This window comes from Limnobacter humi (assembly GCF_024518835.1).
In the GTDB taxonomy this organism is placed as follows: domain Bacteria; phylum Pseudomonadota; class Gammaproteobacteria; order Burkholderiales; family Burkholderiaceae_B; genus Limnobacter; species Limnobacter humi.
Map to the genome: position 1 here is coordinate 287,513 of NZ_JANIGO010000001.1, position 56,937 is coordinate 344,449.

Annotated in this window: 56 protein-coding genes and 2 riboswitches (2 of these 58 only partly in view); of the genes, 32 read left to right on the forward strand and 24 right to left on the reverse strand. The window is 57.8% G+C overall.

All coding sequences use genetic code 11. The annotated features are described in order from the left end of the window. Window positions 1-1,280, forward strand: the final stretch of a protein-coding gene (locus NQT62_RS01350; RefSeq protein ID WP_256762754.1) for an efflux RND transporter permease subunit. It extends 1,804 nt beyond the left edge of the window; only the last 1,280 of its 3,084 coding nucleotides appear in the window; its start codon lies beyond the left edge, outside the window; the stop codon is at window positions 1,278-1,280. A gap of 25 nt (window positions 1,281-1,305) precedes the next feature. Here the strand turns inward: NQT62_RS01350 and NQT62_RS01355 are convergent, their stop codons facing one another. Continuing rightward, a complete protein-coding gene (locus NQT62_RS01355) occupies window positions 1,306-1,617 on the reverse strand; it encodes a hypothetical protein (RefSeq protein ID WP_256762755.1) in 312 nt (103 codons plus the stop codon). Between NQT62_RS01355 and NQT62_RS01360 the strand changes: the two genes are divergently transcribed. The 3 genes from NQT62_RS01360 (at window position 1,616) to NQT62_RS01370 (ending at window position 6,290) form a co-directional block, all read left to right on the forward strand. Continuing rightward, window positions 1,616-2,356 carry a pseudouridine synthase gene (locus tag NQT62_RS01360; protein WP_256762756.1) on the forward strand — a complete coding sequence of 247 codons (741 nt, stop codon included), beginning with the start codon at window positions 1,616-1,618 and terminating at the stop codon, window positions 2,354-2,356. The genes NQT62_RS01355 and NQT62_RS01360 overlap by 2 nt on opposite strands. 97 nt (window positions 2,357-2,453) lie before the next feature. Next, window positions 2,454-3,869, forward strand: a complete 1,416-nt coding sequence (locus NQT62_RS01365) for a methyl-accepting chemotaxis protein (protein ID WP_256762757.1) — start codon at window positions 2,454-2,456, stop codon at window positions 3,867-3,869. Window positions 3,870-3,881: 12 nt separating this feature from the next. After that, on the forward strand, window positions 3,882-6,290 hold the full coding sequence (locus tag NQT62_RS01370) for a putative bifunctional diguanylate cyclase/phosphodiesterase (protein ID WP_256762758.1): 2,409 nt from the start codon (window positions 3,882-3,884) through the stop codon (window positions 6,288-6,290). Between the two features lie 7 nt (window positions 6,291-6,297). Here the strand turns inward: NQT62_RS01370 and NQT62_RS01375 are convergent, their stop codons facing one another. The 3 genes from NQT62_RS01375 to NQT62_RS01385 form a co-directional block, all read right to left on the reverse strand. Then, window positions 6,298-6,648 carry a 6-pyruvoyl trahydropterin synthase family protein gene (locus NQT62_RS01375; protein WP_256762759.1) on the reverse strand — a complete coding sequence of 117 codons (351 nt, stop codon included), beginning with the start codon at window positions 6,646-6,648 and terminating at the stop codon, window positions 6,298-6,300. Further along, a complete protein-coding gene (queE, locus tag NQT62_RS01380) occupies window positions 6,645-7,295 on the reverse strand; it encodes a 7-carboxy-7-deazaguanine synthase (protein ID WP_256762760.1) in 651 nt (216 codons plus the stop codon). The genes NQT62_RS01375 and queE overlap by 4 nt, the downstream gene beginning before the upstream one ends. A gap of 564 nt (window positions 7,296-7,859) precedes the next feature. Continuing rightward, window positions 7,860-9,263, reverse strand: a complete 1,404-nt coding sequence (locus NQT62_RS01385) for a phosphomannomutase/phosphoglucomutase (protein ID WP_256762761.1) — start codon at window positions 9,261-9,263, stop codon at window positions 7,860-7,862. Window positions 9,264-9,366: 103 nt separating this feature from the next. Here NQT62_RS01385 and NQT62_RS01390 point away from each other — a divergent pair, with 103 nt between their 5' ends. Further along, a complete protein-coding gene (locus tag NQT62_RS01390; RefSeq protein WP_256762762.1) occupies window positions 9,367-10,200 on the forward strand; it encodes a symmetrical bis(5'-nucleosyl)-tetraphosphatase in 834 nt (277 codons plus the stop codon). Here the strand turns inward: NQT62_RS01390 and NQT62_RS01395 are convergent. Genes NQT62_RS01395 through NQT62_RS01420 form a run of 6 tightly spaced genes read right to left on the reverse strand, consistent with a single transcriptional unit; the run spans window position 10,158 to window position 14,777 of the window. After that, complete coding sequence (locus tag NQT62_RS01395) at window positions 10,158-10,940, reverse strand: lysophospholipid acyltransferase family protein (protein ID WP_256762763.1); 783 nt, start codon at window positions 10,938-10,940, stop codon at window positions 10,158-10,160. The two genes, NQT62_RS01390 and NQT62_RS01395, sit on opposite strands and share 43 nt — an antisense overlap. A 1-nt stretch (window position 10,941) precedes the next feature. Next, a complete protein-coding gene (locus NQT62_RS01400) occupies window positions 10,942-12,258 on the reverse strand; it encodes a dihydroorotase (protein WP_256762764.1) in 1,317 nt (438 codons plus the stop codon). A 35-nt stretch (window positions 12,259-12,293) separates the two neighbouring features. Next, on the reverse strand, window positions 12,294-13,271 hold the full coding sequence (locus NQT62_RS01405) for an aspartate carbamoyltransferase catalytic subunit (protein ID WP_256762765.1): 978 nt from the start codon (window positions 13,269-13,271) through the stop codon (window positions 12,294-12,296). Beyond that, entirely contained in the window at window positions 13,272-13,772 is a 501-nt protein-coding gene (gene pyrR, locus NQT62_RS01410; RefSeq protein ID WP_256762766.1) for a bifunctional pyr operon transcriptional regulator/uracil phosphoribosyltransferase PyrR, read from the reverse strand. It lies immediately after the preceding gene. Further along, entirely contained in the window at window positions 13,769-14,191 is a 423-nt protein-coding gene (ruvX, locus tag NQT62_RS01415; protein ID WP_256762767.1) for a Holliday junction resolvase RuvX, read from the reverse strand. Before ruvX ends, pyrR begins: the two co-directional genes overlap by 4 nt. A 1-nt stretch (window position 14,192) precedes the next feature. Beyond that, the gene (locus tag NQT62_RS01420) at window positions 14,193-14,777 is read right to left on the reverse strand and encodes a YqgE/AlgH family protein (RefSeq protein WP_256762768.1); all 585 of its coding nucleotides are present in this window, start codon (window positions 14,775-14,777) and stop codon (window positions 14,193-14,195) included. A gap of 101 nt (window positions 14,778-14,878) precedes the next feature. Here NQT62_RS01420 and NQT62_RS01425 point away from each other — a divergent pair, with 101 nt between their 5' ends. Further along, window positions 14,879-16,423 carry a cryptochrome/photolyase family protein gene (locus NQT62_RS01425; RefSeq protein WP_256762769.1) on the forward strand — a complete coding sequence of 515 codons (1,545 nt, stop codon included), beginning with the start codon at window positions 14,879-14,881 and terminating at the stop codon, window positions 16,421-16,423. A 3-nt stretch (window positions 16,424-16,426) separates the two neighbouring features. Here the strand turns inward: NQT62_RS01425 and NQT62_RS01430 are convergent, their stop codons facing one another. The 4 genes from NQT62_RS01430 to thiD form a co-directional block, all read right to left on the reverse strand. Further along, entirely contained in the window at window positions 16,427-16,741 is a 315-nt protein-coding gene (locus NQT62_RS01430) for a lysozyme inhibitor LprI family protein (protein WP_256762770.1), read from the reverse strand. Window positions 16,742-16,904: 163 nt separating this feature from the next. Then, window positions 16,905-18,188, reverse strand: a complete 1,284-nt coding sequence (gene hemL / locus NQT62_RS01435) for a glutamate-1-semialdehyde 2,1-aminomutase (RefSeq protein WP_256762771.1) — start codon at window positions 18,186-18,188, stop codon at window positions 16,905-16,907. Further along, window positions 18,185-18,874 (reverse strand): thiamine phosphate synthase, encoded by a 690-nt coding sequence (thiE, locus tag NQT62_RS01440; RefSeq protein ID WP_256762772.1) that lies wholly within the window; start codon window positions 18,872-18,874, stop codon window positions 18,185-18,187. Before thiE ends, hemL begins: the two co-directional genes overlap by 4 nt. Beyond that, window positions 18,871-19,716: a bifunctional hydroxymethylpyrimidine kinase/phosphomethylpyrimidine kinase gene (thiD, locus tag NQT62_RS01445; protein ID WP_256762773.1), complete on the reverse strand. Its 846-nt coding sequence runs from the start codon at window positions 19,714-19,716 to the stop codon at window positions 18,871-18,873. Before thiD ends, thiE begins: the two co-directional genes overlap by 4 nt. Window positions 19,717-19,849: 133 nt before the next feature. Here thiD and NQT62_RS01450 point away from each other — a divergent pair, with 133 nt between their 5' ends. Further along, window positions 19,850-20,014 carry a rubredoxin gene (locus tag NQT62_RS01450; protein WP_256762774.1) on the forward strand — a complete coding sequence of 55 codons (165 nt, stop codon included), beginning with the start codon at window positions 19,850-19,852 and terminating at the stop codon, window positions 20,012-20,014. 9 nt (window positions 20,015-20,023) lie between these two features. Continuing rightward, on the forward strand, window positions 20,024-21,391 hold the full coding sequence (locus NQT62_RS01455; protein ID WP_256762775.1) for a hypothetical protein: 1,368 nt from the start codon (window positions 20,024-20,026) through the stop codon (window positions 21,389-21,391). Here the strand turns inward: NQT62_RS01455 and arsS are convergent. Next, window positions 21,355-22,311: an arsenosugar biosynthesis radical SAM (seleno)protein ArsS gene (arsS, locus tag NQT62_RS01460; protein ID WP_256762776.1), complete on the reverse strand. Its 957-nt coding sequence runs from the start codon at window positions 22,309-22,311 to the stop codon at window positions 21,355-21,357. The genes NQT62_RS01455 and arsS overlap by 37 nt on opposite strands. Window positions 22,312-22,443: 132 nt before the next feature. On the opposite strand from arsS, the gene thiS reads away from it, so the two are divergent. From thiS to NQT62_RS01480, 4 genes are all read left to right on the forward strand, one after another. Continuing rightward, entirely contained in the window at window positions 22,444-22,659 is a 216-nt protein-coding gene (thiS, locus tag NQT62_RS01465; RefSeq protein WP_306173504.1) for a sulfur carrier protein ThiS, read from the forward strand. A 44-nt stretch (window positions 22,660-22,703) separates the two neighbouring features. Beyond that, window positions 22,704-23,510 (forward strand): thiazole synthase, encoded by an 807-nt coding sequence (locus NQT62_RS01470; RefSeq protein ID WP_256762777.1) that lies wholly within the window; start codon window positions 22,704-22,706, stop codon window positions 23,508-23,510. Continuing rightward, window positions 23,507-24,226: a tRNA (guanosine(46)-N7)-methyltransferase TrmB gene (trmB, locus tag NQT62_RS01475; RefSeq protein WP_256762778.1), complete on the forward strand. Its 720-nt coding sequence runs from the start codon at window positions 23,507-23,509 to the stop codon at window positions 24,224-24,226. The genes NQT62_RS01470 and trmB overlap by 4 nt, the downstream gene beginning before the upstream one ends. 70 nt (window positions 24,227-24,296) lie before the next feature. After that, on the forward strand, window positions 24,297-25,991 hold the full coding sequence (locus NQT62_RS01480) for a putative bifunctional diguanylate cyclase/phosphodiesterase (RefSeq protein ID WP_256762779.1): 1,695 nt from the start codon (window positions 24,297-24,299) through the stop codon (window positions 25,989-25,991). Here NQT62_RS01480 and NQT62_RS01485 read toward each other — a convergent pair. Next, complete coding sequence (locus NQT62_RS01485; protein WP_256762780.1) at window positions 25,964-26,797, reverse strand: undecaprenyl-diphosphate phosphatase; 834 nt, start codon at window positions 26,795-26,797, stop codon at window positions 25,964-25,966. The two genes, NQT62_RS01480 and NQT62_RS01485, sit on opposite strands and share 28 nt — an antisense overlap. Window positions 26,798-26,896: 99 nt before the next feature. Here NQT62_RS01485 and nadB point away from each other — a divergent pair, with 99 nt between their 5' ends. Beyond that, window positions 26,897-28,504, forward strand: a complete 1,608-nt coding sequence (nadB, locus tag NQT62_RS01490) for an L-aspartate oxidase (protein WP_256762781.1) — start codon at window positions 26,897-26,899, stop codon at window positions 28,502-28,504. A 12-nt stretch (window positions 28,505-28,516) separates the two neighbouring features. Here nadB and nadC read toward each other — a convergent pair whose 3' ends face one another. Both nadC and nadA read right to left on the reverse strand, forming a co-directional pair. Then, the gene (gene nadC / locus NQT62_RS01495; RefSeq protein ID WP_256762782.1) at window positions 28,517-29,398 is read right to left on the reverse strand and encodes a carboxylating nicotinate-nucleotide diphosphorylase; all 882 of its coding nucleotides are present in this window, start codon (window positions 29,396-29,398) and stop codon (window positions 28,517-28,519) included. Then, the gene (nadA, locus tag NQT62_RS01500; protein ID WP_370569113.1) at window positions 29,395-30,546 is read right to left on the reverse strand and encodes a quinolinate synthase NadA; all 1,152 of its coding nucleotides are present in this window, start codon (window positions 30,544-30,546) and stop codon (window positions 29,395-29,397) included. Before nadA ends, nadC begins: the two co-directional genes overlap by 4 nt. 220 nt (window positions 30,547-30,766) lie before the next feature. Between nadA and NQT62_RS01505 the strand changes: the two genes are divergently transcribed. The 3 genes from NQT62_RS01505 to NQT62_RS01515 all read left to right on the forward strand — a co-directional run bounded on the left by NQT62_RS01505 (window position 30,767) and on the right by NQT62_RS01515 (window position 33,004). Then, on the forward strand, window positions 30,767-31,348 hold the full coding sequence (locus tag NQT62_RS01505; RefSeq protein ID WP_256762783.1) for a hypothetical protein: 582 nt from the start codon (window positions 30,767-30,769) through the stop codon (window positions 31,346-31,348). 95 nt (window positions 31,349-31,443) lie between these two features. Continuing rightward, the gene (locus NQT62_RS01510; RefSeq protein ID WP_256762784.1) at window positions 31,444-31,776 is read left to right on the forward strand and encodes a hypothetical protein; all 333 of its coding nucleotides are present in this window, start codon (window positions 31,444-31,446) and stop codon (window positions 31,774-31,776) included. A gap of 121 nt (window positions 31,777-31,897) precedes the next feature. Next, window positions 31,898-33,004 carry a CsgG/HfaB family protein gene (locus tag NQT62_RS01515; protein WP_256762785.1) on the forward strand — a complete coding sequence of 369 codons (1,107 nt, stop codon included), beginning with the start codon at window positions 31,898-31,900 and terminating at the stop codon, window positions 33,002-33,004. Between the two features lie 31 nt (window positions 33,005-33,035). Here NQT62_RS01515 and NQT62_RS01520 read toward each other — a convergent pair whose 3' ends face one another. Continuing rightward, window positions 33,036-34,352, reverse strand: a complete 1,317-nt coding sequence (locus tag NQT62_RS01520; RefSeq protein WP_256762786.1) for a hemolysin family protein — start codon at window positions 34,350-34,352, stop codon at window positions 33,036-33,038. Window positions 34,353-34,590: 238 nt separating this feature from the next. After that, window positions 34,591-36,507 carry a phosphomethylpyrimidine synthase ThiC gene (gene thiC / locus NQT62_RS01525; protein WP_256762787.1) on the reverse strand — a complete coding sequence of 639 codons (1,917 nt, stop codon included), beginning with the start codon at window positions 36,505-36,507 and terminating at the stop codon, window positions 34,591-34,593. Window positions 36,508-36,798: 291 nt separating this feature from the next. Between thiC and NQT62_RS01530 the strand changes: the two genes are divergently transcribed. After that, entirely contained in the window at window positions 36,799-37,362 is a 564-nt protein-coding gene (locus NQT62_RS01530) for a cob(I)yrinic acid a,c-diamide adenosyltransferase (RefSeq protein ID WP_256762788.1), read from the forward strand. On the opposite strand, the gene NQT62_RS01535 is transcribed toward NQT62_RS01530, so the two are convergent. The 4 genes from NQT62_RS01535 to mscL form a co-directional block, all read right to left on the reverse strand. Continuing rightward, a complete protein-coding gene (locus NQT62_RS01535) occupies window positions 37,340-39,397 on the reverse strand; it encodes a site-specific recombinase (RefSeq protein WP_256762789.1) in 2,058 nt (685 codons plus the stop codon). The two genes, NQT62_RS01530 and NQT62_RS01535, sit on opposite strands and share 23 nt — an antisense overlap. A 54-nt stretch (window positions 39,398-39,451) precedes the next feature. After that, complete coding sequence (locus NQT62_RS01540; protein WP_256762790.1) at window positions 39,452-41,263, reverse strand: glutamine--tRNA ligase/YqeY domain fusion protein; 1,812 nt, start codon at window positions 41,261-41,263, stop codon at window positions 39,452-39,454. A gap of 59 nt (window positions 41,264-41,322) precedes the next feature. After that, window positions 41,323-42,612: a D-amino acid dehydrogenase gene (locus tag NQT62_RS01545; RefSeq protein ID WP_256762791.1), complete on the reverse strand. Its 1,290-nt coding sequence runs from the start codon at window positions 42,610-42,612 to the stop codon at window positions 41,323-41,325. A 47-nt stretch (window positions 42,613-42,659) separates the two neighbouring features. Continuing rightward, a riboswitch (glycine riboswitch) is annotated at window positions 42,660-42,774 on the reverse strand. Between the two features lie 8 nt (window positions 42,775-42,782). Next, a riboswitch (glycine riboswitch) is annotated at window positions 42,783-42,874 on the reverse strand. Window positions 42,875-42,916: 42 nt separating this feature from the next. Next, window positions 42,917-43,372, reverse strand: coding sequence for a large conductance mechanosensitive channel protein MscL (gene mscL / locus NQT62_RS01550; RefSeq protein ID WP_256762792.1), 456 nt, complete (start codon window positions 43,370-43,372; stop codon window positions 42,917-42,919). A 150-nt stretch (window positions 43,373-43,522) separates the two neighbouring features. Here mscL and NQT62_RS01555 point away from each other — a divergent pair, with 150 nt between their 5' ends. The 15 genes from NQT62_RS01555 to bioB form a co-directional block, all read left to right on the forward strand. Then, window positions 43,523-44,251 (forward strand): YebC/PmpR family DNA-binding transcriptional regulator, encoded by a 729-nt coding sequence (locus NQT62_RS01555; protein ID WP_256762793.1) that lies wholly within the window; start codon window positions 43,523-43,525, stop codon window positions 44,249-44,251. A gap of 11 nt (window positions 44,252-44,262) precedes the next feature. Beyond that, window positions 44,263-45,534, forward strand: coding sequence for a phosphoribosylamine--glycine ligase (purD, locus tag NQT62_RS01560; protein WP_256762794.1), 1,272 nt, complete (start codon window positions 44,263-44,265; stop codon window positions 45,532-45,534). A gap of 6 nt (window positions 45,535-45,540) precedes the next feature. Next, window positions 45,541-46,452 carry an oxygen-dependent coproporphyrinogen oxidase gene (gene hemF / locus NQT62_RS01565; protein WP_256762795.1) on the forward strand — a complete coding sequence of 304 codons (912 nt, stop codon included), beginning with the start codon at window positions 45,541-45,543 and terminating at the stop codon, window positions 46,450-46,452. 74 nt (window positions 46,453-46,526) lie between these two features. Further along, entirely contained in the window at window positions 46,527-47,492 is a 966-nt protein-coding gene (locus tag NQT62_RS01570) for a hypothetical protein (RefSeq protein WP_256762797.1), read from the forward strand. Window positions 47,493-47,531: 39 nt separating this feature from the next. Beyond that, window positions 47,532-48,188 (forward strand): nicotinate (nicotinamide) nucleotide adenylyltransferase, encoded by a 657-nt coding sequence (gene nadD, locus NQT62_RS01575; RefSeq protein WP_256762798.1) that lies wholly within the window; start codon window positions 47,532-47,534, stop codon window positions 48,186-48,188. Between the two features lie 44 nt (window positions 48,189-48,232). Next, window positions 48,233-48,652, forward strand: a complete 420-nt coding sequence (gene rsfS / locus NQT62_RS01580; RefSeq protein WP_256762799.1) for a ribosome silencing factor — start codon at window positions 48,233-48,235, stop codon at window positions 48,650-48,652. Beyond that, window positions 48,649-49,119, forward strand: coding sequence for a 23S rRNA (pseudouridine(1915)-N(3))-methyltransferase RlmH (gene rlmH / locus NQT62_RS01585; protein WP_256762800.1), 471 nt, complete (start codon window positions 48,649-48,651; stop codon window positions 49,117-49,119). Before rsfS ends, rlmH begins: the two co-directional genes overlap by 4 nt. A 16-nt stretch (window positions 49,120-49,135) precedes the next feature. Then, window positions 49,136-49,828 carry a Maf family protein gene (locus NQT62_RS01590; protein ID WP_256762802.1) on the forward strand — a complete coding sequence of 231 codons (693 nt, stop codon included), beginning with the start codon at window positions 49,136-49,138 and terminating at the stop codon, window positions 49,826-49,828. Between the two features lie 13 nt (window positions 49,829-49,841). Beyond that, complete coding sequence (rng, locus tag NQT62_RS01595; RefSeq protein ID WP_256763511.1) at window positions 49,842-51,317, forward strand: ribonuclease G; 1,476 nt, start codon at window positions 49,842-49,844, stop codon at window positions 51,315-51,317. Between the two features lie 10 nt (window positions 51,318-51,327). Next, entirely contained in the window at window positions 51,328-52,536 is a 1,209-nt protein-coding gene (locus tag NQT62_RS01600) for an aminotransferase class I/II-fold pyridoxal phosphate-dependent enzyme (protein ID WP_256762803.1), read from the forward strand. Further along, a complete protein-coding gene (locus NQT62_RS01605) occupies window positions 52,520-53,308 on the forward strand; it encodes a hypothetical protein (RefSeq protein WP_256762804.1) in 789 nt (262 codons plus the stop codon). Before NQT62_RS01600 ends, NQT62_RS01605 begins: the two co-directional genes overlap by 17 nt. Before the next feature lie 8 nt (window positions 53,309-53,316). After that, complete coding sequence (locus NQT62_RS01610) at window positions 53,317-54,111, forward strand: methyltransferase (protein ID WP_256762805.1); 795 nt, start codon at window positions 53,317-53,319, stop codon at window positions 54,109-54,111. Then, window positions 54,108-54,740 carry a dethiobiotin synthase gene (gene bioD / locus NQT62_RS01615; RefSeq protein WP_256762807.1) on the forward strand — a complete coding sequence of 211 codons (633 nt, stop codon included), beginning with the start codon at window positions 54,108-54,110 and terminating at the stop codon, window positions 54,738-54,740. The genes NQT62_RS01610 and bioD overlap by 4 nt, the downstream gene beginning before the upstream one ends. Then, window positions 54,737-56,110, forward strand: coding sequence for an adenosylmethionine--8-amino-7-oxononanoate transaminase (gene bioA / locus NQT62_RS01620; protein WP_256762808.1), 1,374 nt, complete (start codon window positions 54,737-54,739; stop codon window positions 56,108-56,110). Before bioD ends, bioA begins: the two co-directional genes overlap by 4 nt. Window positions 56,111-56,119: 9 nt before the next feature. Next, window positions 56,120-56,937, forward strand: partial view of a biotin synthase BioB gene (gene bioB, locus NQT62_RS01625; protein WP_306173506.1) — the 5' portion only. The gene runs 190 nt beyond the window's last position; the window shows 818 of its 1,008 coding nt (coding positions 1-818); its start codon is at window positions 56,120-56,122; its stop codon lies beyond the right edge, outside the window.

Sequence of the window (56,937 nt, forward strand, 5' to 3'; positions counted from 1 at the left end):
GCAACCCACAGATCTACTACAATGTCTTTCAGCAAGACAAGCAGTCCAACGTCGGCGAGCTGTTTGTACAGCTGAAGGAATACAACGCCAAAACCCCCAAGCTGTTTGATGCCCTGCGTGCCCGTTTTAAAAACATTCCAGGCGCCAACATCGTGGTGCGTGAATTTGAAAACGGACCGCCCATCGACGCCCCGGTTGGGATTCGATTGACTGGCCCTGACCTGGACACCCTGCGCGACTATGCCGCACAGATTGAACAGGTGCTGACCGAACACCCGGGTACCCAGAACATTGACAACCCACAACGCACCGGCCGCAGCGACCTGCGCCTGAAAGTGAATTTCGACAAGGCCGGTTTGCTGGGCGTGAATTCGGTGGACTTGGACCAAGCGGTGCGCCTGGCCATTGCCGGTGCCCCCGCTGGGGAAATTCGCCAGAGCAATGGCGATGCGTACACCATCAGTGTGCGTGGCCCCGCCGAGCGTCAGACCTCACTGAAAGCGTTGGACGACTTCAACATCATTTCCAGAACAGGCCAGGCCATTCCGCTGAACCAGCTCACCACCCTGGAACTGGACAGCAACCTGAACAGCATCTACCGCTACAACCGCGAGCGCGCAGTCTTGCTGACGGCCTACACCAAAACCGGCTACAACACGGAGAAAGTCACCAACGACATTTCAAAAAAGCTGGACAAGCTGGACTGGAAGCGTGGTTACAAATACCAGTTGGCCGGTGAAGCCAAGAGCCGGAAGGAAAGCTTTGCTGGGTTCGGCTCTGCCATCCTGATCACCGTCTTTGGCATCCTGGCCATTCTGGTTTTGGAGTTCGGCAGCTTCCGCAGCACGCTCATTGTGTTGTTCGTGATTCCCCTGGGTGTCACCGGCGGCATGGTCACGCTGTTTCTGAGTGGCAATTCCCTGTCGTTCACCGCCATGCTGGGCTTTATTGCACTCATTGGGATTGAAATCAAAAACTCCATTTTGCTAGTGGACTTCACCAACCAGTTGCGGGAACAGGGCAAATCGCTAGACGATGCCATTGAGGAAGCCGGGCGCATTCGTTTCCTGCCCATTTTGCTGACCAGCGCCACGGCCGTGGGCGGCCTGCTGCCCCTGGCCTTGCAAGGCAGCGGCTTGTATGCACCCATGGCCTGGGTCATCATCGGCGGCCTGATCTCATCCACCCTGATCGGTCGCTTGGTCACACCGGTGTTGTACAAGCTCTTGCCCCCCGAACTGAAGCACGAGGACTGGAAGGAAGACTCACAACCCGGCTGATGCAATGTGGTACCCTGCGGGCTCATTACCCAGTCATTGGGAAGGCACTGATTTTCATGAATAAAAAACCCGCAGGCCGCGCAGGCTCCAGCAACTCCACACGCAGCAATTCCTCGGGACGGGGTGGCCCACCCAAACGCCCCAGCACTCGGGACAAGGCCACCACCGGCTTTGCAGCACCCGGGAGCAAACTTGGCGGCAGATCAACCGGCAAACCGGTCGGCAGCAAGCCTTCTACAACTGGGCCACACCCGGGGCCCAAACCGTTGTCCAAAAGCACGGGGGACTCACCCCGCCCGCGCCGCAGCCGCGTAACCGGCACCAGCACACTGGACATGATGGACCCGTTTGAACCCCAACGCCTGAGCAAAGTCATGGCCGCCAAGGGAGTTTGCTCGCGCCGCGAAGCCGACTTCCTGATTGAAAACGGCTGGGTGCGCGTCAACGGGCAGGTGGTGAAAGAACTGGGCACCAAGGTATTGCCCACCGTCAAGATTGACCTGGATGCACGCGCCAAAAACGTATTGGGCAAACAGGTCACGATTCTGTATCACAAGCCCATTGGTGTGGTGTCTGGCCAACCCGAGGGCAAATACAAGGCGGCCATGGAATGCATCGGCGCCGACAACCAGTGGGACCGAAAAACCGCCACACCCTTCCAGCCCGGCATGCTCAAAGGGCTCGCCCCGGCCGGGCGTTTGGACATTGATTCAACCGGCTTGCTGGTGTTGACGCAGGATGGCCGCATCGCCAAGCAATTGATCGACGCCAACTCGACCGTGGACAAGGAATACCTGGTGCGAGTGGAGGGCGAACTGAGTGACCGTGGACTGGCCATGCTGCGCCACGGCATCAGCCTGGATGGCCACGAACTCAAGCCGGCCAGTGTCAGCTGGCAAAACGAGAATCAGTTGCGCTTTGTGCTGGTGGAAGGGCGAAAACGCCAAATTCGCCGAATGTGTGAAATCGTCGGCCTGAAGGTGGTGGGCTTGAAACGGGTTCGAATCGGACGGGTGATGCTGGGCGAACTGCCTGTGGGTCAATGGCGCCTGCTGAGTCCGGAAGAACGCTTCTAAGGGCCCAAAAACAACCTCTGTTTGCCCAATTGGGTTCAGGTTCAACGGGTTAACCTTGTGTGTCACGATCGAACAACTGCGCACAAGGTCCATCGCCATGCTGGCAACATCACCAAGCAACCCGGATTCACACGCGACCATGCCCGCATGGCTGGCCACGTCAGATCAAACCGCAGCAACCGCGATCCATCCCACCTCCCTCAACAGCATCCGCGCCCACTCGGACTGGTTGGCGGTGGCGGCCAATGCGGCTTGCCTGGTATTTGCCATCGCCCTGGGGTTCGCATATCACAGCATGAATCAGGCCCTGGTTTGGGGCCTTCCGATGTTTTTGGCATCGGCCCTGGTTACCCGCATTCAAGCCGGGCAGTCACTGACCATGCATTTAAACGCTGCGCTGCTGGTGGGTCAGGCCGCGCTGCATGTTCACCTGGGGCGGGGCTTGATCGAATACCACTTCAGCTTCTTCATGCTCATGCCCATCATGCTGGCCTATCGGGATGTTCGCCCCTTGGTGTCCATGGGTGGCTTTATCCTGTTTCACCACGTCCTGTTTGATTGGCTTCAACAAGCGGGCTTTGACTGCTATGTGTTCCGAGGGCCCTTGTCCGGCTGGCCAGCCATCTCGCTGCATGCCTTTTACGTGGTGGTTGAAGTCGGCCTGTTGAGCGTGATTGCACGCACCCTGCAACAGCACGCCTTGGCCGCTGAAGAAAGCGCTCAACTGCTGGCCCACCTGAACACCGACCACGGCGTGAACCTGCGTGCCCGTGCCCAGGCCAACGAGCAGGGCGAACTGTCAGCCGTGGGTCGCATGTTCAATGACTATGCCAACCACATGAGCTTCGTGATTGCCGCTTTCAAGATGTTGCGCAGCGATGTTCGTGAACTGGCCGACATTGCCCATGACCTGGGCAATGGCAACCAAATGCATCAGGACGACAGCCAGCTAGCCTCGCGACAACTGAACGACTTTGTTCAGCAGTTGGGGCAGCAAACCCGGTTGGCCCAATCCACGGCTGAACTCTCCAAAAAGGTCACCAACGACTGTTTTGATCTGGTCAATGACCTCAACCAGTCTTTTGAACAACTTCAACGGATGGGCGCGCAGGCGTTTGAATGCCGGCAGCAACTCAACCAACTGCTTCGACAAGCCGATGAACAGGGCACCCACAGTGAGCCCGTATCGGCCCAGTCACTGCACGTGCTGCGCGCTGGGCTGGACAGCATGAATGAACGCACACAAGGGTTTCTGGTCAACATGGAGCTGCTCAAAAGCGGCCTCAGTGCCATCGAAAACCAGGCGGTTTCAGTGGACCGCGCCACCCACCAGTGGGTTGAAAACGGCCACCACAACCAACGCCAGGGTTGGGAAGTGCTGGGCGCGCTGGAACAGGTTCAAACCCGCGCAGAGCGGGTATTTACCACCCTGAACAACACCATCGAAACCATTTTGCGCGCGGACAACCTCATGCGGGAAATGGAACGTCGACTGGCCAAGTTCAGTGTTTGAGGGGCTCACACCATGAGCCTGTCAAAACTACTGGATGACCCACTGATTGCTGAACTGCTGGAGAGTAAATCACGCATGGCCAGCGTTGTGGCTCATGTTGAAGACGAACTCAGCCTGATTGCAGCCAGCAAACACTTTCGCCGGCAGATCGGGTTTGCATCCGGCAGCGAATTGATTGCCGCCCGTTACGGGATGTCGATTTACAGGGGCCTGTCCGATGCGTTGCAATTGAAACAAGGCTGGATGGGCCATGTTTGGCTGGATGGGCAATGGCGCCTGGTCCGCATGTGGTCGCATGGCCGCTTTGGTATTGTGGAAGAAGAAGCCGTGTCAGCGACCAACAGTGAGCCGCCTCGTCCGTTGGCCCTGTCACCTGACCACGCGACCAGCACCACACCCACCACCGTGGTGTTGCAACTGAATGAATCCGGGGTACTTCGATCGGTGAGTGAAACCACCGGCACATTTTTTAATCAGGACAGCACCCAGTTTCGAGGACTGGATGCCAGTCACCTGGTCTTTCGAAGCGACGTGGGCCAATTCAAGCGGCTCATTGACCAAGTCAAATTCAAAACGGCCAGTGCACGGGGCTCTTTCCGCCTGCGCAATGCCCAAAACGATGTTGTGTTTTTTGACTGGACGGCGGTTGGCAATGGCAGCGACATCCTGCTGGTTGGTGAATCCAGCCAGCACCACCTGGAAACAGCGCTGATTCAAAGCGAGGAACGCATCAACAGCATTCTGGAGTCGATGAATGACGCATTTTTCGCCATTGACCTGAACGGCTACATTTCCTACCTCAATGCCAAGGGTGCGGAGCTGTTGGGCAAATCGCCCCAACTCCTGCTGGGAAGACCCTTGTGGGACCGTGCACCGCATCTCAAAAACACACCCCTGTTTCAAACCGTGAACCAGGCCAAGGGCAATCTGCAACCGGAAACCTTTCAATGGCAAGACCCGGCCAACGAGGTTTGGTACCAGGTCAAAGCCTATCCCAGCGCAGAACTGATTTCCATTTTCTTCACCGACATCAGTTCCATCAAACGCACTGAAAACGACATGCGCCACCAGGCCACCCACGACTCCCTCACCGGTTTGCCCAACCGCCTGCTGTTGGCACAGTCGCTGGACGAATTGTTGACCAACAAACAGGTTTCCAATTTGAAATTGGGACTGCTCTTCATTGACCTGGACGGGTTCAAAGCCGTCAACGACACGCTGGGCCATGACAAAGGCGACGAACTCTTGATTGCAGTCTCCAAACGATTGCGCGCCGTGGTCCGGAATTCCGACATTGTGGCGCGGCTGTCTGGTGACGAGTTTGTGATTACCCTGCCCTACATCCCCGATCAAGAATCCGCATTCAGTGTGGGACGAAAAGTGGTCGACGCCGTCAGCAAACGACCATTTGAACTGGCTGACAAATCCATCTATGTTGGGGCATCGGTCGGGGTGGCGCTGTTTCCAGATGATGCCACCGACGTTGAGGGCTTGCTCAAACATGCCGACATCGCCATGTACCAAGCCAAACAGGCTGGTAAAAACACGGTCCGCATGTTCCATGCCAACATGAGTGAAGTGCTGAAAACCAAGGTCAATCTGGAAAACCAGTTGCACGATGCCATCGTGAACGACCGAATGGAAGTGCACTTCCAACCCCGTTTCAACCCGCAGGGGCAAATTTGCGCCGTGGAAGCGCTGGCCCGCATGCGCAATGAGGAAGGCGACCTCATACCACCCGTTGAATTCATTCCAATTGCCGAAGAAACTGGCTTGATTGTTCCGATGGGAGAACAGGTACTGCGCAAGGCCTGCCAATGGATGAGCCTGGTCAACCAACAACTAAGCCATGCCGTTGGACTGTCGGTCAATGTCTCGGGCATTCAATTGCTGGATGGCAAATTGTGCAACACCGTGGCCACGGTGCTGGAGGAAACCGGATTGTCGCCGGCCCTGCTGGAACTGGAACTGACTGAAACGGTGCTGATGCAAAATCACCTGGCAGTGCAGGACGATCTGATGCGCCTGCATGCGCTGGGCGTGAACCTCTCGATCGATGATTTCGGCACCGGCTACTCTTCCCTGGCAATGCTGCACAAAATGCCGGTGCAAACCATCAAACTGGACCGCTCATTTGTGAGTGAACTGCCCAACAAACCTGACAGCGTCATTATTTCACGCACGGTGCTGGCCATGGCCAGGGCACTGGGCTTGGGTGTGGTGGCCGAAGGTGTTGAAACAGAGGATCAACGGGATTTCCTCGTGGAGTCGGGCGTGGCCGAACTGCAGGGCTTTGGTCTTGCCAAACCCATGAATGCGCAGGATGCCCGCCAATTTGTATTAGCGCAGGAACTGCCAGCAACCGCATTGCAGTGGGTCACCAAACCATCGGCGAATCTGGAAGGTGCGGCGGGTCTCTAGAACTGGGTCAGGCCTTGCCTTCCGCCGTTGCATCCTGCAGGTCGTATTCCACGCCAAAACCAATCGACCCCCGAAAAACCCGCACCTTGATCAAGGGCCCTTGCGGGCGTAGGCGGTCCCAAATCCAGCGTGCGATGTTTTCAGATGTGGGCAACTCAATAAACGCATTCAGATACGCATGATCCAATTGCTTGCGCACCGCCTCTACCTGATTGGTCAATAAGCTTTCTGGCACGACATAACCGTCCGTGGCCGGTCCTTCAAACCACACCTCGGCCGTGTAGCTGTGGCCATGCAAACCAGGCCAATCGGGCAGTTGATGTGCAACATCGAAGGTGAACTGTTTGAAAACTTTCATGGCATTCCAATCACTTTGTGGGTTTGAACACTCAAACGCCAACGGGGGTTTTTCAGACACACGCCAATGGCATGCTGAAGGTTGGCTGCTTTCTTGACCGGATCGGCGTGGTCCATGGCTTGGACAAAAAAATGATCGAAATCCAGTCGTGCCAAGGCATCCAGATTTTGGCCCAATTGTGGCACCACCACCTTCAGCTCCTGGCCTCGGGTTTGAACCAGCTCACTGCCAAACTTCGGGCTCACGCAAATCCAGTCCACCCCGACGGGCACAGGCAGCGTTCCATTGGTCTCGATGGCAATCTCAAAGCCATGCGCATGCACGGCATCGATCAACGCCGCATCCAACTGCAATGCAGGCTCTCCACCGGTGAATACCACATAGGGCTTCTGACCGCCTCGCGCGCCTTGATAGGTCTGTGAAATGGCCATGGCCAAAGAGGCTGCAGTCTTGAACTTTCCACCCCCCGCACCATCCGTGCCGATAAAGTCGGTGTCACAGAACTGACACACGGCCGCGGCCCGGTCTTCCTCCCGACCACTCCACAAATTGCAACCTGCAAAACGACAAAACACAGCAGCCCGGCCTGCTTGGGCACCCTCGCCTTGCAAGGTAAAAAACAGCTCTTTGACGGAATAGGTGGCCACAATCGACGGTTCAACAGGACATCGGGAACAGGCGCCATGCTATCCGAAACGAATGCCGCACGGCAAAAACGGGGCAAAAAAAATGCCCGGTATGGTTAACCGGGCAAACCTCAGAAGCAAAGGAGGAGGGATGTGAACCCTTAGTTTGCAGCCACCCTTCCCGCCTTTCAACTAGATTTTTCGAGGCTTTCCTCGAAACTCCAGAGTTACATCCACTTTTAAACACTAGAGAAAACACTCGATTTGGAAGGCGGCAAGACGGGGCGTTGCTTGCGGCCCGATCGAATGCGCAAATACTCAGATTGAACGCTTGGCAGGCCCGTTTGAATCGCACTTGTTGGGAAAAACAAACAAGTTACTTTTGAGTCACTTTATTGGTTTGCGAACAGCTTTTATGGGCCATTCTTGGGTGTCGGGCGCGTGGGCATCGGTCCGCGCGGCCAAGCTGGTGCCACCAACAGGCTCGGTGCCATGCCTTCAGCAATGCCAGTGTGCCCGGTATTGCTGAGGGGTAATCGGCAAAACCGGGCGACCGGTGCTGCGAAGGGGCAGAAAAAAGGGCCATCAAAACGGCAACTCAACCCCCGGTGCCACCGCCAAAATCGCGGCTTTGAATTCCCCCTGAATGCGCGCCAACGCGGCAGGATTGTCCGCCTCAAACCGCATCACCACGACCGGGGTGGTGTTGGAAGGCCGGGCCAGCCCAAAACCGTCGGCATACTCGGCCCGCACCCCATCAATGGTCACCACCTGCTCAGCCGTCGCAAACTGCCCTTTGGCCTGCAAATCCGCCACGATTTTGAAGTTGTCACCTTCCGCAGTCTTCAACTGCAACTCCGGCGTGCTGCTGGAGTTGGGCAGTTCATTCAACACCGCACTGGGGTTGGCACTGCGCGATAAAATTTCCAGCAGGCGCACACCGGCATACAAGCCATCATCAAAACCAAACCAGCGCTCTTTGAAAAACACGTGGCCGCTCATTTCACCAGCCAACGGTGCACCGGTCTCCTTCAGCTTCGCTTTGATGAGTGAATGCCCGGTACGCCACATCAAGGGTTCACCGCCGGCAGCCTTCACCGCCTTGGCCACATGACGGGTGCACTTCACGTCATAAATCACCATGGCGCCGGGGTTGCGGGCAATCACATCCCGGGCAAACAAGATCAGTTGGCGGTCGGGGTAAATAATTTCGCCATCCTTGGTAACCACGCCCAAGCGATCGCCATCACCGTCAAATGCCAAGCCGATTTCGGCATCCCCGGCTTTCACGCACGCAATCAAATCCTGCAAATTTTCGGGGTGTGCAGGGTCTGGGTGGTGGTTGGGGAAATTGCCATCCACCTCACAAAACAATTCGGTCACTGTGCAGCCCAAGGCCTCGTAGAGGGTTTTGGCGAACGCACCGGCCACGCCATTGCCGCAATCCACCGCAATCTTCATGGGGCGGGCCAGCTGGATGTGACCCAGAATATTCTGCAGATAATCGGGCCACACGTTCAGTTCGCGGTATCCGCCACGCTGCACGCCAGCCACCACACCCCGCACGGGCTTTTCTGTCTGAATCCACGTCAGCAGCCCCTGAATGGTGTCGCCGTACAGCGTTTCGCCAGCCACCATCATTTTCAGGCCGTTGTATTGCGGTGGGTTGTGGCTACCTGTCACCTGCACACCGGTGCCATTGCCCAGCAAAAAGGTGGCGAAATATACCAGGGGTGTGGCCACCATGCCCACATCCACCACATGCACGCCAGCATCGCGAAAACCATCGGCCAATGCCGCACACAGGCGTGGCCCGGACAAGCGGCCATCGCGTCCAACCACCGCCTCGTTCTTACCTCGACTCAACGCCAGTTGTCCCAGCGCCCGCCCCACGGCATACGCAGCGTCTTCGGTCAGGGTGTCGTCCACAATGCCTCGGATGTCATAGGCTTTGAAAATAGAGGCTGCAATGGGTGCAGAAGAAGTCATGGTCGATACTCGCAGAAAGGGCAATACAGCCTTGAAATAAGAACAGGTTGGAAGCGCACACCCGTGCATAATAACGCTTTGAGGTTTTGCATTATCAGCTGTCATGGCCAACTACGTCATCGGCGATGTACAGGGTTGTTTTGATTCGCTTCAAGCCCTGCTCAATGCCTGTTCATTCAACCCCATACACGACACCCTGTGGTTCGCCGGCGACTTGGTGAACCGGGGGCCAAAGTCGCTGGCCACGCTGCGATTTGTCAAAGGGCTGGGCGCGCACGCCCACACCGTGTTGGGCAACCACGACCTCCACCTGCTGGCCCTGTGGGCAGGCCACGGCCGACAGCACAGCAGCGACACCATTGCCGAAGTGGTTGATGCACCCGACGCGGGCGAATTGCTCAACTGGCTACGCCAACAACCACTGGCCCTTGAACTGCCCGCGGCCACACCCACGCTGCTGGTGCATGCCGGCATTTTGCCGCAGTGGAGTTTCGAACAGGCCTTGGCCTTGTCTGCCGAAGTTCAACAAGCGCTGTCCGCAAACGACTGGGCAGACTTCATGGCCGTGTTGTACGGCAACAAACCCAAGCGTTGGGACGATGCATTGAGCGGGCATGACCGCTTGCGATTGGTGGTCAATGTGTGCACCCGCATGCGGATGCTGGACGACGATGGGTCGGTGGATTTCAAGTTCAAACAGGAGCCTGCCGACGCACCGCCCAACCTGAAGGCGTGGTTTGAGGTGCCGCGTCAGTTCAACCGGCAAGGGCAGGTCGTGTTTGGCCACTGGTCGACACTGCCTGGCATTCAGAATGCGGTGGGTTACTGCCTGGACACCGGTTGCGTGTGGGGCGGCAAACTGACAGCCCTACGGCTGGAAGACCATGCGCTGTTTCAGGTGGACGCTGTCGAGCCTGCGGTGCCCACCATACCTTGACTTTGGGCACAGGCGGCGGCAATGACGTTGCGGGCTGCATCGCTTAACACATGCCGGGTTTGCCCCTCGGTGCGCAAGGGCGAATGAAAGGTGAGGCTGCAGACAAAACCCGCCGGGGCATTGGCCAATACCCACAGGTTTTGCACCAGGGTTTGCTCGCCCACAAAAGCGGGCTCGGGAGTAAAACGACCGTCCGGCGTGAAGTATTGCAGCGTAACCGGCAACAGCGGCACACCCGCCTGAATGGCGGGTTGAACAAAGTTGCTGTGAAAGGGTAGAGGCTCATCGCCTGAGCCCGTGGTGCCTTCGGGAAACACCGCCACGGTCCGCCCGGCCTTCAATACCTTCACCGCAGCAGCAATGACATCCCGCACAGCGTGGCGCTTGCCGCGTTCAATGAACAAAGTGCCACTGCGGGCCGCCAAGGTGCCGGCAATCGGCCAATCCGAAATTTCGCTTTTGGCAATGAAGGTGAGCGGCGCCACCGCATTGAACGCAAAAATATCGATCCAGCTCACATGGTTGCTGTAAATCAGCATGGGGCCGTGGTGCCTGTAGTCCGACTCGGCGGCTTCAAAATGCGCTTGCACCTTCACGCGGAGAATACGCATCAGGCGAGATGCAAACCAATGTTCCACGCGGGCCTTTCGACTGTCGGACATCATCGGCCAGCAGGTCATGATGAGAATGAAACCCAACAGCATGTGGGCCAACAAGCGCAGCAGGCGAACAAGGGCCATGTCAGTCCGCCGTGACCTTGTTGCGGGTTTTGTCCAGGGTGGTGTAAACCAGGTTGCCATTCACCATGGTGGCCACCACCTTGCCCTGCATGGGAAAGCCGTTGAACGGGGTGTGCTTGCCTTGACTGATCAGGGTTTGGCTGCCGACCAGCCAGTCTTGGTCAGGGTTGAACACACACAAATCGGCAGGCATGCCAGCGCGCAAGCTGCCCGCCTGTACTTTGATGACACGGGCTGGCCCACTGCACAGCAACTCCACCACACGGTGCATGGGCACGTTTTGCTCACGCATCCATTTGATGGTCAACGTCAGCAACAATTCCAGGCCTGTGGCGCCTGCCTCACTTTCGGCAAAGGGCAACAGCTTGGCGTCATCGTCCACCGGTGTGTGGTCCGAGCAAATCGCGTCAATCGTTCCGTCCAACAAGCCGTCGCGAATGGCATCGCGGTCCCGCTGCTCACGCAGGGGTGGGATCAAGTGGGCATGCGGATCAAAAAAACCAATGTCCATGTCGGTGAGGTGCACATGGTGAATAGCCACATCGCAGGTAACGGGCAAGCCCTCTGCTTTGGCCTGTCGCACCAGGTCTACACCTTTGGCCGAGCTGATTCGACACACATGCAAGGCCACGCCGGTGTTGCGCATCAACTCAAAGTAGGTGTTGAGCGCAATGGTCTCGCTCATCACTGGGATGCCACTCAAACCCATGCGTGCCGCATAGGCGCCCGCATGGGCCACCCCACCCCGGCTCAAGTTCGGCTCATTGGGCCGCAAAAACACTGTGCAGTTGAAGTTGCGGGCATAACGCATGGCTTGCGCCATGACCCGCAGGTCCATGATGGGTTCTTCGGCTTGAGAAAAACCCACACAACCGGCCTCGGTCAGCTCTGCCATCTCCGTCAAAGTTTCGCCCTTCAAGCCCGTGGTTAGCGCACCCAAGGGGTACACCTTGGCCAGGTTCAATTGCCGCGCCTTGAACTTCAGCATTTCCACCAAGCCAGGCTCATCCAGCACGGGCTCGGTGTCGGGTGGGCACACCAATGAAGTCACGCCGCCAGCCATGGCTGCTTCCATTTCACTTTCCAGTGTGGCTCGATATTCATAGCCAGGCTCGCGCAAGCGGGCCGACAAATCCACCAAACCGGGAAACACCCACAAACCCGAGGCATCGATGATGCGGCTGGGTGCAAAGTCGCTGGGCAATTCATTCCTGGGTGCCACAGCCACCACCCGGCCTGCCGCCACAGCCACGTCCATCGGGCCATCGGCCTCGATGCTCGGGTCGATCACTCGTCCACCGGAAATCAGTACACGCATGGTTTCGATTCAATCCTTGTTGGTTTAGCGGGGGTTTACGTGGATGCAGCGCCCTTGCTGGACGCCAAAATACTCATCACAGCCATGCGCACAGCGATACCGAAAGTGACCTGGTTCAGAATCACGCTCTGGGGCCCGTCTGCCACTGCTGAATCAATTTCAACCCCGCGATTCATGGGGCCCGGGTGCATCACGATCGCATCGGGTTTGGCTGACTTTAATTTGTCTTCGGTCAGGCCAAAATGCTTGAAATACTCCTGTGCCGACGGAATAAACGCGCCACTCATGCGCTCTTTCTGCAAGCGCAGCATGATGATCACATCCACATCCTTGATGCCCTCGCGCAGGTCGTTGTACACCCGCACGCCCATGTTCTCCAGGTTTTGCGGCACCAGGGTGCGTGGGCCCACCGCCCGCACTTCGGGACAACCCAAGGTGGTTAGGGCATGAATGTCGGAGCGTGCCACGCGGCTGTGCACAATGTCACCCACAATGGCCACACGCAGTTTGGTGAAATCTTTTTTGAAGTGCCGGATGGTGTACATGTCCAGCAGCGCCTGTGTGGGGTGCGCGTGGCGCCCATCGCCGGCATTGATCACATGGATGCTGCCGCCACTGGTGCGGTTCAAATGCTGGGCCAGGAAGGTGGGGGCACCACTTTCGGAATGGCGCATCACGAACATGTCGGCCGACATGGCCGACAGGTTGTCGATGGTGTCAATCAGCGACTCGCCCTTGGCCGTGGACGATGAACCAATGTTGAGGTTGACCACGTCAGCCGACAAACGCTTGGCGGCTATTTCAAAGGTGGTTCGGGTGCGGGTCGAGTTCTCGAAAAACACGTTGAACACCGATTTGCCGCGCAACAAAGGCACTGACTTGATTTCCCGATCGGTCACGGACAAAAAGGATTCTGCCGTGTCCAAAATGCGGTGAATCATCGCCTTGGGCAAGCCCTCGATGCTCAGCAGGTGAATCAGCTCTCCGGCTGCATTCAATTGGGGGTTGTGCAATTAATTCACCTCCAGGTCCAGGTGAAAGGCACCCGACTCATCGCGGGTAAGAACAAAACTTTCATGGGGTTTGAGCGGAATGTGCATGCCCACATACTGGGCATCAATGGGCAGTTGGCGACCACCCCGGTCCAACAACACAGCCAATTCAATTTTGGCGGGACGGCCGTAGTCAAACAGGTGGTTCACAATGGCCCGTGTGGTGCGGCCGGTGTACAGCACATCATCCACCAGCAAAATGTTGCGGCCTTCTACCTCAAACGGCACTTCAGCGGGCTTGGGGTCGGCTTTCAAGCCACGCTCGGAAAAATCATCCCGGTAAAACGCGCTGTCCAAAAAACCGCAGGGCAACGTGAAACCCAAGTCGGCATGCAGGCGTTCTGCAATCCAGGCGCCACCACTGTGCACGCCAATCAGGCCCAGCTCACTTCGGTCAGAAAAGGCCTTGGCCACCTGATCACGCAGGCGGGCATACAGGCTCTCGGGGTTGGGCAGGTTCATCGACCCTCCAGAAAATATTGGTCCAGAATGAGGCAGGCACTGCCCACATCCACCCGTCCTTTCAACTCGCGGGCCTTCGCACCGCCCATGCAGCTTTCAATAATCACGCTGGTGTAACGCTCATCGACCGTGGCACACGGCAAGCCAAAGCGCCCTTCCAACTGGCGGGCAAACCGTTGGCAGCGGGCAGTCATCTCATTGTCCTGCCCGTCGTCGTGCCGGGGTACACCCACCACCAAGCCTTCGGGTTGCCATTCGCGGATCAGTGCTTCAATTTTCTTGAAGCGGGTGGCGTCGTCTTCCGCTTCCACCAAACCCACACCGGTGGTGGTTTTGGTCAACGTGTTGCCAAATGCCACGCCGATCCGCTTGAGGCCAAAATCGAAAGCCAGCAGGAGCGTGGGCTTGGTGGTGTGCATGCTAGGCGTGCCCCGCAGAACCCGACAGCAGGGACGGGTCGATGCCCAACAGGCCATAGGCGCTGGCAAAACGCTCTTCCAGCGGCATGCTGAATAAAATGTCTTGGTTGGCGGGTACGGTCAACCAGGCGTTTTGAGCCAGCTCTTCTTCCAATTGGCCCTCGCTCCAGCCTGCGTAGCCCAGGGTGATCAACCACTGGTCAGGCGCTTGGCCACGGGCCACGGCTTCCAGAATGTCTTTGGAGGTGGTCAGGCGAATGTTGTCCGTTACTTTGAGGGAAGACTTCCAGTTGCGCTGGCCGGTGTGCAGCACAAAGCCACGCTCGCCAGCCACCGGGCCGCCAAACATCACCGGAAATAGTTCCGGCAGACTCCCTTCCACCTCCAGGTCCACTTTTTCCAGCAGACTGCGTATGCTGAGATCGGTGGCCCGGTTGATCACCAAGCCCATGGCCCCTTTGCTGGAGTGCTCACACAAATACACCACAGACCCCGCAAAACTGGGGTCGAGCATGTTGGGCATGGCAACCAGAAACTGGCCACTCAGGCTGAATTCATCGGGTGTGGTGTTTTGGGCTGAAGTCATGCCAAAATTGTAATGCCTTTTGCTGGGTATCAGCGGGCGCAGGCCTCCTGTTCGCCCCATTCCCATGCAAGGGCGTGTCCCTAACCACTTTGCAGCACCCCATGACCGCAGTCGCATCACAGAAGTCCGTTTTGGCCAACCACCCCCTGTCAACCCAACCACGGCCTGCCAACGTGCCCATTGGCCTGATGTGGTTTCGTCGCGACCTGCGGGCGGACGACAATGCCGCCCTGTTTTATGCCCTGAAGCACAGCGAAAGGCTTCACTGCGTGTTTGTGTTTGACAAAACCATTCTGGATGCCCTGCCCAACCCGCAGGACCGACGGGTGGAATTCATTTGGCACAGCATTGCAGCGCTGAAAGCACGTCTGCAGGCGGCCGGTGGTGACCTGCATGTGCTGCACGACCATTCAGCCACCGCCATTCCAGCGCTGGCCCGCACCCTGGGTGCCCAGGCGGTGTTTACCAACAAGGATTACGAACCGGCTGCCCGCACGCGAGATGCCGCTGTTGCCCAAGATTTGGCCCGGCAAGGCTGCACCTTGTATGCCTTCAAAGACCAGTGCATTTTTGAAGAAGACGAGGTGCTGACCCAGGCTGGCAAGTTTTTCACGGTGTTTACACCGTACAAAAACGCCTGCCTGAAAAAGCTCGACCCCTTTCACCTCACGCCCTACCCCAGCGCGCAGCACTTGAACGCGGGCCGCCTGGCCAAACCGGCAGTTGAACAGCCGTTGCCATCGCTGCAAGCCATGGGCTTTCAAGCCACCAACATTCTTGAACTGGTGAAGCCCGGCGAGGACGGCGCGCTGGATGCATTCGATGACTTCCGAAACCGCATGGACCGCTACAAAACAGCACGTGACTTCCCGGCGGTGAAAGGCGTGAGTTATTTGTCGGTGCACATGCGCTTTGGCACCATTTCCATCCGACGTTGCGCACGGGCGGCGCACGAGCAGTTTGTCATTACAGGCAGTGAAGGGGCCATGGGTTGGTTAAATGAACTGATTTGGCGGGATTTCTATTTCCAAATCATCTTCCACCGCCCCGATGCTGCAGACAAAGCATTCAAGGCGGAATACGACCTCATTCAGTGGGACTCCGATGACAAGGCCCAACGCCTGTTCAAAGCCTGGTGTGAAGGCAAAACCGGCTACCCGCTGGTGGATGCAGCGCAACGCCAACTCAACCAAACCGGCTACCAGCACAACCGCCTGCGCATGGTCACCGCCAGCTTTCTCACGAAAGATTTGGGCATCGACTGGCGTTGGGGTGAGCGCTATTTTGCCGAGCACCTGAATGACTTTGATTTGTCAGCCAACAATGGCGGCTGGCAGTGGGCTGCCAGCAGTGGCTGCGATGCGCAACCCTATTTCCGGATTTTCAACCCGGTGAGCCAATCCGAAAAATTTGATGCCGAGGGCAAGTTCATCCGCAAGTACTGTCCGGAACTGGCCAAGCTACCCAATAAATTCATTCACGAACCGTCGGCCTGCCCACCGCTTGAACTGCAGGCTGCCGGTGTGGTGCTGGGGGAAACCTACCCACGCCCGGTGGTGGAGCATGACGTCGCGCGCAAGAAAACCTTGGCGCGCTATGCGGTGGTGAAAAAATCTGAATCCACAGCGGACGGTCAGTCTGAATAAACGTTAGTGCTTTACGCAAAGCCTGCTGGCATGGGCCTTCATCTGAACCCGCTTGTCCTGCGTGGCTTGGGTTCTGCACATCAGATCGGCCGTTGGGCCCATGCTGCCTTCGCCAAACTCCTGAAGGGTTTGGGCTTTGCAATGCGCATCGCGTTTTTTCCGCCATTGGGACAGCCCTCGCTCGATCGATTTACGACAACTGGCTGACGCGTTTTCGGGCTTGGCGACGAAGGTGTCCAACTGCTGCTCCGCCTGAAGCAAATCACGCCAGGCGCAGAAGTACATGCTTTGCTGAGTCGCGTCACAATTTGAAAGCATGTCACTGATCGCCTCTGCAGGTAGACCACTGCGTTCGGAGATCTGGGACACCCAAACATCAGTCTGGTTTGAATCTGCGAATACAGGGCGGGTGATGGCCACTGCACAGATCACCATCCCTTGGACCAATCGAAATTTATTCCACAACTCGGCTTAAACCCAGTTAAATTTTCATCGACTCAAACGCCCTGTCCGCTGCCTGCCGCGTGGCTTCAATCACCGCATCGGTGTGGGTCACCGACACGAAGCCCGCTTCGTAAGCCGAGGGGGCCAGGTACACACCTTCATTCAACATGGCATGGAAGAATGTATTGAACCGGGCAATATTGCCCTGCCCCACCTCGGCAAAAGTGGCGGGCACGGTTTCGCTGAAATAAATACCAAACATGCCGCCTATGCTATCGGCGCTGAAGGTTTCGCCATGCGCCTGGGCAGCGCTGTTGAATGCCTCCACCAGCTTGCGGGTTTGCGTCTCCAGGGTGTTGTAAAAGCCAGGCTGTTGCAGCAAGCACAGGGTGGTGAGCCCGGCAGCCACAGCCACGGGGTTGCCGCTCAAGGTACCCGCTTGGTACACAGGGCCCAACGGGGCGATGTGGCCCATGATGTCTTTTCGGCCACCGAACGCGCCCACGGGCATGCCACCGCCGATGATTTTGCCCAGCGTGGTCAGGTCGGGCGTGATGCCAAAATAACCTTGAACACCCTGAGGGCCCACGCGAAATCCGGTCATCACTTCATCAAAGATCAGCACGGTTCCGTACTGCGTACACAGCTCGCGCAGGGTTTGTAAAAATTCGCGGGTGGGTTTGACCAAATTCATATTGCCCGCCACGGGCTCCACAATCACGCAGGCCAACTGGTCGCCGCTGGCCTTGAAGAGTTCGTGCAACTGCTCAATGTTGTTGTAGCTCAGCACCCGGGTGTGTTTGGCAAAATCTTCGGGCACACCGGCGGATGTGGGGTTGCCGAAGGTAAGCAAACCCGAGCCCGCCTTCACCAAGAGGCTGTCGGCATGGCCGTGGTAGCAGCCTTCAAATTTCACAATCGTGGGTCGACCTGTAAAGCCCCTGGCCAGGCGAATGGCACTCATGGTGGCCTCGGTGCCCGAGCTCACCAAACGAACCTGTTCCAGCGAGGGCAACATGCTGCACAGGGTTTCGGCCATCACGATCTCGGCCTCTGTGGGTGCACCAAAACTCAAGCCATTCACGGCGGCATCCTGCACCGCTTTGATCACGTCTGGATGGGCATGCCCCAACACCGCCGGCCCCCAAGAGCCAATGTAGTCGATGTACTGTTTGTCATCGGCGTCCCACACATAGGGGCCACTGGCCCGCTGGAAAAAGCGCGGTGTTCCCCCCACAGAACGGAAAGCCCGCACCGGCGAATTCACACCGCCCGGAATGGTTTTTTGGGCTCGTTCAAACAGGACTTCATTGCGACTCATGGTGTACTGCTCCAATCTTCAAATTCATGGACCCAATGTCGGGCGTTGTTCAAAACATTCAGCGGGCGCGGGGTGACATCTGCGGCACCAAACAGGCCGCCCACCACCGCAACGGCGTCCGCCCCGGCTTGGCGCAATTCAGCAATTCGGTCCAAGGTAATGCCGCCAATGGCCACGCGGGGCACCTGCAAGTGTGCTGCCTGTTCAAACAGGCTCAACGGCGCATGCACCGCCAGGGGTTTGGTGCTGCTGGAATACACGGCGCCAAACGCCACATAATCCGCACCCTTCTTCACGGCCTGCTCCGCCAAGTCGAGTCGATTGTAGCAAGAGGCGCCAATCAACATGCCGGCGGGCAGGTGTTGGCGTGCAGAATCCACAGGTTCATCCTCCTTGCCCAGGTGGACGCCATCCACGCCCTGTACAGGCCACATCGACAGGGCTTCGGCGCTGGCGTCGTTCACAATCAGGTGAGCTGAATATGGCATACAGAGGTCTGCCAAATCTGCAACAAACTCCACCAGCGCATCCTCTTCCCAATGTTTTTGACGGCACTGAAACAAACGAACCCCGCCCTCCAGTGCAGCCTGCACAGCATCCAGCACGGCTTGCCGAGTCCAGTGGCCCTGCACTTGGGGCGTGATGGCATACACACCGCGAATCACCCGTTGTGCGGTCAGGTTCAAGCGCCAACTCCCTGGTGGGTCACATGCTCATCATCCCCAGCCTGGGCATCCTGCATCAACTGCTGCATCACATGCATCCGGTCGGGAATGTGCTGCCCCTGTCCGATCGCAAAACCATGACGCAAGGCGTGCCAGGTGAACTCCAGGGCCACAGCCACAGCATCGTCCACGGCCAACCCCTGAGCCAGTCCCGCTGCGCAGGCGCTGGCCAGCGTACAACCTGATCCGTGATACTGGTGGGGCAGGCGCTCGCAGGGAAAGTCCGATTGCGATGCCATGGTGTAGAGCCGGTTCACAACCTGCTCGCCATTCAGGTGCTCGCCTTTCAGCAAGACCGCTTTCACGCCGCTGTTCAACAACGCACGGGCTGCCTCATCCACCGAGCTCGCTCCGGTCAGCGCAACCGCTTCGGGCCAATTCGGTGTTAATAGGTCAGTCACCGGTAACAAGGCGTCACAGAGGTGCGCCCACACTGCGTCAGTCGCCAGGCCATCCCCACGACCCGAGGCGCGCACCGGGTCTACCACCAACGGCACATTGGGATGTGCCAATTTCAAAGCCACCACGGCATCCACTGCCGCCACACTGCCCAGCACACCTGTTTTGATTGCGCAAGGCACCAAGCCGTCGACCAACAGGGTGTCCAGTTGATGGCGCACCCAATCCGCCGACAAGGCTTCAACCCGCGTCACGCCCACCGTGTTTTGCGCAGTTAAACCGGTCAGCACTGTCACCGGATGGGCGCCCAACGCAGCCACAGTGAGGACATCGGCCTGCAGACCGGCACCACTGGTGGGGTCAGATGCGGAAAAGGTGAATACACAGGGGATTCGGGCGGTCATTGAAAACTCAAAAATGGACTGCAATTGCGGAACAAGCCCGCCAAACTCAGTATTATCCACCGGTTGAAAAATTTTTTGCCTCAAACGGTTTGCAATTGCTGCATTCCTTGAAACACGGCGTTGGAGTACACACATGAACACATGGATATGCTTGATTTGCGGATGGGTATACGATGAAGCCAAGGGCTTGCCTGAAGAAGGGATTGCACCGGGCACCAAATGGGACGATGTTCCGCCAAACTGGGTATGTCCCGAGTGTGGCGCCCGCAAAGAAGACTTCGAGATGACCCAAATCTAAGACGGATCAATGACCGAACCAGCCAACGCCTCTGTTCCAAACCGTTTCGACGAACACATGCCCACGCTGGTTCAAGCGGTGTTCGTGCACCGGCTGGGGCGCTTCGGTGTGGCCTTGTTGGCCACATCCATCTTGCTGGCGCTGGTTGCGTTGTTCACGAGCCATGAAACTCGGCATCACCAGGTTGCGCTGGTTCAGCAGCTGCAAGCCATTCAAACACGCCTTCACGTTGAACTGGCCCAATGGAACGCCCGCCTTCTACCAGACTCAGATTCTGGCAGTTCAACCACCGCCGACGTGTCGCCATTGGCTTTGAAGGCGTTGCTTCAATTTGCGCAACAGATCAAACCCGAGGCAGTGCCAACCGGACTGGGCGCCTTGTACTTGCAAACCCTTCAAAGCCTGACCGCTCAAGCCGTGGAAACCTTGTCCAGACCCGTGTCTGGCGTCAACTCGAGCGAGATTGCACAAGCGCGCCAGGAACAACAGGTGCGCCTGGAAACACTGCCCAAAATCACCGCCCTTGAGCAACACATTGCCCAAGCAGACAATGGCCTGCTCACCATGCTGTGGGTGCTGACCGGATTGTGCGCAGCCGGTGCAACGGCGCTGCTATTGACCGGGTGGCGCCTGAAAACCGTGCACCAACTGAACCAGCGCATTCATGTGCTCAGCCGGGCGTTGCACACCCAGGCACAGAGCGATTCCAAGCTGGCGGGTGCCCATTCAGCGCTGGAAGGGGTTTTGGCAGCACTCAATCAAAACCAGCAACTGGAGCATCGCGGCACCCTGCTGCAAATTGGTCAACAGCTCGAGGAACTCAAACAAAGCGGCCATGCTGTTCTGGAATTTGCCAAGGCATTTCACCAACTGTCCACTCAAGGCACACAAGTGGCCAAAACCGCGCTGACCAGCGAACAGCGCAACAGCCGCGCCGAAAGCCATGTGGACATGATGCAAAGCCAGCTGGAGGGCCTGCGAAACGACATCCGGACAGCAGCACAGGGTCTACGAAAAGCCGGGGAAGTCAGCCGGCAGCTGTTGGGAAGACTGGATGGCAGTCAACTGGAACTCAGTTTGTCGGAACCCGGTCGCAGTCAGCAGCTGCAGCAACTGGTTGAGCAAAGCCAGTTGGCCCTCAAAGAAGCGATTGAGGGCTTGGTGCTGGCCAGTCAAAAAATCAACATGGGCCAAATTGAAAGCCACAAGCTGGCTGAATTCATGGCGGTGAACCAGACCGCCTGGGCCAACCTGCTGGGGCAAATTGAACAGTACACGGAGGCGGCCTCCAAGGACTCTGAACAGGCGCTTCAACTGGCCAAGCGCCTCATTCAAAGCAGTCAGGCCGCCAAGGCCCCACCGCAACTGCTGCCCTGACCGGCGGTGCATCCATAGCAGTGCTCACCCACAATCACCTCGATGTCGTTCAGCGCATGCTGGCTTAATGCGGCCAACGTCAGCGCCCGGCCTTGGCCATCCCGCACCGGCCAACGCAATTGCTGGTTGAAGTCGCAATCGTAGAGCACGCCCTCGTAGTCCACCGACACCAGGCTGCGGCACATCACTGCGGCCAGGTTGTCCTCCCGATAAGCGGCTTTGAGGGTATTCAAATAGCCATCGAACGTGCCTTTGCTCACCAGCGTGCTGCCAAAGCGGGCAATCGGCATGTTGGTGATGGTCACCAACCGGTTAAAAACCACCCCAAACTTCTCAAACAGCACGCGCTTGTAATCGGCCTCCAGGCTTTGTTGAGGTGGTGGCAACACCGGGCCTTGCGGGTTGAACACCAAATTGAGCGACCGATCCTTGCCGTAGCCCAAGGCATTCAGCATCAGCAGGCCGCGAATACTTGCATCAAACACGCCTTTGCCGCGCTGGCGGTCCACATTGTCTTCCAGGTAACACGGCAATGACGCGTAAATCTCGACGTCATGGTCTGCCAAAAACTGCGCCAGGTCTTCATAACCTGGTTCGCACAAAATGGTGAGGTTGCACCGGTCAACCACGTGGACGCCCGCCCGTCGTGCAGCACTCACCAGGCGTTTGAAACGCGGGTTCATTTCAGGTGCACCGCCGGTCAGGTCCAGTGTCTTCACCCAGCCCTGCTTCATCAAGGCGATCAGTTGGTCAATCTGCTCGTCCTGCATCAGCTCTGTTCGTTTGGGGCCGGCATCCACATGACAGTGGGTACAACTTTGGTTGCACAGGTAACCCAGATTGACCTGCAAGGTTTCCAGGTTCAAACGTTTGACCGCGGGGAATTGGGTGGACTTCAACAAATGAACAACTGAATGCATGGGTGCTCCGGAATGCGGTTGTGCGGTGAGATAATCCCAATCATGGTCTCAACCCGACGGGTGTTGAAGCCAAACTGTGTTGAAATAATCATCGCAATAATCATCTTAGCAAAATTCCAGCCTTTGCCTGCCATGCCTTCAAGCTTGATTTCAATCGCCGTCAATGGTCAAACACAGGAAATACCGGAGGGGTCCAGCATCAGTTCGCTGCTGGAGCGCCTGGAGTTACAGGGCAAACGGATTGCAGTGGAAATGAACGGCGACATCGTGCCAAAAAGCCAGCATGCCCAGACGCTGCTGCAAGCTGGCGCGCAACTTGAAATTGTGGTGGCGGTGGGGGGCGGTTGACACCGCCCTCGCAACACCCGCCCATTACCTCAGGAGCAGTACCCATGAACACATCCACACCCGACACCTGGCAAGTCGGTGACCGCCAGTTCTCCAGCCGCCTCTTGGTGGGCACTGGCAAATACGCCAGCCTTGAACAAACGCGCGAAGCCATCACGGCGAGCGGCGCTCAAATTGTCACCGTAGCAATCCGCCGCACCAACATTGGTCAAACGGCTGGCGAACCCAGTTTGCTCGATTATTTGCCGCCCAGCCAGTTCACTTACCTCCCCAACTCCGCTGGCTGTTACACCGCCGCCGATGCGGTTCGCACCCTGCGCCTGGGCCGGGAACTGCTGGACGGCCACAATCTGTGCAAACTCGAAGTATTGGGCGACCCCAACAACCTGTACCCCGACATGGAAGAAACCCTTGTGGCTGCCAAAACCCTGGTGGCCGACGGTTTTGATGTCATGGTGTACTGCTCGGACGACCCCATCTATGCCCGCAAACTGGAGGACGTGGGTTGCAAAGCCATCATGCCGCTGGCCTCGCTCATCGGTTCTGGCATGGGTATTCTGAACCCCTGGAACATCCACCTCATTTTGGAAAAAGCACAGGTGCCCGTGATTGTGGACGCCGGTGTGGGAACAGCCTCCGATGCTGCGATCGCCATGGAAATGGGTTGTGCGGGCGTTCTGATGAACACAGCCATCGCCAAGGCGCAAAACCCTGTGGCGATGGCCCACGCCATGCGTCTGGCCACAGAGGCCGGTCGGCAGGCCTTCCTGGCAGGTAGAATGCCGAAAAAGTTTTACACCGCCAGCCCCTCCTCACCCGTGGAAGGGGTGATTCAATCCAGCACAAAATGACCCAAGACGCCAGCACGCCCGACGACAGCAACCCGTTTCGCAACAAGCACATCCGCAGTTTCGTCAAGCGGCGTGGCCACATCTCCAGAGCGCAGGAACGCGCTGTTGAAGACGGCATGCCCAAATGGGGGCTGACCTACAACAAAACACCCATTGCTTTTGAGCAGGTGTGGGGCCGCAATGGCGCACCCAACTGGCTGGAAATTGGCTTTGGCATGGGTGAAACCACGGCAGCCATTGCCGCCGCGCACCCGCAGGTGAACTACCTCGGTGTTGAAATTTACACGGCCGGCGTGGGGTCGCTTCTGAAAAAAATCGAAGAGCAAGGGCTGCAGAACATCCGCGTCATGTCGCACGACGTGGTGGAGGTGCTGGCCGACATGATTCCCGATGGCAGCCTGGACAAAGTGTTGCTCTACTTTCCGGACCCCTGGCGAAAAAAGAAGCACCACAAGCGCCGCCTCATTCAACCTGAATTCGTGGCCAAACTGGCGCTGAAAATGAAGCCGGGCGGCATTTTGCATTGCGCCACAGACTGGGAAAACTATGCCCAGCACATGCTGGAGGTGTTGGACAATGCACCCGACTGGCAGAACATGAACGGTGGCGGCTATTCCCCGCGGCCAGACGATCGGCCCCTGACCAAATTTGAAAACCGCGGCCTGAAACTGGGGCACGGCGTTTGGGACCTGCTATACAGCCGACGCACAGCCTGACCCGCTTGCGGGATGTCTCGCGACACCATGCTTTGGTCTAATTGATGGGGTTGCACCTTGCCCATCGCCCATGCACAAGCCACCTCATCCAGTCGAGCGCCCAGCGCTCGGTACAAGACGCGCACTGGTGTACTGCCTGTTGCCCCTCATGCTGGGCATGGGTGCTGCCTATTGGATCACTTTCCAGTGGCTGGTGCTTGGATTGATGAATGCCAACATGCCGAGCGCAGCCCTGCCACCAGCAACCCACTGGCTGGAGATGCTGGCCCTGTGCATCTTTGTTGCCATCCTGAGTCTGGTCACCTCCCGCTGGATCCAACGCATGGTGGTACAACCGTTGCAGCAACTCAGCCGCCACGCGCAGGCCATGGCGCAACAACCCGAGCCGTGGGAACCCATGCACAGCCCGGTGCGTGAAATTGTCGAATTACAGAACAGCTTCCTGAGTTTGAGTCGACAGCTGCAGGAGCGTGAGCACCAAATTCGCCAAACCGCCTACCAGGATCCCTTAACGGGCCTTGCCAACCGAACGTATTTGCTGTTGGCTCTTCGCGATCGCATCCAACGGGCTCGAGAACCAGTGACGATTGTGACGTGGAGCATCGACAATTTCGACGGCATTCAGGAGGTACTGGGCCATGACCTGGCGCAGCACCTGTTGAAAAAGGCGGCCCGGAAGGCCAGACACCTGTGCGCAGATCACATTGTGTTGGCGCGGCTGGAAGGCCCCTTGTTTGGTGCCTTGGTGCCCAGCAGTCTGTATGCGCTCAAACCATCGCTGGAGCGCATCTTGCAATCCACCGTCCGTGTTCGCCAACACGCCCTGTCGGTTGAAGCACGGGCCGGGGTGGCACACTACCCAGCCCATGGTCACTATGCGGAAGATCTTCTGCGTGACGCCGACATGGCTCGGCAGGTGGCGGTCAAAACCCGGCGACGGGTGATTGAATTTGACCAGCGCATGGCAGCCCGCTCAGCCGCCCGCATTGCGTTGATCGGCGAACTCAAGGCGGCGATTGCGGATGAACAGTTTTGCCTGCACTTCCAGCCCAAACTCAACCTTCGAACCAACAACATCAACCAAGCCGAGGTGCTGATTCGGTGGAACCATCCAGAGCGTGGATTGATTGCACCAGGTGGCTTTATCGAACTGGCCGAGCAGACCGGGCTGATTCGAGACATCACCCGGTGGGTCCTGCTTCAGGTCTATGGGCTGACCCCATTGTGCCTGCGGCAAAACCTGAAGTTGTCCATGAATCTGTCGGCCATTGATCTGGAGGACCCCGACCTCCTGCAGTTTTGCAAAAACCTGCACCGCGGAAGGCCAGAGGGCACACGGCACATCACCCTGGAAATCACGGAAAGCGCCGCGATGAAAAACCCGGACCAAGCATTGGAGTTGCTAACCGGACTGGCCGAACTGGGCTTTCAGATTGCGATTGATGACTACGGCACCGGCTACTCGTCATTGGCCTATCTCCGACGCTTTCCGGTGACGGAGTTAAAAATAGACCGGTCACTGGTGCAGGGTGCAGACCTGGATGCGGATAGCCAGATCATCCTGGAGTCCACCATCCAGATGGGCCACACCATGGGACTGGTGGTAACCACGGAAGGCGTGGAACACGATGCCGAATTCGAGGTGGTCAGAAAACTGGGCGTGGATTATGTGCAAGGTTTCTGGTTATCCCGACCCATGCCCTATGAGGAGTTTCGACTCAAACACCTCGTGGGCAATCACGACCAGTTGACCCAACCCAACTGAGCCGTGGCCAAAATCAACACACCAAAGGCAATCCGATACCATGCAAATGGTTTAAAGTCGTGGCGAGATACATACTGAAGTAACCAGCGCACGCACACATACGCGCTGATAAAACTGGTGATGGAACCCACGGCAAACAGGGGCAAATCGGCCGCGCTCAAAATGTGACGCGCCCCCCACAGTTCATACACCGACGCCGCCAACATGGTCGGCATGGCGAGAAAAAACGAAAACTGGGTGGCCGATACGCGATTCATGCCCAACCACAGGCTGCCAATGATGGTTGCACCAGACCTGGAGGTGCCAGGAATCAGCGCCAGTGCCTGAAAAAACCCCACCTTCAATGCCAGCGCTGGCGACATGTCATCCACATTCATCACCCTGGGCGCATGGCCTGGTTTGCTGGCCCAACGCTCTACCATCAAGATCAACACGCCACCCACAATAAAACTGGTGGCCACCACGGTGGGTGTGAACAGGGCCGCTTTGATGTGTTTGCCAAACAGCAAGCCAATCACAGCCGCCGGCAGAAACGCCAACACCATATTCAGGGCAAACCGATTGGCCACCGGATCACGCCCCAAACCGGTCAAGGTAGACACCACCCGCTGCTTGTATTCCAGCACCACCGCCAGAATGGCCGCCAATTGAATCACCACCTCAAACACCGAAGCTGTGGCTGGCTCAAATCGGATCACATCGGCTGTCAAAATCAAGTGTCCGGTGGACGACACCGGTACAAACTCCGTCAAACCCTCGACCACCCCCATCATCGCTGCCTTGCCCAGCAAGAGCCAATCCCACATGTTGAAATCCCGTCCTGAATTGAAAGCCCCAGCATCATATCAGCGCCACGCTTCGATATGATGGCAGCAAGACCGTTCATCGAAAGCAGCACCCTCGTCATGAAACAATTCGACGTCGCCATCATTGGCAGTGGCCTGGCTGGCCTGACCACCGCCCTGCAACTGGCTGACAAACTGAAAGTCGCCATCATTTGCAAACGCTCAGTGTCCGAGACGGCCAGCCGATGGGCGCAAGGCGGCATTGCCGCTGTCCGCGATCCGGCCGACAGTGTGGCCGAGCACGTGCAAGACACCCTGGTGGCCGGTGGCGGCCTCTGCGAACGGGACTCCGTGCAGTTTATTCTCGAGAACGCCTCCACCGCCATCGACTGGCTCGTTGCCCAGGGCGTGCCCTTTTCCCGGGAAGACGACAACGATGGAACCTACTCCGAGCCCAACGGCTTTCACCTGACCCGCGAGGGTGGACATAGCCGCCGGCGCATTTTGCATGTGGCCGATGCCACTGGCGATGCCGTGCAAACCACGCTGGAGGCCCTGGTTAGGAAACACCCCAACATAGAACTGTTTGAACACCACATGGTGATCGACCTCATCACCGGTGACCGGCTGAACGAAAAGAAAGCCGGCATTCTAGGCGCCTACGTGCTGGACGAAAACACCCAGCGCGTGCTCACCCTGACCTGCCCGTACATCGTGTTGGCTTGTGGTGGCGCAGGCAAGGTGTACAACTACACCACCAACCCCGACACGGCCACCGGCGATGGCATCGCCATGGCCTGGCGAGCTGGCTGCCGCATCGCCAACATGGAGTTCATTCAATTCCACCCCACCTGCCTGTACCACCCTTACGCCAAGAGTTTTTTGATCACCGAGGCCGTGCGGGGTGAAGGCGGCGTGCTGAAGCTGCCCGACGGTACGCGGTTCATGCCCGAGCATGACGAACGCGCCGAGTTGGCACCGCGCGATGTGGTGGCCCGTGCCATCGACTTTGAAATGAAAAAGCGGGGCCTGGACTGTGTGTATTTGGACATCAGTCACGCGCCTGCCGACAAACTCAAAAAACACTTCCCGACCATTTACAAGCGGTGCCTGGAACTGGGCATTGACATCACAAAACAAGGCATTCCTGTGGTGCCCGCTGCCCACTACACCTGCGGCGGCGTCGTGACCGACTTCAACGCCCGCACCGACATTCCTGGCCTGTATGCAGTGGGGGAAACCGCTTACACTGGCCTGCATGGCGCCAACCGCCTGGCCAGCAACAGCCTGCTGGAATGTGTGGTCATGGGGCAAGCCGCATCAGCCCACATTCTGAGCAAACCCAACCGCGAAACCATGGAACTGCCCGAATGGGACGAGAGCCGGGTCACCGACCCGGACGAAGAAGTGGTGATCTCCCACAACTGGGCCGAGCTGCGCCAAACCATGTGGAACTATGTGGGCATTGTGCGAACCGACAAGCGCCTGGAGCGCGCCCAGCACCGCATCAAACTGCTGCGCGACGAAATTGCCGAGTTTTACAGCCACTTCCGTGTAAGCCGAGACCTGCTCGAACTGCGCAATTTGGTGGACGTGGCCGACCTCATCGTAACCAGTGCGCTGAACCGCAAGGAAAGCCGGGGCCTGCATTTCAGTGCAGACTACCCGGGCACCCTGCCCCGAGCATTCCCCACCGTGTTGCAACGGCCCAAAAAGAAGTCCGCTTAAACTGGCTTGGTTTTAATCCTGCACCCGCAGGGAAAAATCCACCGCGTGAATGTCTTTGGTCAAAGAACCAATCGAGATGCGGTCCACGCCAGTTTCGGCAATCGCGCGAACAGTGGACTCATTCACCCCGCCGGAAGCCTCCAAAATGGCACGGCCTGCGTTCAAGGCCACTGCGTCTCGCATCATCTGCAAGTCAAAGTTGTCCAGCAACACCGACTTTGCCCCACCATCCAGCGCGTCCTGCAGCTCGGCCAGGCTTTCCACTTCAATCTGAACACTGACCTGCGAGGGTGCAATGCGGTGCGCCTGCTTCAACACCGCAGCAATACCACCGGCAGCAGCAATGTGATTTTCCTTGATCAAAATACCATCGTAGAGCGCCAATCGCTGGTTTTCGCCGCCGCCCACACGCACCGCATACTTCTGCGCCAAGCGCATACCAGGCAGGGTTTTTCGGGTATCCAGAATGGCGGCTTGTGTACCTTCCACCAGCCTCACAAAATGCCGTGTGCGCGTGGCAACAGCGCTTAGCAATTGCAAGTAGTTCATCGCCGGGCGCTCAGCCGTCAACAGCGGTCGAGCCTGTGCCTCGATCTCGCAGACCACCGTGTTGGCTGCCACTTCCTCACCCTCGGCCACAGTCCAGTTCAGGTGCGCATCTGGGCACAAGGTTCGAAACACCGCCGTGAACCAGTCCTGCCCGCAGACCACCGCCGCATCCCGACACAACAGGCGTGCCGTGCAGCGCTTGCCCTCTGGCACCAGCAGCCCCGTCCAATCGGTGTTGCCCAAATCCTCGGCAATCGCATCGTGAACATTGTTCATCAATGCCAATTCAAGCGCCGGGCCAAACGATCGAAACAATTCGGAACGGTTTACTGTGCTAAGCATCATGCTGGCCCCACCCCCTGATGCGCCTGCTCCAGGCGCCCCTGCCCGCGAGGACCGGAAATACCATGGGTTTTCGCAAAATCCAGCATGCGGTCAATGCAGCGGTAAGCCTGCCGTCCCAATGCTGGCTCAACATGCACTTCACCCTGGCCGGAATCAAAACCGGTTTTCAACACATCGCGCAGGTTCACCAGCCCGTTCATGGCCATCCACGGGCAATGCGCGCAGCTTTTGCAGGTAGCGGAGTTACCCGCTGTGGGGGCTTCAATCAGCATTTTGTCGGGTGCAAACTGGCGCATTTTGTGCAGGATGCCGTTGTCTGTGGCCACAATAAACGTGTTCACGCCAGGGGTTTGCGTCGCGCGTATCAGCTGCGTGGTCGACCCCACCACATCGGCCAGTTCCACCACCGCCTGCGGCGACTCTGGGTGCACCAGCACCAATGCGTCCGGGTGCTGAGCCTTGAGCATTTTCAGTTCCTCCGCCTTGAACTCGTCATGCACCAGGCAACTGCCCTGCCACAGCATCATGTCGGCACCCGTTTGGCGTTGAATGTACTGGCCCAGATGGCGGTCGGGTGCCCACAGTATTTTCTGCCCCTGCGCATGCAAGTGGCCCACAATGTCCAAGGCAATGCTGGATGTCACCATCCAGTCTGCACGCGCTTTCACCGCTGCACTGGTGTTGGCATACACCACCACGGTCCGGTCTGGGTGTTGATCGCAAAATGCGGCAAACTCGTCGGCTGGGCAACCCAGGTCCAACGAACAGGTGGCATCCAGATCGGGCATGAACACCCGCTTTTCAGGATTCAAAATTTTACTGGTCTCACCCATGAAGCGAACACCCGCCACCACCAGGTTTTGATGGGCACTCTCGCGACCAAAACGCGCCATTTCCAGCGAATCAGATACACATCCACCCGTTTCCTCGGCCAAATCCTGTAGTTCAGCGTCCACGTAGTAGTGGGCCACCAACACAGCATCCCGCGCCTTGAGCAAGGCCTTAATCTCTGCCTTCAGGGCCGATTTTTCTGCGGTTGACGGTTGGGCTGGCACACGGGCCCACGCTTGAGAGGGCTTGCAACTGATCTCCGGACTGCCGTGCTCTGGAAGATCAAATTCAACCGGTTTGATGTCAATGGTGTTCACAACAACTCGCGTGTTTCCGTAAACGCAACATTTTACTCCCCCAGTGGGGGATTGTCCTCAGGTGAAGAATCGAATGGCAGATCGATCCACAGGTCTGAACTTTTTAGACAATTCGTCCACTTAACCAAAGCATTTTTGCGAATGAACCCCGCTGGGTGCCAGCGGGATTTTTCAGTCGGCCTCACCGTGGCCATTGATACAACCCTGGAGAAACTTTCTCATGAAAAAAACCGCCATCGCAGCGTCCCTGCTGACTGCACTGCTGTCAATCCACTCCGGCGCATTTGCCAGCTGTACCGGCACGGGCTGCGCAAGCGACATCAGTGCAGAAGTCAATTTGAACACCGACTACAACCTGGATCCGAATCACAACGGCATTTACATCCAAGTCAACCGGGGAAATAACTCGAGCAACCTTCAATTGAACAACGTGATTGTCAACAACAATGGCAGCCTCACGGCCAACTCCACCTCGGTGGGTAATAACATTGACGTTCAAGTCAGCCTGGGTTCAACAGTACCAGTCCGCCATGTCAGCCAAAGCAACTTTGGCGACGCCACTGCGCTCGTAACCTTGTACCAGTCGGGCAGCTCCCGGCCTGGCGAAGTGTCCCTGAATGCCACTGCAGTGGGCAATAACTTCAGCTTCAACGGCAACGGTGTCAGCCTGGCTGAGCTCTCTGTTGCCCAGTGCAATGTGGGTAACAACCTGGCCAGCGTGAACTTCAAGAACGATCCTTCCTCGCTGTCCGCCACCGCCACGGCCGTGGGTAACAGCATTTCAGTTCGCAGCGTTAAGTAAGCGGGCAACGCGAGAAATGAACTTTTCCGCCACCAAGTCAACTCACAGGCAAGTTGATTTGGCGGCGGTTCCTTACCTCCGCCTCAAGAGATCTCATGATGAAGAAAATAATCTGTGCACTGGCTCTGTGGCCTTTCGCCCACGCAGGGCTGGCTGCTGTGACATTTGAAGGCAATCCCAGTGCGATTGAAACGCCCTTGGGCATGAACAGTGTCACCGACATCGACTCAACCGTGGCCTCACGACGCGACGCCAACTTCAATCGCGTACAAGTTCAATCACCCGGTTATGGATTTGCAGCCACCGCGGTTGGCAACCTGATCAATGTTGAAAACTCCGGCAGCAACAACACGGTGACCATTTACGCCACCCAGATCAACAATGGTTCGCAGCGGGCCAGCCTGAGTGCACTCGGCAACAGCGATTAAGCCATCCACATTTCCGTTCAAACAAGTTCATAGGTCAACCATGCCCCGTCTCCTGCCCATACAACGCTGTTTGTTGCCATTGATGGCCCTCGCGGCAACTGCTTGCACCACGGTGCCATCATTGAGCAACACCCAATATGTCAATGCGCTAGATGGTGCAAGCGTGGTTGAAAACACGACCCGTTACAGCAAGTCATTGGAATGCCTCAAGCCCCTGCTGGCATCTCGGGGGGGGCTTGGCAAACGGTATGCCGTGGGCCGGGTGAACGACTTTTCAGGCAAGGAAGACCTGACCAACGGCAAACGCCTGACGCAAGGTGCTGCGCTGATGGTGATCTCGGCGCTTAGCAAAACCGGTGTGCCCATGGTCGAGCGATTCGACACCTCGATTGCCGACATGGAATTAAAGTACGCAGACAACAAACTGATCACAGACAACCCCGAGACCAAAGACCACCGCCGGATTTTCTCCGGCTCGCTACCCGGTTCGGACTATCACATTGTGGGTGGCATTACCGAGGTGAACTACAACATCAAAAGTGGCAGCATCGATTCGTCCATTCGTTTCCTGGGATTGGGCGCACGCTATTTTGTGATGGATGTCGCCGTCGATTTACGACTGGTGAATACCAAAACACTGGAGATTGTGAATACCCAGAGTTTGCAGAAACAAATCATTGGTACTGAACTCAGTGGTGGTTATTTCCGCCTGTTCAGTGACGGTTTGGTGGATATCAATGCAGCAGAAAGAACCCAAGAACCCATTCAAAAAGGCGTTCGAATGGTGATTGAACAAGCCGTGTTCAACATGCTGACACAAGTCAACCATGTTGGAGCAAGCCAGTGTGCCCGCCTGTCCTCACTGAACCCCGCGGACAACCCACAGCCCACGGCCATGAGCAAACCAGCAGCGAACAACGGCGCAACCCTGACACCCAAGCGCTCAGACGCGCCTCTGAATCTCGACAACACGGCAAGCCCTGGAAACACGGGTCGGGAAGGCGTGATGATCGACCCCCAAACCGGAGAGGTGGTGCCACTGGGTTCAACACCCAGCCCGCAACAACTGGCACGCCCTCTTGCAGCGGGGAGCGAAGCAGGCAACCAAGAGGTTAGGCAACTCAACGGACTGTTCGGCCCGCCAGGCCTGCCGTCCGATGCTGGCAATGCGAACAACCGCGCCATGCAGGAAAAGCTGTTGTACGGCTCTCGGCCAGAATTGCGCTAAGTTGATTAATCGTTGATTGACCACACCCACTTCAACCATCTGTGGTGTCGGAACCGTCCTCAGTCTCGTCTGGCAGGCGGCTCGCCAATATTTTGTCGATCCGCTTTTCGTCCATGTCCACCACTTCAAATCGCCAGCCTTCCCACTCCGCCACATCGCCGGTGTTGGGTAAGCGCCCCATCAGCAGCATGATCATGCCGCTTAAGGTGTGGTAACGGCCTTTCTCCTCTTCCGGTACGGCTTTCATCTCCAGGGTGTCTTTTAGTTCGTGAATGGCAATGGCACCGTCCAGCAACCAGGAACCATCATCGCGTTGAACCGCCCATGCATCTTCCACATTGCGGGGCTTGAATTCGCCGGTGAGCGCTTCCATCAAATCATGCAGCGTCACAATGCCTTCCAATTCGCCGTATTCATCGATCACGAAAGCAATGTCCATGTTATTGCTGCGGAATTGCTCGAGCAATTCCATCCCGGTCAGGGTCTCCGGCACAAACACGCAAGGCTGCAGGTTGTTCACAAAGTCGGGGAGTTTGCCCTGCGCGGCATAGGCCAAGGCCTGCTTGGCGTGAATCACACCCAAGAGTTTGTCCGGTGAACCATCACACACCGGGAAACGTGAATATTCCGACTCAATCACCCGCTTCAGGTTTTCCTCTTGGGGCAAGCGAACGTCCAGAAACAACACATCCGAACGGGGAATCATCAAGGAGCCCAACTGCCGATCGTCCAGTCGGAACACATTGCGCAGCATGGTGTGTTCGCTTTGCTCAATCGCACCAGACACACTGCCCTCATCCAGCATGGCATGAATTTCTTCTTCGGTCACACCACTGTCGGTATTTTCTTTCACACCCATCAGGCGCAGCAAACCGCGTGTGGAATAGGTCAGCAGGAGCACAAATGGCCGGGTGGCCACGGCCAGCACCTGCATGGGTCGAGCGGCTGTGCGGGCAATCGATTCTGGGCTGAGCTGCCCCAACCGTTTGGGCACCAGCTCGCCCACGACAATGGCCACATAGGTCACCAGCACAACGGCAATGGCCGTGGATGACACGGAAGCCACACCAGCCTCAATGCCCAGGCTTTGCATCCACACAGACAAGGGTTTGGCCAACACAGCCTCGCCCACAATACCGCTCAGCACGCCGATCGAGGTAATGCCAATCTGGATGGTGGATAAAAACTTGGTGGGGTCTTCGCCCAGCTTCAAGGCCACCTCAGCGGATGAATCACCATCGGCGGCCAGTTTGGCCAAACGGGCTTTTCGGGCAGTCACCAAGGCAATTTCCGACATGGCAAACACGCCATTGAGGACAATCAAACCCAGCAGCATCAGCACGTCCATGTGCAGTCTCCAGGTTGGGTCAGCGTCGGGATTTGAATGGGGAATTCGAGAGAAAACAGGGGGTTGAAGTGCGAGTCACTTCGACAACTGGGACTATCCATATAGGGTCGGGAAGGGTTACAAAACCGCCCGAACTGCTCCTGATCATAAAAAACACCGCCCAATGCTACAAAGCAATGCGGGCGGTGTCAAATTTGTGCCGAAAAATCGGGCACTTAGTGTTGATGAACGATCAAATTTACTGCTGGTGGTACACCTTGGCGCCAGTTTTGATGAACTCAATGGATTTTTCTTCCATGCCTTTGTTCAAGGCCTCTTTCTCGCTCACCCCCAGTTTTTCGGCATATTCGCGAACATCCTGCGTGATTTTCATCGAACAGAAATGCGGGCCGCACATCGAGCAGAAGTGCGCCACTTTCATGCTCTGTTTGGGCAGGGTTTCGTCGTGGAATGCGCGTGCTGTGTCGGGGTCAAGGCCGAGATTGAACTGGTCTTCCCAACGGAACTCGAAGCGGGCCTTGGACAGCGCATTGTCACGAACTTGCGCACCCGGATGGCCTTTGGCCAGGTCGGCGGCATGGGCAGCAATTTTGTACGTGATGATGCCGTCTTTCACGTCTTTCTTGTTGGGCAAACCCAGGTGTTCCTTGGGTGTGACGTAACACAGCATGGCGCAACCATACCAGCCAATTTGCGCAGCACCAATGCCACTGGTGATGTGGTCGTAACCCGGTGCAATGTCGGTGGTCAGCGGGCCGAGCGTGTAAAACGGAGCCTCATGGCATTCCTTCAACTGGATGTCCATGTTTTCTTTGATGAGCTGCATGGGCACGTGGCCTGGGCCTTCAATCATCACCTGCACATCGTGCTTCCAGGCAATTTGGGTGAGCTCACCCAGGGTGCGCAACTCGCCGAGTTGGGCTTCATCGTTCGCATCGTAGATGGAGCCCGGGCGCAGGCCATCGCCCAGCGAGAAGCTCACGTCGTAAGCTTTCATGATCTCGCAGATGTCTTCAAAATGCGTGTACAGGAAGTTTTCTTGATGGTGGGCCAGACACCACTTGGCCATGATGGAACCACCACGGCTCACAATGCCTGTCATGCGGTTGGCGGTGAGCGGTACGTACTGTAAACGCACACCGGCGTGGATGGTGAAGTAATCCACACCCTGCTCGGCTTGTTCAATCAGGGTGTCGCGGAAAATTTCCCAGGTCAGGTCTTCGGCCTTGCCGTTCACTTTTTCCAGCGCCTGGTAAATGGGCACGGTGCCGATGGGCACCGGGCTGTTGCGCAAAATCCATTCGCGGGTTTCGTGAATGTGCTTGCCGGTGGACAAATCCATCACCGTGTCGCCCCCCCAGCGGATAGACCAGGTCATTTTTTCCACCTCTTCACCGATGGACGACGACACCGCCGAGTTGCCGATGTTGGCGTTGATTTTCACCAGAAAGTTTCGGCCAATGATCATCGGCTCCAGTTCCGGGTGGTTGATGTTGGCAGGAATAATCGCTCGGCCACGGGCAATTTCATCGCGCACGAATTCGGGGGTGATTTGCTCGGGAATGGCAGCGCCGAAGGACTGCCCTTTGTGCTGTTGCAACAGCAACTGGGCCATGCGCTCGCCTGTTTTTCCACCCTGGCTTTTCAGGCTGTCGATGTATTCCTGGCGGCGGAGGTTTTCACGAATCGCCACGTACTCCATTTCCGGGGTGATGATGCCTTGGCGCGCATAGTGCATTTGGCTCACGTTTTTGCCAGCCTTGGCACGGCGGGGCTTGCGGGTCAGGTTAAACCGCAACTCTGTAAGCTTGGGGTCGTTCAGGCGCTCAATGCCGTAGTGGGATGTGGGGCCAGCCAGCACCTCCGTGTCGGCACGCTCCTCGATCCAGTTGGCACGAATGGGGGCCAGGCCAGAACGAATGTCGATGCGGGCATTGGGGTCGGTGTAAGGGCCCGAGCAATCGTACACATAAATCGGTGGGTTTTTCTCGCCGCCAAATGCTGTGGGCGTGTCGTCCTGCGTGATTTCGCGCATGGGCACTTGAATGTCGGGGCGAGAGCCCTGCACATACACTTTGCGCGAATTGGGCAAGGGTTTGATGGCGGCCTCGTCGACCTTGGCCGTGGCTGCGAGAAAATCGGGATTGGCGTTCATGGGCACTCCTGAAGAAACTGGTACGCAGGTTCAACTACACAGGCATGCGTGCCAGAAGAGTGCGCAAGGTGAAGCCATGAATGGCCGTGGGCCTTGTGGAACCGCTTCCTGCGAACAGCATTACCTGCACAGGTGTGAGGGTTTTTCTCACCCGGCAACCGATTTGCCAGGACCCCTGCGTTAAACTCAAAGTATAGGCTCGAAGTGCACCCAGTGGACTCCGGGTTGTCCACAAGGGCCTTTGTTTTTGTTCAATGATTTGGGCCACCACACCGAGGCAGTACACACAGCATGGGCAACAGACTTTCCAGCATCACCACCCGCACCGGCGACGACGGCACCACTGGCTTGGCCGATGGCAGCCGGCTTTCCAAAAAAGACCTGCGCGTGCACGCCATGGGCGATGTGGATGAATTGAACTCGCATTTGGGCCTGCTGCTGACGGAACCACTGCCCGAACCCCTGGGCACCGAGATCACCCGCATTCAACACGACCTGTTCGACCTGGGGGCAGCGCTGTGCATGCCAGGCTTTGATGTGTTTCCCGACACTGCCGTGGCCCGGCTGGACACCCTGATTGCTGAATTCAACAAACCCTTGGCCCGGCTGGAAGAATTCATTTTGCCCGGTGGTAGCCGAGCCGCCGCGTATGCGCACATTGCCCGCACAGTGTGCCGCCGCGCCGAACGCGTGGTGGTTGACCTGAAAAGCCACGAAGACGTACCGGAAGAACTGCTGCTGTACTTAAACCGTTTGTCAGACTTTCTGTTCGTCGCTGCCCGATGGATTCACCACCAGGCCGGCGTGCAGGATGTTCAGTGGAAGAAGGGGTTTAATCGGCCTGCTCAGGCTTGATGCTGGCAGCCGTATCCACCACGGGCTGTGGGCGCGGCGGGTAGAAAAAATCCCGAGGCCGTTTCAAAAAACGGCGCCCCAAACCACCGGCGAGTTTAACGACTTCGCGCCGGCGCACGCCACGGGCCTTCAGGGCCGTATAAAACGCCAAACTGAAGCTCACCGCCAGGTTGGTTAATCCAATGGCCACGGCTGTGCCCGCATAAAAAGCCACTTCCCAAGGGTTGAGGCCGAAGCCTTGCGCCTCCATGGCGTACGCGAGGTTGGCCGATGAAAACGTGATGTGCCGGATATCAATCGGTAAGCCCAGCAAAAAGCCAACAAAGCCTGCGGAGCCCAACATGCAACCAAACAAAAAATTACCCGCCAAGGCACCGGTGTTGTTCACCAAATAATTGGCCAGCCGGTTCAGACGTGCCACCCCAAGCAAACGGCGCAACCAGGGTACCTTGCGAAGGCGGTCTGGAATGCGGTGGTACATGCTGAGGTTGTCGTAATAGCCAGAAATAATGCCCGCCAAAAACAGAAACACACCGGCAATCGCCGCATGGGGAATGGCGCCCGACAGCACCGGGTTCAACTCCAGCAACATTTTTTCGCTCTTCTCCAGCGAAATGGGAGAGTGCCCGAACAAGGCAGTGCATGCCAACGCAATCAACAAAGCCGACAGAAACGCCAGCAGCATATTGCCCATGATCGCCACAAACTGGGTGCGAGCCACTTGCACGACCAGTTCCACCACCCGGTCGATGCTGGTCAAGCGACCATTGGAAGAATCCAGCGCAGCAGCAATGCGTGCAGCGGTCATGGCCGGTTGCTTGGTGGCAATGGTGAAATGCAACAGGTGGATAATCACAAAGCCAATGCCGTAGTTCAAGCTAAAGAGTATTGCCTCCCAAAGCGGTGGAACGTGCCATGCGGCCATTTGCGCCTTGATGAGTGACAAGGCCCCCACAATCACACCAGCGCCAATCGCAGCCTTGGCCATTTGCCAATATTCTGCAGGGGTTTCCGTGGCGTACTTTTCGCCGGTTTTGCTGGCATGCTCGGTTACCCGCACCGCCAGTTTGTCGGTCAAGCTCGTCCAGAGGTCGCTCAGGGAATGCTTGCGGTTTTCTTCTCGAACCAATGCGCCGAAAAACTCCACCGACAGGGCCAGACGGCTATCGCAGGGCAACAGGCCAGTCAACTTGAGCAGTTGACGCATGCGTGAAATCGATTGTTCCAAACGAATCAGAATCAAACTCAAGGTCACTGAGGTGCCCTGCACGCGGGCCTGCCCATGCGCTTTGCGAATGTAGTCCATGCACTGGTCCAGCAGCACATCCAGGTGGTCTGCCAACCGCTCCACCGAAGCCCTCTGTTTCATGGCCTGCTGCGCCTGTGCCACCACCTGTCTCAATTCCAGGTGCTGCTCTACAAAAGGGGTGGTGGTGCGGTCGGCCGCATCCAGACAACGCGTGAATTCAGACTCAACACCCAGCGAAGCCACACGCACAGCCAACAACTCCAGCGCCTCCAGCATCTCCTGTTGAACCCGGACCCATGCCGGCAAATCGGCTTGCGCCCAATCCAGGAGCCCAACCAATCGCTGCCAGTGGTGGATCTTTATCTGCTGAACCCACTCATGGTCATTGGTTTTGTCAAACAACAAACCCAAGGTTTCTCGCAGGGTTCTGTCTTCCACAGTGGCGGGCAGCAAACGCTGGAAGAGCCGATTTTTCATGGCCTGACCAAAGGTTTCGTTGCCTAGAATCCCCAGCTCGGCAACGGTATACCGGTACCGCCGCTCCAGCAGAAATTGCTCGAGGTAAGCTTTCACCTGCAAACGCACACTGACGTCCGCCTGTAACAAATCCAGCAACAGCGTGCACCGGCGGTCAAGCTCAAAGTGTGAGCCCAGGGCATCGTGACGCAGCCACACCACCAAGTGGTGCAGCGGCAAAATATCCGCATCATGCCCTGGCTCGGCCACCATGCCACTGAGAATGGTGCGCAAGGACTGCAAAATATTCACATTGCTGGTGTTCGGCATGCAAGCCCCCGTGGAAGAGGCCCCCCAACACCGAACCTGTGCAGGGGGCAGACGTTATTTGGACCAACTGTCCTTCAGGGTGACCGTGCGGTTGAACACGGGCGAGTCTGGCCGGTGGTCTTTCAGGTCGGCCACGAAATAACCATGACGCTCAAACTGGTAGATGGTTCCCGGGGTACTGGTTTTCACGGAGGGCTCCAGATAGGCGGTTACCTCGGTCAGCGAGTTCGGGTTGAGCACGTCCAGAAAATTGCGACCACCCGCATCCGGATGTTCTTCGGTGAACAGTCGGTCGTACAAACGCACCTTGGCGGTAACAGCCGTGGCTGCATTCACCCAGTGCAGGTTACCCTTCACTTTGTAAGTGTCTGCACCTGGGGTACCCGACTTGCTGTCCAGAAACACATTGGCATGCACGGCGATCACTTTGCCGTTCTCGTCTTTGTCGCAACCGGTGCATTCGATCACATAGCCATAACGCAGGCGAACCTTGTTGCCTGGGAACAACCGGAAGAATTTTTTCTCAGGCACTTCCTGAAAGTCTTCCGCCTCAATCCACAGGCGCTTGCCAATGCTGAAGTCGCGCTGCCCCCATTCGGCATGGTGCGGGTGAACTGGTGCCACACAGTCATCGCGCCAATCCTCCGGGACATTGTCCAGAATCAGTGGCAAGGGGTCGAGCACGGCCACAGCACGGTGGGCTTTGGGATCCAGGTCATCTCGCAGTGCGCCTTCCAGCACGCTGTAGTCAATCCAGGAATCGGACTTGGACACCCCAATGCGGTTACAAAACAGTTGAATACCTTCCGGTGTAAAGCCTCGACGACGCAGACCCACAATGGTGGGCATGCGAGGGTCGTCCCAACCACTCACGCGGTTCTCCAACACCAATTGCTGCAGCTTGCGCTTGCTGGTCACCACGTAGCTCAAGTTCAAGCGCGCAAACTCCACCTGCTTGGGCAAGGGGTGGGCCAATATCGCCTTCAACACCGAACCATCGGGCTGGGGGTGGTCTTTGGCCAAGTTGCCCAACAACCAATCGTAAAACGGCCGCTGGTCTTCAAACTCCAGCGTGCAGAATGAATGGGTGATGCGTTCCAGCGCGTCTTCAATGGGGTGCGCAAAGGTGTACATCGGGTAGATGCACCAACGGTCGCCCGTGCGGTGGTGGTGCGCATGTTTGATGCGGTAAATCGCGGGATCCCGCAGGTTGATGTTGGGGCTGGCCATGTCGATTTTGGCACGCAACACGGCAGCGCCATCGGGCAGCTCGCCGTTTTTCATGGCGGCAAAACGGGCCAGGTTATCGGCCACACTGCGGTCGCGGAACGGGCTGTTCACGCCGGCCTGGGTGAGCGTGCCCCGGTTGGTGCGCATGTCCTCTGCGCTTTGTTCATCCACGTAGGCCAGGCCCGCACGGATGAGGAATTCAGCGCTCTCGACCATGAAGTCGAAATAGTCGCTGGCGTGGTACAGGTTGGTGTCGCCAAAGCTGTTCCAGTCAAACCCCAGCCAGCTGACCGCATCCAGAATTGAATTGGCAAACTCTTCACTTTCCTTTTCGGGGTTGGTGTCGTCAAAGCGCATGTGACAGGCGCCGGCGTACTCTTTGGCCAAACCGAAATTGACGCAAATGGCCTTGGCATGGCCCACATGCAGGTAACCGTTGGGTTCAGGCGGAAAGCGCAGTCGAATGTTGGCTGGGTCAGCGGGTGCGCCGGCATGCACCGCGGCACCACCAGGCTTGCGGGCCCACGGGCGGTGCTGGTATTCGGGCTTCTGCAAATCCTGATCAATGATGTTTTTCAGGAAATTGGAAGCCGGGGCATGATCGGCCCCGGGGGTATGGCTTGGGTTGCTGGACATCAGCGCATCCTTGTTGGCACATTGTGTGACGAATGCGCCGATGTTAGCAAAATCAAGGCTTATGCAACGCTGAGCGCTTCGCCCTTCTTGGAAGAAATTCCGGTGAAGGCAAAATCCAACTCAGGCTGCTTGCCGCTCATGATGTCGGCAATGGAGCGACCGGAGCCACAGGAGTGTGTCCAGCCCAGGGTGCCGTGGCCGGTGTTGAGGTACAGGTTGGCAATTTTGGACACACCAATGTAGGGCACGTTGGAAGGGGTGGCCGGGCGCAAACCAGTCCAGTACACGGCTTGCTCGGGGTCGGCCATGCCGGGGAACAGCTCCATCACACGGCGGGTAATGGCCTTGCAGCGCACGTCGTTGAGGTTGGTGCTGTAGCCGTTCAGTTCGGCGGTACCTGCAATTCGCAGTTTGTCGCCCAAGCGTGAAAATACGAGCTTGTACTCGTCGTCGGTCAGGCTGACAGAGGGGGCCTTGCTCGCATCCTGAATCTGCAGGGTGGCCGAATAGCCCTTGGCAGGGTAAATCAGCAGGTCAACGCCCAAATCCTTCACCAGCATTGGGCTGTAGCTGCCCATGCACAGCAGGTATTTGTCGGCTTTCAGCACTTGCACTTGGCCGTCGGCACCGCGAACACGCACGCCGCTGATTTCGCCACCTTCGGTGTCCAGGCCCAAAATGGCGGTGTCGTACTTGAACTGAACCCCCTTCTCGGCACACAACTTCGCCAGGTTTTGAGTAAAGCGATGCGCATCGCCACTCTCGTCGGCCTCGGTGTAGGTGGCACCGGCGATTTTGTCTTTGACAGACGCCAGTGCAGGTTCCAGGCGCACGGCTTCGTTGGCATCAATCACTTTGCGGTCGCAACCAAATTCCCGCATGATTTCAGCGGGTTCCAGCGCGTCTTCAAACTCTTGCCGGTTGGTGTAAAAGTGCAAAATGCCCTTGGTCAGGCAGTTGTATTCGATGCCGGTTTCGGCCCGCAATTCTTGCAGGGTGCTGCGGCTGAAAGTACCCAGGTTCACCATCTGAATGATGTTGTGCCGGGTGCGCTCAGGGGTGCATTCACGCAAAAACTGCATGCCCCAGCGCCATTGGCGCGCGTCCGCACGCAGGCGGAACAACAGGGGAGCGTCTTCTTTCATCAGCCATTTCAACACCTTTTTGGGTGCGCCCGGGTTGGCCCAAGGCTCGGCGTGCGAGACAGAAATTTGGCCGCCGTTGGCAAAGGAGGTTTCCATGCCGGCTGCAGGCTGACGGTCAACAACCGTGACGTCAAAGCCAGCCTTGCTCAAAAACCATGCGGAAGTAATGCCGGTGACGCCGGCGCCAAGAACGATCGCTTTCATGGGAATGCTCCAAAAACAAAGAATGGGCTAGTGGCAACAATGCCGTTCAGCCCCTCTCTGTCCTTGTGCCTGAAAGATTCGCAACGCAGGTGGGTTGCTTGCCTCTTCGGCGGTTGGCGACGCAGCAGGTGGCCGCGCCCAACGCTCTCCAGATTTGATCGATTGTTTGATCGGTTGAACCTGTACATGGGCCTGAGCGTTCATGGGGTTTGCGCCTTCGGCGAGCCAAGCAGTTGCCCGGCTACTCTCCAGATTCAACCCCCCAATTGTACTGCAGCGCAGCACCCATGTGGTAGTGCTTTCTTTAGTGTTTTTGCTCGGCAGCCTTCAGCGCATCGCGAATTTCACGCAACAAAACGATGTCTTCCGGCGTGGGTACTGGCTCTGCGGGTGCAGCCGCTTCTTCTTTTTTGGCGATGTCGGCCAGCTTTTTCACCTGGCGCACCATCATAAAAATAATGAAGGCCAAAATGGTGAAGTTGATCACCACCGTGATGAAGCTGCCGTAGGCCAGCACCGGCACGCCAGCTTTGCGCACCGCTTCCAGCGTGGTCGCCGTGCCGGGCGGAATGTCGCCCAAGGCCAGAAACAGGTTGGAAAAGTCCAGATTGCCCACCACACGCCCTACGATGGGCATGATGACGTCTTCCACCAGGCTTTTCACAATGCCGCTGAAAGCACCACCGATGATCACGGCCACCGCCAAATCGACCACATTGCCCTTGACTGCAAATTCCCGGAATTCCTTGAGCAAACTCACGTTGCCTCCTGATGAATGAAAAATAAAGGTGAAATACTGCAAAAGGTCCAACCCGCGCAGATTATCACCGTCTCCACCCGGGGTGTCGGCCCTCGCCAGCCGGCTGGTGATAAAATTGCACCTCTTTGATTTTCATCTTGAAAGCACGCCATGGCAGGACATTCCAAGTGGGCCAATATTCAACACCGCAAAAACCGGCAAGACGAAAAGCGCGGTAAGGTCTGGACCAAAATCATCCGTGAGGTGAGTGTGGCTGCCCGCATTGGCGGCGGCGACCCCAACACCAATCCCCGCCTGCGCCTGGCCCTGGACAAAGCGGCCGATGCCAACATGCCCAAGGACAACCTGCAACGCGCCATTGCGAAGGCCACGGGTGAAGCCGAAGGCGTGAACTACGAGGAAATCCGCTACGAAGGGTATGGCATTGGCGGTGCGGCGGTCATCATCGATTGCATGACGGACAACAAAGTGCGCACCGTGGCCGAAGTGCGCCACGCGCTGACCAAACACGGCGGCAATTTGGGCACCGATGGCTCGGTGGCGTTCATGTTCAAGCATTGCGGCCAGTTCATGTTTGCACCGGGCACCTCGGAGGACACCGTGATGGAAATCGCCCTGGAAAACGGGGCCGATGATGTGATTACCCACGACGATGGCATGATCGAAGTGACCTGCCCCGTGACGGAATATCACACCGTCAAGACAGCATTCGATGGCGCCGGCTTGAAAGCAGAAGCCTCGGAACTGACCATGAAACCCGCCAGCGAAACCGAACTGACCGGCGACGACGCCGTCCGCATGCAGAAAATCATCGACATGCTGGAAGACCTGGATGATGTGCAGCAGGTGTACACCAACGCTGTATTCAACGACGAATAACGGAGCAATCAATGAAAATTTTGGTGGTTGGATCGGGCGGTCGTGAACACGCCATGGCTTGGCGAATTGCCCAAGCCCCGCGGGTGCACAAAGTGTATGTTGCGCCTGGCAATGGCGGCACTGCGCTGGAACCCAAGCTGGAAAACCTGCCCATCACCGACCTGCAAAAACTGGCTGATTTTGCGGAAAAGGAGGGCATTCACTTGACGGTGGTCGGCCCTGAAGCGCCCTTGGCGGCGGGCATTGTCGATATTTTCCGCATGCGGGGCCTGCGCATTTTTGGCCCAGCCAAGCTGGCAGCGCAGCTGGAAAGCTCCAAAGACTATGCCAAGGCCTTCATGAAGCGCCACGGCATTCCAACGGCCGAATACGAAACCTTTACCGACGCTGCCAAAGCGCACACCTACGTCAACCAGCGCGGCGCACCCATTGTGATCAAGGCCGATGGCCTGGCTGCTGGCAAAGGCGTTGTGGTGGCCATGACGCTGGAGGAAGCCCACCAGGCGATTGATGACATGCTGCTGGGCAATTCCATGGGGTCTGCAGGCTCTCGCGTGGTCATCGAAGAATTTCTGGACGGCGAGGAGGCCAGTTTCATCGTGATGGTGGATGGCGTGAATGCGCTGGCCATGGCCTCCAGCCAGGACCACAAGCGCCTGCTGGACGGCGACCAGGGCCCCAACACGGGCGGCATGGGCGCTTACAGCCCGGCACCGGTGGTCACCCCCACCTTGCACGCCCGTGTAATGCGCGAAGTGATTTACCCCACCATCGCCGGCATGAAAAAAGACGGGTTGGTGTACACCGGCTTTTTGTACGCAGGCCTCATGATTGATGCAAAAGGCGACGTCAAAGTGCTGGAATTCAACTGCCGCATGGGCGACCCGGAAACCCAGCCCATCATGATGCGCTTGAAGAGCGACTTTGTTGAATTGCTGGACCATGCCATTGATGGCACGCTGGACCAAGTGGAAGCGGAATGGGATCGCCGAACAGCCTTGGGCGTGGTGCTGGCGGCCCACAACTACCCCGGCCCCCCCCGCACCGGCGATGTGATCGAACTGAATGCCAAACCGAACACCGAGGCTGCGGTGTTCCATGCCGGCACAGTTGAAAAAAATGGCAAGGCCGTCACTTCCGGTGGAAGGGTGCTGTGCGCCACGGCACTGGGTGAATCGGTGCGCCAGGCACAATCCAAAGCCTATGAATTGGTGAATACCGTGCACTTTGACGGCATGCAATACCGCACCGACATTGGCTACCGGGCCATTCAGCGCAAATAATCCGCCATGAACCTCACTCCCAACCACCTGGCACGCGTCAAAGCCTATTTGCAAAACCTGCAAAGCAACATCATCGATGGCATCGGCCAGTTTGAAGGCAAAGCTTTTGTGTCCGACAGTTGGGAGCGCGCAGAGGGCGGCGGCGGTTGCAGCCGCCTGGTTGAAGAAGGCACCCTGCTGGAGCGGGGTGGTGTTAATTTCAGCCATGTGATGGGCTCACAGCTGCCCGGTTCGGCCACAGCAGCCCGCAAAGAGCTGGCGGGCGCCAGTTTCGAGGCCATGGGGGTGTCGCTGGTATTCCACCCTCGCAACCCGTATGTGCCCACGGTGCACATGAATGTGCGCCTGTTTGCAGCCACCACCACCACCGGCGAGTCCGTTTGGTGGTTCGGCGGTGGCATGGACCTCACGCCCTACTATGGTTTTGAAGAGGACGCACAGCACTTTCACCGCACTTGCGAAGCGGCACTCCACCCCTTTGGCGAACATTACCATCCCAAGTTCAAAGCCTGGTGTGACGAGTATTTCTACCTGAAACACCGCAAAGAGCCCCGGGGCGTGGGCGGTGTATTCTTTGACGACTTTTCGGAATTGGGTTTTGAAGAGAGCTTTGCACTCACCCGCAGCGTGGGTGATGCGTTTCTGAAAGGCTATCTGCCGATTGTGGAGCGCCGCATGAGCCTTCCCTATGGCGACCGCGAGCGTGACTTTCAAGCCTACCGCAGAGGCCGCTACGTGGAATTCAACTTGGTGTTCGACCGGGGCACGCTGTTTGGCCTTCAGAGTGGCGGGCGCACCGAATCCATCCTCATGAGCATGCCTCCACAGGTGAAATGGCGTTACGACTGGCACCCAGAACCAGGCACAGACGAAGCCAAGCTGTACACCGATTTCCTCATTCACAAAAACTGGCTTTAAACACAAACACCGCGAACAAAACCGGCGCGGCTGTTACTCATGAGGGTCATCAAACCTTCCACCATCCGTCTGCCATGAATCCGGTTCACCATCGCTTTGATGTCGCCCTTGCTCGGGACATCACCCAGCGCATTGCCATACCCAATACCATCGCTGCTCAACATTCCAAATCGCTCACCTCGGCAACGCATTTCATTTCGGTCCGCATGCTGGCGGAAACACCGCCCCATGTGGTGGGCAGTACCCACGCCCTGGGCAGGCCCCATACCCGGGTGCAAACGGCAGACGGCGGCCGCGAAGTGGGTGAGTTCATCGATACGGCCCAGCCAACATCGCCGGTGCTCACCCGTGGCGTCCGCAAAACCGCTTTGGGACTGTGCCTGGCGGGTGATTTCGAGCCAACACCCTGTGGCACCAGCCATTTGCGTGAAGGCATGGTGCTGGACTTGAACCCCCATCATCGCGCTGGCTGGCCTCACTTCACCAGCGGCAACCACCATGCACCAGGCGCCGATGGACTACCCCGGCTCAGCGAGGGTATTCAGCGGCTACCACACGGTATCCAGTGCGGCGCCTTTGACTGGAATGCGGACCGGGGGCAGCAGTTGTTGCATGGCTGCCACCTGCTGCCCGACGGCACTGGGCTGGACCTAATAGCGGGGGAAGCCGCGGCACGCATGCCTCACGCCATGGTCAGGACCGCCATGTGCCTGTACCCGGATGCGGCCACTTTGCGCAACCAGCGCAACACACAGGACAGGCCCTTGGCCCACATGGTTGCGCGGTTCGAGAAAATCCTGCTCAGCATGAACAACCCACACCATCCGGCCTTGTGCCAATGCATTGCTGAACAGGTGGGGCACATTCGCGCAGCCGGTTCCAAACAAGCCCTTTTGGTGGCTGTGATGCAGGCTGCCGTGGACATTGAATTGTTGATTCGCCAGGCACCCATGCCGGAACCCAAGCTGTGCGAGGGGTTTGCAAAACTGTACAACAGCCTGGGAAGCTATGCCTGCCGAGGTCAGCTCCATCCAGCCTGAAGCGGTACACTGGTGTTTTGACTGTCAACCCTTCAACACATGCCCGACTTCGGCAAACAAATCTGCCTCATCGGCGGCAGTTTCAACCCCATCCACATGGGCCACTTGCAGATGGCCCGGTCGGCCCAAGCCCAGTGCATGGCCGATGAGGTGTGGTTTTTGCCAGCTGGACAACCGTGGCAAAAGCAGAACTCGGCATTGGCAGAAACCGCCGACCGGGTCCGCATGGTGGAATTGGCCATCGAGGGCGTGCACTCGTGGCGGGTTGAGCGTGTTGAAGTGGACAAGACCGAACCCAGTTACACCGCCAACACCCTGGAGACCCTGTGTGAGCGACACCCCAAGCACCGATTTTCGTTCGTGATTGGCGCTGATCAATTGGCCAACCTCACCACTTGGCGACATTGGGAAAGCCTGTTTGACTATGCCCGCATTGGTGTGGTGGACCGTATTCAGTGGGGCGAATTTACCGTGCCAGAGCCCTTAAAGAAACACCTGCAGCATGACCGGCTGTTCCGCATCCCCATGCCAACCATTCAATTGAGTTCCACCCTGCTGCGACGCCAGTTTGAACTGCTGGACTCGCCAGACGCCCAAATTCGCGAGACGGCCCGCAGCACGCTGGAAGCCGGGCTACCAACGCAGGTGTACAAGTACCTGATGGCAAAGCCGATTTACCGCCCGAAGGCGGTCTAGTTTTGGTACACTTCGGGCTCAAACATCACCCCACCTGGAATTGCATGGATTTGCGAAAACTGCAGCGCGTTGTTGTCGACGCGCTTGAAGACATCAAGGCACAAGACATCGCTGTGTTCGACACCGCCCACATCAGCGATGTATTCGACCGTGTGGTCATGGCCACCGCCACGTCCAACCGACAAACCCGTGCCTTGGCGAAAAACGTGCATGACAAAGCCAAAGAGGCCGGTTTCGAGGTGCTGAGCATTGAAGGTGAAGACACCGGGGAATGGGTATTGGTTGACTTGGGCGATGTGGTGGTACACCTCATGCAGCCAGCCATTCGGGAGTACTACCACCTGGAGGAAATTTGGGGCGACAAGAAAGTGCGCGTGAAACTGAACCCGCACAGCCTGAGCAAACCCCAGCCCGGCATTGATTATTTTCCCCAGAACAACGCCTACCCCAGCCTGGCCTCTTGAAGATCACGATCATTGCGCTGTCCCACAAAATCGAACCGTGGGCACAGCAAGCGGTGGAGCAGTTTCAAAAGCGCTTCCCGGCCGACTGGAAGCTGACCATCAAGGAATTGAAACCAGAAGACCGTTCTGCCGGTAAAGCCGTGGATCAAATTCTGGCCAAAGAAGCCGATCGCATTCGCGCCGCCATCCCCACCGGCAGCAAAGTGGTGGCGCTGGATGAACGGGGCGAAAGGCTCACCAGCAAAGCGTTGTCCGACCAATTGTTGAAATGGCACAATGCCAGCGAACAACTCACCCTGCTGATTGGCAGCGCCGACGGGCTGGACAGCCAACTGAAAGCCCAGTGCCACGCCCTGTGGCGAATTTCAGACCTGACCCTGCCCCATGCCATGGTTCGCGCCTTGCTGGTCGAAGCCCTGTACCGTGCATGGTCCATTCAGGCTGGGCACCCTTATCACCGGGAATAATTCAGGACCATTCACCATGCCCAAGCTCGCACAATCCAGCGGTTTGCCGACCCACGTCTGGTTGGCCTCCAAAAGCCCCCGCCGGCGTGAACTGCTGCAAACCCTGGGTGTTGAGGTGGATATTTTCCTGGCCCAAACCGGCGATGCTGCCGAGGCCCTGGAAGAGCCACTGCCTGGGGAGCATCCGCTGAACTATGTCCAGCGAATCACCGAATTGAAACTGAACACGGCGCTGCAGGCCATGCGCCCCCAAGGCCTGCAGGGTGTGGTGCTGGCATCCGACACCACGGTGGCGCTGGGCGACACCATATTGGGCAAACCGACGGATGCTGAGGAGGCACGCCGCATGCTCAAGGCCCTTTCGGGCCAAACCCACCAGGTGCACACGGGTGTTGCGGTGACCTATTTGCAGCCGGCGGGCCACAACAACCCAACTGGACCTGCTACCTCAAACTGGGTGACGGTCCAATCGTCTCTGGTCACCGTGAGTGAATTGCCCGATGCATTCATCACGGCCTACATCGCCAGCGGTGAACCGTTCGACAAAGCTGGGGGCTACGGCATTCAGGGTGTATTTGGTCAATACGTGTCGCACATTTCCGGCAGCCATTCTGGCATCATGGGGTTACCGCTGTTTGAAACAAGCCAACTGCTGCGCGCACTCCAAACGGCGGAAACACAACGCCAATCCAATTCAAAACTGCCTTAGAAGTATCGGGATGATCAACGAACAAATTCTGGTGAACGTCACGCCCCAGGAAACGCGGGTGGCTGTCGTTCAGCACGGTGCTGTCCAAGAGCTGCACCTGGAACGCTCCTCCACACGCGGCATTGTCGGCAATGTCTACCTGGGCAAAGTGGTTCGGGTGCTGCCGGGGATGCAATCCGCATTCGTGGACATCGGGCTTGAGCGGGCCGCTTTTCTGCATGTGGCCGACCTGTGGGAGCACCGCACCTACAATCACCACCAGTCCAAGCAAGGGGGTACGCCACCGCCCGCCATTGAGAAAATGGTGTTTGAAGGGCAAACCATTATCGTGCAGGTGAGCAAAGACCCATTGGGCACGAAAGGGGCTCGCCTGACCACGCAAATCAGCCTGGCTGGCCGAATGCTGGTCCACCTGCCCCAGGATCCGCACATCGGGGTCTCACAGCGCATCGAAAACGAGGGTGAACGGGAAGAACTGCGCGCCAAGCTGATGCGCTTGCTGCCACCCAACACAGGTGGTTTCATCATCCGCACCCATGCGGAAGAGGCCAACGATGATGAGTTGACGGCAGACGTGAATTACCTGCGCCGCCGGTGGGCAGAAATGCTGGAACTGACCCGGCAAAAGCCCGCCCCCAGCCTGATTTACGAAGACCTCACCATGGCCCAACGCGTGGTGCGTGACTTGGTGAGCGACGAAACCCAAGCCATATTGGTGGACTCCAAGGAAACCTTCCGCAACCTGCAAACCTTCGCTGAAACCTACGCAGCCGAGGTGCTGGACCGCATCACCCTGCACCAGGGCGAACGCCCCCTGTTTGAGCTGTACAACATTGAAGACGAGTTGCAGAAAGCCTTGGGTCGCCGGGTGGACCTGAAGTCGGGTGGCTACCTCATCATTGACCAAACCGAAGCACTGACGACGATTGACGTCAACACCGGTGGGTTTATTGGCGCACGCAATTTTGAAGAAACAGTGTTCAAAACCAACCTGGAAGCCGCTCAAGCCATTGCCCGCCAGCTTCGGCTGCGTAACCTGGGTGGCATCATTGTGATTGACTTCATCGACATGAATGATGAGGCCCACAAACAGGCGGTGTTGAGCGAACTGCGCAAAGCACTGGACCGCGACCGGGCCCGCACCAGCGTGACAGAGTTTTCAGCGCTGGGCCTGGTCGAAATGACCCGCAAGCGCACCCGCGAAAGCCTGGCCCACCTATTGTGCGAGCCTTGCCCCGCCTGCCAGGGCAAGGGGCAAGTCAAAACCGCTCAAACTGTGGCCTACGACATCATGCGGGAAATTGTTCGCGAAGCCCGCCAGTTCAACCCGCGAGAATTCCGCATTCTGGCATGCCCGGCTGTGGTGGACCTGTTTCTGGAAGAAGAGGCCCAACACCTGGCCATGCTGGAAGAGTTTGTGGGCAAACCGATCACGCTGCAGGTGGACAATCTGTTTTCTCAAGAGCATTACGACATCATCCTGACCTAATGTGAATTGAATGACCCTCAATGACGCTGCCGCCGCTCGCCTGGACGATCTTCAGCATCAACACCTGAAACGGGCACTGCTGCCTTGCCCTGTGTCGGGTCGGGCATTCGACTTCTCCAGCAACGACTACCTGTGCCTGTCCACCCACCCAGAGGTGGTCGATGCTGGCATGGCCATGGCCAGACGTTACGGTGCAGGGGCCACAGGCTCGCGGCTACTGTCGGGCAATCTTGACTGCTTTGAACAACTGGAAGCCCAAATCGCCCGGTTTAAACAGGCTGAGGCTGCGCTGCTGTACGCCACAGGCTACCAGGCCAACAGCAGCGGCCTAGCCGCGCTGCTCGACAAAACCTTGTGGGCAGGGCAAGAACCGCTGGTGTTTTCAGACCGCCTTAACCATGCCAGCCTTCACCATGCCTGCCAGTTGGCAGGGGTGAAGCAGTTGCGTTTCCGGCACAACGACTTTGAACACCTCACCGAACTGCTCAATAAGCACCGGGGTAGCGAGCAACCCAAAATCATCGTGACCGAAACAGTGTTTGGCATGGAAGGCGATTTGCTGCTGGTGGAGGAATTGGCGGAATTGGCGCTGGGACACCGCGCGGTGGTGTACCTGGACGAAGCACATGCCACTGGCGTGTGGGGGCCCGAGGGCCGTGGCCTGGGCGCCCTGCAAACCCCAGCCATTGAGGCGCTGAAAGCGATGGGGCACTGGGTGGTGATGGGCACCTTCAGCAAAGGGGTCGGGGTAAGCGGGGCTTACATCGCCTGCAGTGCCGTGTTGAAGCACTATTTGCTCAACCGAAGCACCGGCTTTGTCTATTCCACCGCACCGTCGCCTTTTGTGGTGGGTGCCATCGGCAAAGCGCTGGAACTGATTCCCGCCCTGGAACCGGATCGACAAACCCTGCAGACCAATGCCCAAGCCCTGCGGGACATGTTGCACGCCATGGGCTTTAACACGGGCCTGTCCAACACCCACATTGTGCCCGTGCTGGTGGGGCAAGCCAGTCACGCCCTAGCACTGAAAGACCACCTGCTACAGTTGGGCATCCGGGCATCGGCCATTCGACCACCCACGGTGCCTCCACACACGGCCCGGGTGCGACTGGCACTGAATACCGGACACCACGGCCTGCATGTACACGCCCTGGTGGAGGCCTTGCGGCATTGGTCGACACACCCATCAGCCCATTCAAGCGATGTCAACCTTGGTTAAACCCTTGGTGGTGATGGCACACGGCTGGGCCTACACACCCACATTTTTTGAACCCTGGCTGCACCAGTTGGCCACCGAACAACCCACCCTGTTTGCGGCGATGGACTGGTGTCTGCTGGATGCCGGTTATAGCCAGCAGACCAGTCAGAACCTGCGCATTGGCCCAGTGAACATCCCTTGCCTGTCAGCCACCGCACTTTACCCCGTGTTGCGGCAGGCCCTGCGCTGCGTGGGCATTGGGCATTCCATGGGGCTTTCAACACTGCTGGAGTGCGCCAGCCAAGCAGAAAAACACTGGGCTCATTTGGTGAGCCTGAACGGGTTTACACACTTTACAGCGCGCCACACCGACCAACCCGGCACGCCCGCGCGCGTGCTGGAACGCATGCTGCGGCGTGCCCATCAAAACCTGCCTGCCGTGGTGGACGAATTCCAAATCCGCAGTGGCTGTACGCAAACCGCAGCCTGGAATGACCAGGCGCTGTTGCACGACCTTCAACGCCTCATGACGCTTGACAGCCGCCCCCTGCTCCTGCGCGCCACGGACCAAGGCACCACCCTGACCTGCCTGCACAACCTTGACGATGCAATTGTTTCAGCGGAATTGACAGCCCAGTGTTTTCAGCCGTGGGCACAAGCCATGACACTACCGGGCGCGCACAGCGACATGATGCAGACGCCACGCCGGTATACTTCATCAACATCGCCTTTGGTGATCACCTTGACAGAGGCCGCCCAATTGGCCATCACCAAGCCCCACCAAAACCATTGAGCATTGCATTGAACCATCCGACCATTCCATTGGCCCATGCCGAGCGGTTTTCCCAGGCCGCCCAACAGTATGAGCACCATGCCCGTGTGCAACGGCATGTGGCCGCGCACTTGTGGAAATGGTCACAGGCCCTGCTCGAGAGTGAGGCCCGTGCATTTTCACCCCAGGCCTGTGTGGATGTGGGCTGTGGCACCGGGTTCCTCACGGACCGCATGCTCAAACACTACCCACAGTTGCCCGTGCACGCCGTGGACATGGCACCGGGCATGCTGGCAGCCCTGCAAGCCAAACACCCCGGCCATACGCAACTGCACACGCACTGCTTGAATGGTGAAACCCTGTCGATGGAACACCTGTGGATTCCCCCGCACTCACTGCTGATGTCCAGCATGTGTGCCCAGTGGTTTGACGACCTGGAAGCCGCGGTGCGCCGCTGGCTGTCGGTGTCCAACACCGTGGCCTTCAGCGTGTTGCTGGACGGCTCATTCCAGGTCTGGAAGGCAGCCCATGAAGAAACCGGGCAAGCCTGTGGCTTGCGGGCATTGCCCACCGCGGCCCAGCTTGAACACATGGTCAATACCCTGGTCAGTGAAGGCCTGGTGGTCCGCAGCGCCCTGCATGACAAAGAATTCCTGGACCACCACACTGACGGGCTTTCATTTGCGCGCAGCTTGCGCTTCATTGGCGCCGACCAGCCCCATGCACAGCACCAGCCTGTGCAACTGCGCAAGGTGATCCGCGCCTTGGGTGGTGCCTGTACACTGAACTATCATCTCGGCTTTTATTGTCTTGAACGCGCATGAGCTCAGCGACTTCTCGATCGGTTTTTGTCACAGGCACCGACACCGGCATTGGTAAAACCGTGGTCAGTGCCTGGCTTTGCCTGCACTGGGCCAGCCATTACTGGAAGCCTGTTCAAAGCGGGCTGGATGGCGGAACCGACAGCCAGTGGGTGGCGCTACTCAGCGGCGTCACCCCCTTGCCGGAACGCCACCGCCTGACAGCCCCGCTGTCGCCCCACCAGTCTGCCGAGCTGGATGGCATCCAGATCCAACTTCAGGATTTTGAATTGCCCAAGGCCGAACGCTTGGTGGTGGAGGGTGCGGGCGGCTGCCAAGTGCCGCTGAACTGGCAACACACCATGCTGGACCTGATGAAACACCTGCGCCTGCCCGCCCTGTTGGTGGCCCGCAGTGGCTTGGGCACCATCAACCACACGGTGTTGTCCCTACAAGCCCTGAAAGCCGCCCAAGTGCCCGTGCTGGGTGTGGTCATGGTGGGCGAACGCAACCCAGCCAACCGCAAGGCGATTGAACATTTTGGTCAGGTGCCGGTGCTGGCGGAACTCCCCGTGTTGGCGAACCTGGACCGAGAGCACCTGGCTGCCCAACCCATGCCCAAAGCACTGCATGACGCACTGGAGGCCCTGTGAGCAAGGTCGACCTCACCCCATGGCAGGTCGACGATGCCCAGTTTTGTTGGCACCCCTTCACCCAAGCCCACACCGCCAAACCACCGGTGGTCATGGTTCGCGGCGAAGCCGAGTTCTTGTGGGACGAGCACGGAAAACGCTACTTCGACGCAGTGTCCAGTTGGTGGGTCAATATTCACGGCCACTGCAACCCCACCATTGCCCAAGCCGTGGCTGAACAAGCCAGGCAACTCGAGCATGTGATGTTTGCCGGCATTGCCCACCCGCCAGCCATCGAACTGGCCAAAGCCCTGATCGACTGTGCACCAGCGCCCATGGCCAAGGTGTTTTATTCCGACAATGGCTCCACCGCCATTGAAGTAGCCCTGAAAATGGTGTTTCAGTACTGGCAAAACCTCGATGGCCCGCACAGCCCGCGCAAGCGCCTCATTGCCCTTCAAGGTGGTTACCACGGCGACACCTTTGGCGCCATGGCCGCAGGCCAGTCCAGCGGGTTTTACGACCCGTTCAAACCCTGGCTGTTTAACGTGGACTTTATTGAATGCGGCACCTGCGCCTGCACGGAAGACGCCGCGCTGGCCCAACTGGACGCCTTGCTGGCCGAGCAAGGCGAGCACATGGCGGCCATGATTCTGGAGCCACTGATTCAGGGCGCTGCCGGCATGCGCATGATGCGCCCTGCCTTTGTGGCCGAGCTGTGCAAGCGTTGCCATGCAGCCGGTGTATTGGTGATTTTCGATGAAGTGTTCACCGGCTTTGGCCGCACGGGCACCCTGTTTGCAGCCGACGCGGTGGCCGAGCAAGGCGGGCATGCCGACATCATTTGCCTGTCCAAAGGGCTTACCGGCGGATTCATGCCCATGGCGGCCACCCTGGCCTCCCAAGCCATCTACGATGCCTTCCTGAGCCCTGAGGTGAACAAGGCCCTGCTGCATGGCCACTCCTACACCGCCAACCCGCTGGGGTGCGCTGCGGCACTGGCCAGCCTGCGGCTGTTGCGCAGTGAACCCGTGCAAGGCCGCCTGCGGGACATTCAGGCTGTGCATGCAGACTGGCTGCCCCGCCTGGCCACCCACCCTCAAATTCAAAACCCGAGGGTGTGCGGCACCGTGGCAGCCTTTGAGATACAATCGGCGCAGAACGGGTATGGTTCATCCGTCAGCCAACGGCTGCGCGAAACCTTCATGGAACGCGGCATTGTGGTGCGGCCCCTGGGCAACACCCTGTACTGGATACCCCCCTACTGCACATCGCCCAGCACACTGAAAGGTGCCTACAACACCCTGATGGACGTGCTGGATGACTGGGCAGCACCCCCACAAAAAAACGCGCCCACACGCCCACCCGGCACAGGCAGCGAACTGTTCTGAAGGAAGCACATGGAAAGCCAGATTACCTGGGTTGAAAAGCCCACCGCCACCTGCACAACAGGCCAATGCAACAACGCCACACAACGCTGGAGCGTGGCCGACATTGAAGCCCTGTTTGCCCTGCCCTTCAACGATTTGATGTTCAAGGCGCAACAAGTGCACCGTGCCCACCACGATGCCAATGCGGTTCAACTGTCGACCCTGCTGTCGATTAAAACCGGTGGCTGCCCCGAAGACTGCGCGTATTGCCCCCAGTCGGCCAAGTACGACACTGGCGTGGACACTGAAAAACTGATGCCGCTGGACGAGGTGCTGAAAGCCGCCCAAGCCGCCAAAGACAAAGGCGCCACCCGCTTTTGCATGGGTGCGGCCTGGCGCAGCCCCAAAGACCACCAGGTGGACGCGGTGGGCGAAATGGTCAGCGCCGTGAAGGCCATGGGCCTGGAAACCTGCGTCACCCTGGGCATGCTCAAAGACCACCAGGCCAAAGCCCTGCAACAGGCCGGGCTGGACTACTACAACCACAACCTGGACACCTCACCCGACTTTTACGGCGACATCATCAGTACCCGCACCTACCAGGACCGCCTGGACACCTTGGAACATGTGCGCGAAGCCGGAATCAAAGTGTGCTGTGGCGGCATTGTGGGCCTGGGTGAAAACCTGCAGCAGCGCGCCGGGCTGATTGCCCAACTGGCCAACATGGATGAACCACCCGAGTCGGTGCCCATCAACAACCTGGTGAAGGTAGAAGGCACGCCCTTGGCAGCCAATGAGGACATCGACCCACTGGACTTTGTGCGCACCATTGCGGTGGCCCGCATCAC

Bases quoted from the DNA above. Each gene is read 5' to 3' on its own strand.
- NQT62_RS01420 (WP_256762768.1), bottom strand. From the start codon at position 14,777: ATGACTTCAGCCCAAAACACCACACCCGATGAATTCAGCCTGAGTGGC.
- NQT62_RS01400 (WP_256762764.1), bottom strand. From the start codon at position 12,258: ATGCGTGTACTGATTTCCGGTGGACGAGTGATCGACCCGAGCATCGAG.
- trmB (WP_256762778.1), top strand. From the start codon at position 23,507: ATGACCCAAGACGCCAGCACGCCCGACGACAGCAACCCGTTTCGCAAC.
- NQT62_RS01545 (WP_256762791.1), bottom strand. From the start codon at position 42,612: ATGAAAGCGATCGTTCTTGGCGCCGGCGTCACCGGCATTACTTCCGCA.
- NQT62_RS01510 (WP_256762784.1), top strand. From the start codon at position 31,444: ATGATGAAGAAAATAATCTGTGCACTGGCTCTGTGGCCTTTCGCCCAC.
- NQT62_RS01450 (WP_256762774.1), top strand. From the start codon at position 19,850: ATGAACACATGGATATGCTTGATTTGCGGATGGGTATACGATGAAGCC.
- NQT62_RS01375 (WP_256762759.1), bottom strand. From the start codon at position 6,648: ATGAAAGTTTTCAAACAGTTCACCTTCGATGTTGCACATCAACTGCCC.
- NQT62_RS01520 (WP_256762786.1), bottom strand. From the start codon at position 34,352: ATGGACGTGCTGATGCTGCTGGGTTTGATTGTCCTCAATGGCGTGTTT.
- bioD (WP_256762807.1), top strand. From the start codon at position 54,108: ATGAGCTCAGCGACTTCTCGATCGGTTTTTGTCACAGGCACCGACACC.
- nadB (WP_256762781.1), top strand. From the start codon at position 26,897: ATGAAACAATTCGACGTCGCCATCATTGGCAGTGGCCTGGCTGGCCTG.
- pyrR (WP_256762766.1), bottom strand. From the start codon at position 13,772: ATGAACCTGCCCAACCCCGAGAGCCTGTATGCCCGCCTGCGTGATCAG.
- rsfS (WP_256762799.1), top strand. From the start codon at position 48,233: ATGGATTTGCGAAAACTGCAGCGCGTTGTTGTCGACGCGCTTGAAGAC.
- NQT62_RS01370 (WP_256762758.1), top strand. From the start codon at position 3,882: ATGAGCCTGTCAAAACTACTGGATGACCCACTGATTGCTGAACTGCTG.
- NQT62_RS01485 (WP_256762780.1), bottom strand. From the start codon at position 26,797: ATGTGGGATTGGCTCTTGCTGGGCAAGGCAGCGATGATGGGGGTGGTC.
- NQT62_RS01570 (WP_256762797.1), top strand. From the start codon at position 46,527: ATGAATCCGGTTCACCATCGCTTTGATGTCGCCCTTGCTCGGGACATC.
- NQT62_RS01365 (WP_256762757.1), top strand. From the start codon at position 2,454: ATGCTGGCAACATCACCAAGCAACCCGGATTCACACGCGACCATGCCC.
- thiD (WP_256762773.1), bottom strand. From the start codon at position 19,716: ATGACCGCCCGAATCCCCTGTGTATTCACCTTTTCCGCATCTGACCCC.
- NQT62_RS01425 (WP_256762769.1), top strand. From the start codon at position 14,879: ATGACCGCAGTCGCATCACAGAAGTCCGTTTTGGCCAACCACCCCCTG.
- ruvX (WP_256762767.1), bottom strand. From the start codon at position 14,191: ATGCACACCACCAAGCCCACGCTCCTGCTGGCTTTCGATTTTGGCCTC.
- NQT62_RS01385 (WP_256762761.1), bottom strand. From the start codon at position 9,263: ATGACTTCTTCTGCACCCATTGCAGCCTCTATTTTCAAAGCCTATGAC.
- thiS (WP_306173504.1), top strand. From the start codon at position 22,444: ATGCCTTCAAGCTTGATTTCAATCGCCGTCAATGGTCAAACACAGGAA.
- nadD (WP_256762798.1), top strand. From the start codon at position 47,532: ATGCCCGACTTCGGCAAACAAATCTGCCTCATCGGCGGCAGTTTCAAC.
- NQT62_RS01470 (WP_256762777.1), top strand. From the start codon at position 22,704: ATGAACACATCCACACCCGACACCTGGCAAGTCGGTGACCGCCAGTTC.
- NQT62_RS01590 (WP_256762802.1), top strand. From the start codon at position 49,136: ATGCCCAAGCTCGCACAATCCAGCGGTTTGCCGACCCACGTCTGGTTG.
- thiC (WP_256762787.1), bottom strand. From the start codon at position 36,507: ATGAACGCCAATCCCGATTTTCTCGCAGCCACGGCCAAGGTCGACGAG.
- NQT62_RS01530 (WP_256762788.1), top strand. From the start codon at position 36,799: ATGGGCAACAGACTTTCCAGCATCACCACCCGCACCGGCGACGACGGC.
- NQT62_RS01600 (WP_256762803.1), top strand. From the start codon at position 51,328: ATGACCCTCAATGACGCTGCCGCCGCTCGCCTGGACGATCTTCAGCAT.
- hemL (WP_256762771.1), bottom strand. From the start codon at position 18,188: ATGAGTCGCAATGAAGTCCTGTTTGAACGAGCCCAAAAAACCATTCCG.
- nadC (WP_256762782.1), bottom strand. From the start codon at position 29,398: ATGATGCTTAGCACAGTAAACCGTTCCGAATTGTTTCGATCGTTTGGC.
- NQT62_RS01540 (WP_256762790.1), bottom strand. From the start codon at position 41,263: ATGTCCAGCAACCCAAGCCATACCCCCGGGGCCGATCATGCCCCGGCT.
- NQT62_RS01455 (WP_256762775.1), top strand. From the start codon at position 20,024: ATGACCGAACCAGCCAACGCCTCTGTTCCAAACCGTTTCGACGAACAC.
- hemF (WP_256762795.1), top strand. From the start codon at position 45,541: ATGAACCTCACTCCCAACCACCTGGCACGCGTCAAAGCCTATTTGCAA.
- NQT62_RS01505 (WP_256762783.1), top strand. From the start codon at position 30,767: ATGAAAAAAACCGCCATCGCAGCGTCCCTGCTGACTGCACTGCTGTCA.
- NQT62_RS01355 (WP_256762755.1), bottom strand. From the start codon at position 1,617: ATGTCCAGTGTGCTGGTGCCGGTTACGCGGCTGCGGCGCGGGCGGGGT.
- NQT62_RS01480 (WP_256762779.1), top strand. From the start codon at position 24,297: ATGCACAAGCCACCTCATCCAGTCGAGCGCCCAGCGCTCGGTACAAGA.
- arsS (WP_256762776.1), bottom strand. From the start codon at position 22,311: ATGCATTCAGTTGTTCATTTGTTGAAGTCCACCCAATTCCCCGCGGTC.
- NQT62_RS01395 (WP_256762763.1), bottom strand. From the start codon at position 10,940: ATGGCCCTTGTTCGCCTGCTGCGCTTGTTGGCCCACATGCTGTTGGGT.
- NQT62_RS01605 (WP_256762804.1), top strand. From the start codon at position 52,520: ATGTCAACCTTGGTTAAACCCTTGGTGGTGATGGCACACGGCTGGGCC.
- NQT62_RS01430 (WP_256762770.1), bottom strand. From the start codon at position 16,741: ATGCTTTCAAATTGTGACGCGACTCAGCAAAGCATGTACTTCTGCGCC.
- purD (WP_256762794.1), top strand. From the start codon at position 44,263: ATGAAAATTTTGGTGGTTGGATCGGGCGGTCGTGAACACGCCATGGCT.
- NQT62_RS01555 (WP_256762793.1), top strand. From the start codon at position 43,523: ATGGCAGGACATTCCAAGTGGGCCAATATTCAACACCGCAAAAACCGG.
- NQT62_RS01390 (WP_256762762.1), top strand. From the start codon at position 9,367: ATGGCCAACTACGTCATCGGCGATGTACAGGGTTGTTTTGATTCGCTT.
- NQT62_RS01360 (WP_256762756.1), top strand. From the start codon at position 1,616: ATGATGGACCCGTTTGAACCCCAACGCCTGAGCAAAGTCATGGCCGCC.
- NQT62_RS01535 (WP_256762789.1), bottom strand. From the start codon at position 39,397: ATGCCGAACACCAGCAATGTGAATATTTTGCAGTCCTTGCGCACCATT.